35 protein-coding genes are annotated in these 43,056 nt (G+C 65.8%); 17 read left to right on the top strand and 18 right to left on the bottom strand.

All coding sequences use genetic code 11. The annotated features are described in order from the left end of the window. Together B2790_RS16275 and B2790_RS16270 are read right to left on the bottom strand one after the other, a co-directional pair. A partial coding sequence (locus B2790_RS16275) for a MexW/MexI family multidrug efflux RND transporter permease subunit (protein WP_286919220.1) occupies positions 1–3,065 on the bottom strand: 3,065 nt, incomplete at its 3' end. Next, a complete protein-coding gene (locus B2790_RS16270) occupies positions 3,062–4,159 on the bottom strand; it encodes an efflux RND transporter periplasmic adaptor subunit (RefSeq protein ID WP_286919219.1) in 1,098 nt (365 codons plus the stop codon). The genes B2790_RS16270 and B2790_RS16275, both read right to left, overlap by 4 nt. 85 nt (positions 4,160–4,244) lie before the next feature. On the opposite strand from B2790_RS16270, the gene soxR reads away from it, so the two are divergent. Then, a complete protein-coding gene (gene soxR, locus B2790_RS16265; RefSeq protein ID WP_085589276.1) occupies positions 4,245–4,700 on the top strand; it encodes a redox-sensitive transcriptional activator SoxR in 456 nt (151 codons plus the stop codon). 158 nt (positions 4,701–4,858) lie between these two features. Here the strand turns inward: soxR and B2790_RS16260 are convergent, their stop codons facing one another. Then, positions 4,859–5,155, bottom strand: a complete 297-nt coding sequence (locus B2790_RS16260) for a DUF3144 domain-containing protein (RefSeq protein WP_025338275.1) — start codon at positions 5,153–5,155, stop codon at positions 4,859–4,861. A 143-nt stretch (positions 5,156–5,298) separates the two neighbouring features. Between B2790_RS16260 and B2790_RS16255 the strand changes: the two genes are divergently transcribed. From B2790_RS16255 to B2790_RS16245, 3 genes are all read left to right on the top strand, one after another. After that, complete coding sequence (locus tag B2790_RS16255) at positions 5,299–6,159, top strand: CAP domain-containing protein (protein ID WP_286919221.1); 861 nt, start codon at positions 5,299–5,301, stop codon at positions 6,157–6,159. A gap of 223 nt (positions 6,160–6,382) precedes the next feature. After that, entirely contained in the window at positions 6,383–7,165 is a 783-nt protein-coding gene (locus B2790_RS16250; RefSeq protein ID WP_075044181.1) for an aldolase, read from the top strand. 44 nt (positions 7,166–7,209) lie between these two features. Beyond that, complete coding sequence (locus B2790_RS16245) at positions 7,210–8,103, top strand: dihydrodipicolinate synthase family protein (protein WP_286919218.1); 894 nt, start codon at positions 7,210–7,212, stop codon at positions 8,101–8,103. A 131-nt stretch (positions 8,104–8,234) separates the two neighbouring features. Here B2790_RS16245 and B2790_RS16240 read toward each other — a convergent pair whose 3' ends face one another. Continuing rightward, positions 8,235–9,542: a T6SS phospholipase effector Tle1-like catalytic domain-containing protein gene (locus B2790_RS16240; RefSeq protein ID WP_286919217.1), complete on the bottom strand. Its 1,308-nt coding sequence runs from the start codon at positions 9,540–9,542 to the stop codon at positions 8,235–8,237. 231 nt (positions 9,543–9,773) lie between these two features. Between B2790_RS16240 and B2790_RS16235 the strand changes: the two genes are divergently transcribed. From B2790_RS16235 to B2790_RS16195, 9 genes are all read left to right on the top strand, one after another. Further along, positions 9,774–10,733, top strand: a complete 960-nt coding sequence (locus tag B2790_RS16235) for an AAA family ATPase (RefSeq protein WP_013971644.1) — start codon at positions 9,774–9,776, stop codon at positions 10,731–10,733. Positions 10,734–10,737: 4 nt separating this feature from the next. Beyond that, positions 10,738–11,682 (top strand): DUF58 domain-containing protein, encoded by a 945-nt coding sequence (locus B2790_RS16230; protein WP_041506176.1) that lies wholly within the window; start codon positions 10,738–10,740, stop codon positions 11,680–11,682. A 13-nt stretch (positions 11,683–11,695) separates the two neighbouring features. Further along, complete coding sequence (locus B2790_RS16225) at positions 11,696–12,190, top strand: DUF4381 domain-containing protein (protein WP_085693063.1); 495 nt, start codon at positions 11,696–11,698, stop codon at positions 12,188–12,190. Next, a complete protein-coding gene (locus B2790_RS16220) occupies positions 12,183–13,259 on the top strand; it encodes a vWA domain-containing protein (RefSeq protein ID WP_015269460.1) in 1,077 nt (358 codons plus the stop codon). Before B2790_RS16225 ends, B2790_RS16220 begins: the two co-directional genes overlap by 8 nt. After that, the gene (locus B2790_RS16215) at positions 13,256–14,974 is read left to right on the top strand and encodes a vWA domain-containing protein (RefSeq protein ID WP_286919216.1); all 1,719 of its coding nucleotides are present in this window, start codon (positions 13,256–13,258) and stop codon (positions 14,972–14,974) included. The genes B2790_RS16220 and B2790_RS16215 overlap by 4 nt, the downstream gene beginning before the upstream one ends. Then, a complete protein-coding gene (locus tag B2790_RS16210) occupies positions 14,971–16,605 on the top strand; it encodes a BatD family protein (RefSeq protein ID WP_286101334.1) in 1,635 nt (544 codons plus the stop codon). The genes B2790_RS16215 and B2790_RS16210 overlap by 4 nt, the downstream gene beginning before the upstream one ends. A 336-nt stretch (positions 16,606–16,941) precedes the next feature. After that, on the top strand, positions 16,942–18,180 hold the full coding sequence (locus B2790_RS16205; protein ID WP_286919215.1) for an exonuclease SbcCD subunit D C-terminal domain-containing protein: 1,239 nt from the start codon (positions 16,942–16,944) through the stop codon (positions 18,178–18,180). Continuing rightward, positions 18,177–21,821 (top strand): AAA family ATPase, encoded by a 3,645-nt coding sequence (locus B2790_RS16200; protein ID WP_286919214.1) that lies wholly within the window; start codon positions 18,177–18,179, stop codon positions 21,819–21,821. The genes B2790_RS16205 and B2790_RS16200 overlap by 4 nt, the downstream gene beginning before the upstream one ends. Next, complete coding sequence (locus B2790_RS16195; protein WP_085589247.1) at positions 21,818–22,411, top strand: glutathione S-transferase; 594 nt, start codon at positions 21,818–21,820, stop codon at positions 22,409–22,411. The genes B2790_RS16200 and B2790_RS16195 overlap by 4 nt, the downstream gene beginning before the upstream one ends. Before the next feature lie 121 nt (positions 22,412–22,532). On the opposite strand, the gene B2790_RS16190 is transcribed toward B2790_RS16195, so the two are convergent. The 11 genes from B2790_RS16190 to B2790_RS16140 all read right to left on the bottom strand — a co-directional run bounded on the left by B2790_RS16190 (position 22,533) and on the right by B2790_RS16140 (position 34,596). Beyond that, positions 22,533–22,712: a hypothetical protein gene (locus B2790_RS16190; RefSeq protein ID WP_025338263.1), complete on the bottom strand. Its 180-nt coding sequence runs from the start codon at positions 22,710–22,712 to the stop codon at positions 22,533–22,535. Between the two features lie 122 nt (positions 22,713–22,834). Beyond that, the gene (locus B2790_RS16185) at positions 22,835–23,965 is read right to left on the bottom strand and encodes a lactonase family protein (protein WP_286919213.1); all 1,131 of its coding nucleotides are present in this window, start codon (positions 23,963–23,965) and stop codon (positions 22,835–22,837) included. Beyond that, on the bottom strand, positions 23,931–24,221 hold the full coding sequence (locus B2790_RS16180; protein WP_025338261.1) for a DUF5629 family protein: 291 nt from the start codon (positions 24,219–24,221) through the stop codon (positions 23,931–23,933). The genes B2790_RS16185 and B2790_RS16180 overlap by 35 nt, the downstream gene beginning before the upstream one ends. Positions 24,222–24,383: 162 nt before the next feature. Further along, positions 24,384–26,759: an efflux RND transporter permease subunit gene (locus B2790_RS16175; RefSeq protein ID WP_024086538.1), complete on the bottom strand. Its 2,376-nt coding sequence runs from the start codon at positions 26,757–26,759 to the stop codon at positions 24,384–24,386. Between the two features lie 20 nt (positions 26,760–26,779). Then, complete coding sequence (locus B2790_RS16170; protein ID WP_286919212.1) at positions 26,780–27,799, bottom strand: WD40/YVTN/BNR-like repeat-containing protein; 1,020 nt, start codon at positions 27,797–27,799, stop codon at positions 26,780–26,782. Between the two features lie 288 nt (positions 27,800–28,087). Beyond that, entirely contained in the window at positions 28,088–30,745 is a 2,658-nt protein-coding gene (gene pepN, locus B2790_RS16165) for an aminopeptidase N (RefSeq protein ID WP_286919211.1), read from the bottom strand. A gap of 13 nt (positions 30,746–30,758) precedes the next feature. Next, complete coding sequence (locus B2790_RS16160; RefSeq protein WP_075044170.1) at positions 30,759–31,589, bottom strand: DUF2797 domain-containing protein; 831 nt, start codon at positions 31,587–31,589, stop codon at positions 30,759–30,761. Next, positions 31,586–31,846 carry a YeaC family protein gene (locus tag B2790_RS16155; protein ID WP_003260154.1) on the bottom strand — a complete coding sequence of 87 codons (261 nt, stop codon included), beginning with the start codon at positions 31,844–31,846 and terminating at the stop codon, positions 31,586–31,588. Before B2790_RS16155 ends, B2790_RS16160 begins: the two co-directional genes overlap by 4 nt. Positions 31,847–31,859: 13 nt before the next feature. Continuing rightward, positions 31,860–32,738, bottom strand: a complete 879-nt coding sequence (locus B2790_RS16150) for a rhomboid family intramembrane serine protease (protein WP_286919210.1) — start codon at positions 32,736–32,738, stop codon at positions 31,860–31,862. After that, positions 32,735–33,706 carry a metallophosphoesterase gene (locus B2790_RS16145; RefSeq protein WP_286919209.1) on the bottom strand — a complete coding sequence of 324 codons (972 nt, stop codon included), beginning with the start codon at positions 33,704–33,706 and terminating at the stop codon, positions 32,735–32,737. Before B2790_RS16145 ends, B2790_RS16150 begins: the two co-directional genes overlap by 4 nt. After that, positions 33,706–34,596 carry an NAD(+) kinase gene (locus B2790_RS16140; RefSeq protein ID WP_025338255.1) on the bottom strand — a complete coding sequence of 297 codons (891 nt, stop codon included), beginning with the start codon at positions 34,594–34,596 and terminating at the stop codon, positions 33,706–33,708. Before B2790_RS16140 ends, B2790_RS16145 begins: the two co-directional genes overlap by 1 nt. Positions 34,597–34,684: 88 nt before the next feature. Here B2790_RS16140 and B2790_RS16135 point away from each other — a divergent pair, with 88 nt between their 5' ends. Beyond that, positions 34,685–35,617, top strand: a complete 933-nt coding sequence (locus tag B2790_RS16135; RefSeq protein ID WP_286919208.1) for a DUF1853 family protein — start codon at positions 34,685–34,687, stop codon at positions 35,615–35,617. A gap of 121 nt (positions 35,618–35,738) precedes the next feature. Beyond that, complete coding sequence (locus tag B2790_RS16130; RefSeq protein WP_137163302.1) at positions 35,739–36,284, top strand: cytochrome b; 546 nt, start codon at positions 35,739–35,741, stop codon at positions 36,282–36,284. Here the strand turns inward: B2790_RS16130 and B2790_RS16125 are convergent. Both B2790_RS16125 and B2790_RS16120 read right to left on the bottom strand, forming a co-directional pair. Next, entirely contained in the window at positions 36,275–37,165 is an 891-nt protein-coding gene (locus B2790_RS16125; protein WP_286919207.1) for a 1-aminocyclopropane-1-carboxylate deaminase/D-cysteine desulfhydrase, read from the bottom strand. The genes B2790_RS16130 and B2790_RS16125 overlap by 10 nt on opposite strands. 117 nt (positions 37,166–37,282) lie before the next feature. After that, positions 37,283–39,319 (bottom strand): NADPH-dependent 2,4-dienoyl-CoA reductase, encoded by a 2,037-nt coding sequence (locus tag B2790_RS16120; RefSeq protein ID WP_286919206.1) that lies wholly within the window; start codon positions 39,317–39,319, stop codon positions 37,283–37,285. 191 nt (positions 39,320–39,510) lie between these two features. On the opposite strand from B2790_RS16120, the gene B2790_RS16115 reads away from it, so the two are divergent. Both B2790_RS16115 and B2790_RS16110 read left to right on the top strand, forming a co-directional pair. Continuing rightward, entirely contained in the window at positions 39,511–40,629 is a 1,119-nt protein-coding gene (locus tag B2790_RS16115) for a nitrilase-related carbon-nitrogen hydrolase (RefSeq protein ID WP_085589231.1), read from the top strand. A 4-nt stretch (positions 40,630–40,633) separates the two neighbouring features. Continuing rightward, positions 40,634–41,674, top strand: coding sequence for an AraC family transcriptional regulator (locus B2790_RS16110; RefSeq protein ID WP_274120125.1), 1,041 nt, complete (start codon positions 40,634–40,636; stop codon positions 41,672–41,674). Positions 41,675–42,023: 349 nt separating this feature from the next. Here the strand turns inward: B2790_RS16110 and B2790_RS16105 are convergent, their stop codons facing one another. Further along, positions 42,024–42,839, bottom strand: a complete 816-nt coding sequence (locus B2790_RS16105; protein ID WP_286919205.1) for a DUF2242 domain-containing protein — start codon at positions 42,837–42,839, stop codon at positions 42,024–42,026. Positions 42,840–43,056: the final 217 nt, after the last annotated feature.

The following is a 43,056-nucleotide window of genomic DNA, read 5'->3' as shown; positions in this document are numbered from 1 at the left end:
CGCTCAGCCTCCGCCAACTGCTGCCCCCGCACCGTGGTCACCCGATGGTCTCGCGCCAGCAAGGCATAGATCGTCGGCAGCACAAACAGGGTAAACAAGGTCCCCACCAGCATCCCGCACACGATCACCACCCCCAGGCCAAAGCGGCTGTTGGCCCCGGCGCCAGTGGCGAACAGCAGCGGCAGCACGCCGAAGGTCATCGCCGCCGTGGTCATCAGCACCGGCCGCAGGCGTATCTGCGCGGCGCGGACGATGGCGGCGGCACGGTCGAGGTTGTCACGCACCTGGATCTCGTTGGCAAACTCCACCATCAGGATGCCGTGCTTGCTGATCAGGCCGATCAAGGTCACCAGGCCGATCTGCGTGTAGATATTCAGCGTGGCCCAGCCCAGCGCCAGCGGCAGCAACGCACCGCAGATCGATAGCGGCACGGTCACCAGGATGATCAGCGGGTCCACCAGGCTTTCGTACTGCGCGGCCAGCACCAGGTAGATCACCACCAGGGCGGCGAGAAACGCCCACATCAGGGCAAAGCCCTCCTGCACGTACTGGCGCGATTCCGATTGCCAGTCATGGCTGAAGCCAGGTGGCAGTTCGGCGGCAAGCTGTTCGAGAAATGCCACGGCATTCCCCATCGACACACCGGGCGCCGGGATCGCCTGCAGGGTACTGGCGTTCTGCTGGTCGAACTGCAGCAAGCGGTTGGGCGCCACTTCGATGTCCAGGTGCACCACCGTTGCCAGCGGTACCAGGCTGCCGTTTTCGGCGCGCACGTACTGGCGGTTCAGCGCCGCCGGCGTCAGGCGCTGGTCCTGGATGCTTTGCGGGATCACGTCGTAGGAGCGCCCGAACAGGGCGAAGCGGTTGAGGTACTGTTCGCCCACCAGCACGCCCAGCGACTCGCCGATGGCCTGCATGCTGATGCCCAGGCTGGCCGCCTTGGCGCGGTCGATGCGCACCTTGACCACCGGGTTGTTGTAGTCGAGGTCGCTGTCCACCACGCTGAACAGGCCGCTGTCGCGGGCACGCTGCTTGATCACCTCCATGGTCTGGTACAGCTCGGGGTAATCCTGTGCGCTGCGCAACACCATCTGCACCGGCAAGCCACCGCTGGAACCCGGCAGCGAGGCCACCTGGAAGGCGAAGATGCTGCTGCCCTCGATGTCCGCCACGGCCTGCTGCAACTGCGCCTGCACCTGCGCGGCGGAACGCTCGCGGGCCTGCCAGGCGCTGAGGTTGATGCCGCCGAAACTGGCGGCCGGGCCGTCGGTGCCGTTGATGATCCAGGTGTCGGTGGTTTCGGCGAGGGACTTCATCACCTGGTCCAGCTTCAGGGCAAAGCGCTCCACATAATCCAGGCTGGCATGCTGCGGCGACTTGATGGCCGTCAGCACCGCCGCCTGGTCCTCGGGCGGGGCCAGCTCGCGCTGCGGCAGCAGGTACAACCAAGGCAGGCTCAGGCACACCAGAAGCGCCACACCACCACTGATCCAGCGATGCGACAGGGTGTAGGCCAGCACTCGCCCGTAGGTCCCGGTCAGCATGCCGAACAGGCGGTCGGCCATGTTGGCCATGGCGCCATGCTGCTGGCCGGGTTGCAACAACAGCGAGCTCATCACCGGCGACAGGGTAAGCGCGACGATGCCGGAAACGATCACCGCCCCCGCCAGGGTCAGGGCAAACTCACGGAACAGCGTGCCGGTCAGCCCGCCCATCAAGCCGATCGGCGCGTATACGGCGGCCAGGGTCAGGGTCATGGCGATCACCGGCCCGGCGATCTCCCGCGCCCCGGCCAGTGCCGCGGCAACCGGCGACTTGCCCTCTTCGATATGGCGGTGCACGTTCTCCACCACCACGATGGCATCGTCCACCACCAGGCCGATGGCCAGCACCATCGCCAGCAAGGTCAGCAGGTTCAGGCTGAAGCCGAACAGCAGCATCAGGCCCGCCGCACCGAGCATCGACAGCGGGATGGCCACCACCGCGATCACCACGCTGCGCAGCGAACCCAGGCATAGCCAGATGACCAGCACCACGATCAGCATGGCTTCCACCAGGGTACGCAGCACCTCGTCGATCGAGGCGTCGATGAAGCGCGCGGTCTCGTAGGCCAGCGCCACCTCCACCCCGGGTGGCAGGGTCTGGCGGATCTGCGGCAGCAGCTGGCGAATACCCTCGACGATCACCAGCGGGTTGCCGGTCGGGGTGGGGAACAGCCCCAGGTGCACGGCGGGCTTGCCGTTCATGGTGGCGCTGGTCTGGGTGGCCGCCGCGCTCAGCTCGACAGTGCCGACATCGCGCAGGCGCACCAGGTCAGTGCCATCGTTGCGGATGATCAGCTCGCGGAAGTCCTCGACCCGGGTCAGGTCGGTGTCCACCTGGATATCGGCCAGCACGTACTGCCCACGCACCTGCCCCGGCGTCGCCTGGTAGTTGTTGGCTCGTACCGCCTGTGCCACGTCGGCGGCCGTCACCCCGCGCCCGGCCATCTGCTCGCTGTCCAGCCACAGGCGCATGGCCAGGCGCTGCCCGCCGAACGACTGCACCTTGGCCACACCGTCGATGCCGGAGAACTGCGGTTCCACCACCCGCGACAGGTAATCGCTCAGTTCGGGTATCGACAAGGTTTCGCTGGCAAAGCCCACGTAGGCCACCGCCGTGGAGTCACCTGCCGACAGCTCCACCACCGGGTCGTAGGCCTTTTCCGGCAGGCGATAGCGCACCTGGTTGACCTTGGCCATGGTCTCGGCAAGCGCCTGGGTCGAATCGCGGTTGAGCACCATGCGCAAGGTGATCAGGCTGCGCCCCTGCTGCGACGACGAGGACAGGTAGTCGATGCCCTCGACCGACGACACCGCCTGGGTGATCGGCTGGGTCACGAAGCCTTGCATCAGCTCGGCAGAGGCGCCGGGGTACTCGGTGCTGATGGTGATGGTGGAGGTTTCCAGCAGCGGGTACTGGCGGATCGGCAGCTTGCCCATGGCAAACAGCCCCAGCAGGATGATCAGGCTGCTGACCACCAGCGCCAGCACCGGGCGGCGGACAAAGAGGTCGGTGAACTTCACGATTGCCGCCCTCCCTGGCTGGCTTGCAGGCTGTCCTGCGCCACAGGCTCGACCGGCATGCCGTCGCTCAGTTTCAGCTGGCCGGAAACCACCACCTGGTCACCGGGCGTCAGGCCTGAGGTGATCTCCACCCGCCCCTGCCAGCGCTCACCGGTAGTCACCCGCACCCGGCTGACCCGGGTGCCCTGTTCCGGGTCCCGGGTAGCGACGAACACCGTCTGCCCGTAGGCGGTGTAGGTGATCGCGGTTTCCGGCACGGCCAGCACGCTTGACGGCTGCGCGGCATCCAGGCGCACGCCGGCGTACATGCCCGGCTGCAACTGCCCGCCCGGGTTCGGCAAGGCCGCCTGCACTTGCACCAGGCGCGCCTTGCTCACCACCGGGTCCACCGCGACCACCCGGGCCTGGAAGTCCTGCCCGCGCACTGCATCCACCGTCAGCGCCAGCATTTGCCCCACGTGCACTTCGGGGGCGGCTTGTTCGCCCAGGGAAAAATTGACATGCAGCTGGCTGATGTCGGCCAGGCTGGCGATGGTCTCACCGGCGCTCAGGTACTGGCCCTGATGCACCCGGCGAATGCCGAGCTTGCCGGCAAACGGCGCGCGTATCGCCTTCTGCGCGATCAGCGCCTCGACATGCTGCAGCTCACCGCTGGCCACGTCCACGGCGGTGGCCGCATTGTCGAGCAGCTCCTGTGACACGGCGTTCACCGCGCGCAGCTTGCGGCTGCGCTGCAGCACCACTTCGGCATTGCGCAGCCTGGCGCGCAACTGCACGCGCTGGGCCTGCTCCGGGGCATCGTTCAGCTGTACCAGCAATTGCCCTGCACTCACCCATTGCCCCGACTCGAAGGCGATGCGGGTGATGCGCCCCGCCGTCTCGGCCGCCACCTGTACCTGGTTGACCGCCTCCAGCTCCCCCGAGGCAAAGTTCTGTCGTGCCAGCTGCACCTGCTCGGCCGTGGCCAGCGCCACCTTGGTCGCCGGCCATGCCGCCGCAGCCGGCGGCGCCGAGCCACTGCCGACCAATGCATAGGCAGCGGCCAGCACACCTGCAACAGCGCCAGCCCAGGCCAGTAACGTCCTTTTGTTCATGCAGTGCTCCGATCATCAGGGAAAGCGGTTGCGGGGAAGATCGGGCAGGACTATAAGAGCTCGAGTTAACTTGAGGTCAACAGGCATGGCAGCGGACAACACACGGATGCTAACGGTAGGGGAAGTGGCCAAACGCAGCGGCGTGGCGGTTTCTGCGCTGCACTTCTACGAGACCAAGGGGCTGATCGCCAGCGTCCGTACGGCGGGTAACCAGCGCCGCTATCCTTCACTGGTGCTGCGCACGCTGGCCATCATCAAGGTGGCGCAGCGCACGGGTATTCCGCTTGAGGAGATCAAGCAGGCTTTCAGCCGCTATGCGCCCAACAGCAAGCTCACGGCGGCGCAATGGGGCGAGATGTCGACCGCCTGGCGCGAAGACCTGAACGCCCGCATTCGTACTTTGGAAGCGTTGCGCGACAGCCTGGACAACTGCATTGGTTGCGGTTGCCTGTCGCTGGAAGATTGCCCGCTGCGCAACCCCGAGGATGTGCTGGGCAAGGAAGGTACCGGGGCGCGGATTCTGGAGAAGAAGACCCGATAAGGCATGCGCGGCCTGTTGTGGGAGCGGGTTTACCCGCGAAGAATCCAACGCGGTGCATGGCACCGGCTGCGCCGGTGTTCGCGGCTAAAGCCGCTCCCACAGGGTCCCTGCTAACTCAATGAGCCTTGTGCAGTTCCATGAGTTCGCGCCCCCATGGTTCAGTCGCCTTTACCCAACACATACCGGTCAAAATGCTCGATGTGCTCGTCCAGGTTGTCCTCGAGCATCATCCGGTACTGCTCGCAGAAATACTTCAACAGCTCCTCCCGCGCGGCAGCCAACTCCGCACCGGTCTTGAAACTGCGGGCACTCATCCAGGCATTGAAGCGCGAGGCGCCGAAGGTCAGTGAGGCACTGACCTTGCCCAGGTCTTCGATTTTCTCGATCTGCTGGTTCGCCAGTTCGATATGCGCATCCGCGCGGTCGTAAAAAGCCTGATCGGTAGCTTGTGTCATTGCGGTTTACCTTGTTGCAGCATTCAAGTTGAGTACCCGCGAAAAATTGTACCCCGTACACGTGAACCTGTATTGAGGCGCACAGTCTTAGCCGAGCCCTAAATTCGGCCTTGCCGCCGCCATTCACCAGAGCCATTCACCCCATGCGCCACGCAATCCGTCGCTCCCCCTTTGTCTCGCTCTGCCTCATTCCTTTTTTCCACCTGTTCGCCAACCCCGCCCATGCCAGCGGGGAAAGGCAACTGGTCGCAGCCATCAACGACTATCGCACCCAGCCACAACGCTGCGAGCGGCGCATTATTCGGGGTTCGACGCCGCTGGTGCTTAAGCCGAAACTGGCGTTGCCGATCGGCTACGGCGGGGCGTTGCGGGAAGGATTGAAGGCTGCGGGGTATCAGGCGGTGAAGGTGCGGGCCATCCGCCTGGTCGGCGCGCAAGATGCCGAGGAGGCCTTCGAAATGCTGCGCAGCGACTACTGCACGGCCCTGCTCGATAGCCAATATGCCGATATCGGCGTCAGTCGCTCACGCAACGAGTGGCGGGTGCTGCTGGCTCGGCCCCTGCTCGATGCCCAGCTTGGCGATAGGCGATCGGCCAGCAACGCGTTGCTGGCACAGGTGAACGCTGCACGGGCGAAACCACGCCTGTGTGGTCGCAAGCGCTTTGCCGCTGCACGCCCGCTGGCCTGGAACACCGCTCTGGGAACGGCGGCGCAGCGCCACAGCCGGGCGATGGCCAACGACAATTTCTTCGCGCACCGCGACCTCGACGGTGATCTACCCGCAGATCGGGCATGGGATGCCGGCTACCGTGGGCGGCAGATCGGCGAGAACATTGCCGCAGGCCAAGGGTCACCGAGCAAGGCGATGGCAGGCTGGCTGGCCAGCCCCGGGCATTGCGCCAACCTGATGAACCCGATGTTTACCCAGGTGGGTGCGGCCTTTGCCGAGAACTCGCGTAGCGATAACGGCGTTTACTGGACGATGCTGTTCGGCGCGCCTTGAAGAGTACGTGCCAGCCCTGTGACCAGGGCTGGCCTGCCGATCGTTGCCTGCACCACCTCTGACAACCCCGCCATACCTCCCCCCTCGCAGTCTCAGATGACTGGCGCTGGCGATGACACATCGCTTGCATATGACACTTTGTGTCATTAATATCGCGATTGTGTCCTGATGGCGTCCTCGCCGATCAGCAATCCCATCGCCCTTCCCCATGCAGGTACCGCCCATGACGACCACCATGCAGACCCCCAAGGACCAACTCGTCAAACTCGCCCAGCAGCAGATGCTGACGGCGCTGGCCGACAACACCTACACCCCTCGACAAAAACTCGCCCTCACCTGCCGCATCCTGTTCGACGGTGGCCACGACTCCGGCCTGGCCGGGCAGATCACCGCCCGCGCCGAGCAGCCTGGCACCTACTACACGCAACAACTCGGCCTGGGCTTCGACGAGATCGCCGCTTCCAACCTGCTGGTGGTCGACGAAGACCTCACCGTGCTGCAAGGCCGCGGCATGGCCAACCCGGCCAACCGCTTCCACAGCTGGCTGTACCGCGCACGCCCCGACGTCAACTGCATCATCCACACCCACCCGCTGCACAGCGCCGCCCTGTCGATGCTGGAAGTGCCACTGGCCATTTCGCACATGGACCTGTGCCCGCTGTTCGACGACTGCGCGTTCCTCAAGGAATGGCCCGGCGTACCGGTGGGCAACGAAGAAGGTGAAATCATTTCCAGGGCGATCGGTGACAAGCGCGCGATCCTGCTTTCCCACCATGGCCTGCTGATCGCCGGCCGCTCGATCGAGGAAGCCTGCGTGCTCGCCCTGCTATTCGAGCGCGCAGCCAAGATGCAGCTGCTGGCCATGGGTGCCGGTGACATCCGCCCCATCCCGGATGCCCTGGGCAAGGAAGCCCACGACTGGATCTCCACCCCCAAACGTCATGGTGCCGCGTTCAGCTATTACGCGCGCCGTGCCTTGCGTGCCCATGGCGACTGCCTGGGCTGACTGAAGCTGTACTCTTTCCCCAACAACGGCAGAGGTGCCTGGTTATGTCTACACCTGTAATTCGCGGCGTTATCGGCTACACCATCACTCCCTTCACGACAGACGGCACGCTCGACCTGGATGCCCTGGGCACGTCCATCGACCGCCTGATCGCCGACGGCGTGCACGCCATCGCACCGCTGGGCAGCACCGGCGAAGGCGCCTACCTGTCCGACAGCGAATGGGAAACAGTGGTGCGCTTCAGCCTGGCACGCATTGCCGGCCGCGTGCCCAGCGTGGTCAGCGTCTCCGACCTGACCACCGCACGCACCGTGCAGCGCGCCCGCCTGGCACAGGCCTGCGGCGCCACGGCGGTGATGGTGCTGCCCATCTCCTACTGGAAGCTCACCGAAGCCGAAGTGGTCGCCCACTACAAGGCGGTGGGCGCGGCCATCGACATTCCGATCATGCTCTACAACAACCCGGGCACCAGCGGCACCGACCTGTCTGTGGAGCTGATCCTGCGCATCCTCGGCGAAGTGCCCAATGTGACGATGGTCAAGGAAAGCACCGGAGACATCCAGCGCATGCACCGCCTGTTCAAGGCCACCGATGGCCAGGTGGCCTTCTACAACGGTTGCAACCCGCTCACCCTGGAAGCCCTGGTGGCCGGTGCCACCGGCTGGTGCACTGCCGCGCCCAACCTGATCCCGGCGCTGAACCTGGCGCTGTGGGACGCGGTGCAGCAAGGCGACCTGGCTGAAGCTCGCGCGTTGTTCTACCGCCAGTACGAACTGCTGGAATACATCACCCGCCGTGGCCTGCCCACCACCATCAAAGCCGGCTTGAAGATGCTCGGCCAGGATGTCGGCGCTCCACGCCTGCCCCTGCAGCCGCTGGATGCGCAAGGCAGCGCGTACCTGAAGGGCCTGCTGGACGCCCTGGGCGCGGCTGACTGAACCATCGCAGCCGCAAGACCGCTCCCACAGGTATCGCGCCGCTCTCAGGGTTGACGCAGGACCTGTGGGAGCGGGTTCACCCGCGAACACCGGCGCAGCCGGTGCCATGCAAACCCACGCCCACAGACGACTCAAGCGACCGGGTTGGCATGCATCACCCGCCCTGCTGCCCCCGGCCGATCGACGAACAGCACATCCAGCACACTGTTACGCAACCCCTTCAACGCATTCCAGTTCGCCGACGCATGCACATACCTGTCGCGCAACAAACGCAGCTCATCCTCGGTCAACCCAGGCTGCTCACTCTCACCCAAGGCAAACCCATGCAACTTGCGGCTGATGCCCAGCAACTCCTCCGGCAACCGATGCTCAGCCTGCCCGCCCAACGGCGCAAACGGCACACCCGCCCGCACCGCCAACTCACGCATGATGCTCAGGTACACCCGGGAAAGCTGCCCCGCCACTTCCCGCTCGCGGTACACCGCCGCATAAACCTGCTTTTGCGCCTCGCTAGGCAGGCCACCGGCAATCGGCTCCTCCCAGGCCAGCACACGCGGCCTGGGCGCGCCCATTTCACCAAACGACGACGCCAGCAACGCACTGACTGTTGCATGCACACGCGTGTGCTCGACGCGCATTCTCAGCGGCACCCGCTGTGACTGCGGTTTGCACAGCAGCACCTGCTCTTGCGTGGTATCCGGGTAACCACCGCCAATGTTCGAGTGCACGCCTGGCAACACGATGTCATGGCCGCTGCGCACCAGCGGGAAGTTGTGCCGCTGCTCGTCCCCCGCCACCAGTTGCACCATTTGCCGGGCAATGCCCGCACCCAGGCCCAGGCGCAAGCCACCATGGCGGTCGTCGGCGGGGTCGAAGTCGCCCTGCAGCGGCGCGATGATCGCCGCCACCGTGTCGAACAGGCCGATGAAGTTGATGACGATGCCGCAGGGCGCAGCCAACAGGCTGCCGCCGCCATCATGCAGCAGGTTGGCCAGATGCCGCACAGCCGCCGCGCCCCGGCTGAAACCGAACAGGTCGAACTCGACCCGCTCGAGCCTTGCCTGTGGGTGCGCCTGGCCCCAGTCCCGCAACTGCCCGGCAATGCCCGCCAAGGCTTCGGCGACCCGCGCCTCGGCCCCCCAGCGCCCACACCCGGTGGCCGAGGCATAGGCATGATCCGCCTCCCCCGCCAGGGTGCCCACGCCCTCGACATAGCGCTTCAGAAACGCCATGGTCCCGTCAGCATTGGCCCCCTGCACCGGATACAGCGCATGCAACAGGGCCACGTTGCTCAAGGCATTGGCATAACTGCCCCCTTTACCCACCGGTGCATCCACCGGCATCACATTGTTCAGATTGTTACCAGTGCCATCGAAGAACACGCCAAAACGCAGAGTGACCGGCGTGATGCGTGCAGTGCTACAGCTGTTCAGGTCCATTGTCCTGCCTCCTGCTTGTACAAAAAGCACAAGCAGGCGCCAGCACACCGCCGCGGAACATCAGCCAATGGCCAGCCATATGCAGGACATTTCCGGACCTGCATGGCCCCGGGCAAGGATAAATTTCCCTGCCGCCATTGGTCGCCACCCCCCCGGATGGATTAAAGTATTACCCCTTGCCAGGGCAGCTGCTTCCAGCCGCCTGCGGCCCCATACCAGGAACCGTCACCGATGGAACACCGTGAAGCGCTGATCGCGCTGCGCACCTTTCTTTCTTCCCAGATCCTAGGCCAGGAGAAACTGGTCGAGCGGCTGTTGATCGTGCTCCTGGCCGACGGCCACATGCTGGTCGAAGGCGCGCCGGGCCTGGCCAAGACCAAGGCCATCAAAGAGCTCGCCGAAGGCATCGAGGCGCAGTTCCATCGCATTCAGTTCACCCCCGACCTGCTCCCGGCCGACATCACCGGCACCGAAATCTACCGCCCGGAAACCGGCAGCTTCGTGTTCCAGCAGGGGCCGATCTTCCACAACCTGGTGCTGGCCGACGAAATCAACCGCGCCCCGGCCAAGGTACAGTCCGCACTGCTCGAAGCCATGGCCGAACGCCAGGTCAGCGTGGGCCGCAGCACCTACGACCTGTCGCCGCTGTTCCTGGTGATGGCAACGCAGAACCCGATCGAGCAGGAAGGCACCTACCCGCTGCCCGAAGCCCAGCTTGACCGCTTCCTGATGCACGTGAAAATCGGCTTCCCCGACGCTGCGGTAGAGCGGCGCATCCTGTTGCAGGCCCGTGGTGAAGCCCTGGGCGGCGAGACCAAGCCAGAGCGCCGGGTCAGCCAGCAGGCGATCTTCGCCGCCCGCAAGGAAATCCTCGGCCTGTACATGGCCGACGCGGTAGAGGAATACCTGGTGCAACTGGTGATGGCCACCCGCACCCCAGCCAAGTTCGATGCCGAACTGGCCGACTGGATCGCCTACGGCGCCAGCCCGCGTGGTTCCATTTCGCTGGACCGCTGCGCGCGCGCCCACGCCTGGCTGGCCGGGCGCGATTTCGTCAGCCCCGAAGACATCCAGGCGGTGCTGTTCGACGTGCTGCGCCACCGCATCATCCTCTCGTTCGAGGCCGAGGCGGCAGGGATCGACCAGGACCGCGTGGTCCAGCGCATCCTCGACGTCGTCGCCGTTGCCTGAGCCCATGCCCACAGCGTCGCTGGCCGAACCCGGCATCCGCATCGGCCTTGCCGAGCTGATCGACATGCGCCACCGCGTGCGCGAAATCCAGCTGTTTTCCCGGCCCGGCCAGCGCAGCCCGCTGGTGGGCCTGCACCACTCCAAGCTGCGCGGGCGCGGCGTGGACTTCGACCAGGTGCGCGTTTACCAGGCCGGCGACGATGTGCGCAACATCGACTGGCGGGTCACCGCGCGTACCCAGGAACCGCACACCAAGCTGTTCCACGAAGAGCGCGAACGGCCCATCTTCATCCTCGTCGAGCAGAGCCAACGGCTGTTCTTCGGCTCGGGGCTGATGTTCAAGTCGGTGCTGGCCGCCCAGGCCGCCGCGCTGTTCGGCTGGGCCGCGCTGGGCCACAACGACCGCATCGGCGGGTTGGTGTTCGGCGACAACGAACACCACGAAATCAAGCCCCGGCGCAGCAAGCAGAGCCTGCTGCAACTGCTCAACCGCCTGGCCAAGGTCAACCAGGCGCTGCACACCGAGGCCACGCCCGGGGCCGACAGCCTGGGCCTGGCCCTGCGCCGCGCCCGCGAAGTGCTGCGCCCCGGCAGCCTGGCCATCGTGATCTGCGATGAGCGCTCGCTCACTGCCCAGGTGGAGCAGCACCTGGCCATGCTCTCGCGCCATTGCGACCTGCTGCTGATGCCGGTGTCCGACCCGCTCGACCACGCCCTGCCCGCCGCCGGCCTGCTGCGCTTCGCCCAGCGCAGCGCGCAGCTGGAGCTCGACACCCTGGACGCCAACCTGCGCCAGGCCTACCGCCAGCAGGCCGAAGCGCGCATCGAGCGCTGGGAGCTGATGGCGCAAAAGCTGCGCGTGCTGCTGATGCCACTGAGCACCCAAAGCGAAATGATCGAGCAACTGCGCGAGTACCTGAACGCCCAGCGGCCACGGAGCGCGTCATGAAGAGCAGCGGCCAATGAACCCGCTTGACCAACTGCAGCCGCTGATCGCCCCCGCGCCGATCGGCCTGTGGCCACCGGCACCCGGCTGGTGGCTGCTGCTGGCCGTGATGCCGCTGCTGGCCTGGGGCCTGTGGCGGGTGCGCCACTGGCGCCCGGGCAAACGCCGCATCGTGCGCGCCGAACAACCCTTGGACCCGGTGCGCGTGGAAGCGCTGGCCGAACTGGCGCGCCTGCCGCGCCCCTACGACGGCGCCCCGGCCGGGGCCTGGTTGCAACAGATCAACGCCCTGCTCAAGCGCCTGTGCCGCAGCCACTACCCGGGTGCCAACAGCCATACCCTCAACGGCCGCCAGTGGTTGGCGTTTCTCGACAACCGCTGCCCGGCCGCCGGCCTGACCCGCTGGATGGTACTGGTCGAAGGCGCCTACAAACCCGAGTGCAAGCTCGACGACAAGGCCATCGCCGGGCTCAGCCAAGCCGTCGAAACCTGGATTCGCAAGCATGTTTGAACTGGCCTGGCCGTGGGTCTTCGCCCTGTTGCCGCTGCCGTGGCTGGCGCGCCTGGTGCTGCCGGCCGCCGACAGCGGCGAACCGGTGCTCAAGGTGGGCTTCCTCGACGAACTGGAAGGCCTGGCCGGGCGCCGCGCGCGGCTCAACCTGCCGACCTGGCGCCAGCAGGCGCCCTTTGTCGTCATCTGGTTGTTGCTGCTGTGCGCCGCCGCCCGCCCGCAATGGTTGGGCGAGCCGGTGCCAGTGGCTGCCAGCGGCCGCGACCTGCTGGTGGCGGTGGATGTGTCCGGGTCGATGGACTTCCCCGACATGCAGTGGCAGAACGAAGAAATCAGCCGCCTCGACCTGGTCAAGGCGCTGCTCGGTGACTTCCTGCAGGACCGCGAGGGCGACCGCGTGGGCCTGATCCTGTTCGGCAGCCAGGCCTACCTGCAGGCGCCGCTCACTTTCGACCGGCGCACCGTGCGCACCTTCCTCGACGAAGCGCAGATCGGCATCGCCGGCAAGAATACCGCCATCGGCGACGCCATTGGCCTGGCGGTCAAGCGCCTGCGCCAACGCCCGGCACAAAGCCGGGTGCTGGTGCTGATCACCGACGGCGCCAACAACGGCGGGCAGATCCACCCGCTGACTGCCGCCCGCCTGGCCGCCCAGGAAGGCGTGCGCATCTACACCATCGGCATCGGTGCCAACCCCGAAGCCAGTGGCACCCCTGGCCTGCTCGGCCTGAACCCGAGCCTGGACCTGGACGAAGCCTCGCTCAAGGAAATTGCCGACATCACCCACGGCACCTACTTCCGCGCCCATGACGGCGCCGAACTGGACGCCATCGGCGACACCCTCGACCAGCTCGAACCGGTGGCCCAGCAACCGACCCAGGCGCGCACGGCCAAGGCCCTGTATGCCTGGCCCCTGGCCCTGGCCTTGTTGCTGAGCGTGCTGCTGGTGCTGGCCGTGCAATGGCCCGACAACCTGCTGCACCGCCTGCTGCGCAAGCCGCGCTTCCTGCAACCGCACCCGGAATGGCGCCAGCGCCTGAAGCGCCTGCGCCTGAGGAGGCGGCGATGATCGAACTGTGGCCCGAATGGTTGCGCCCGCTCTGGCTGCTGGCCGTGCCCCTGCTCGCCTGGCTGCTGTACAAACTGTGGCACCGGCGCAAGCGCGCCGGGCGCTGGCAGATGATTCTGCCGCCGGCGTTCCATGGCGTCCTGCTTGGCGGTGGCAGCGGCAGCACCAGCAAGCTGCCGTGGGTGGCGCTGGGCCTGGCCTGGGTGCTGGTGATCCTGGCGCTGCTCGGGCCCAGTTGGCAGCGCGTGGAAGAAAGCCGCCAGCGCCCGGCCGACCCGCTGGTGATCCTGCTCGAACTGACCCCGCAGATGCTCGCCGAGGACAGCCCGCCCAACCGCCTGGAGCAGGCGCGGCGCAAGATCCTCGACCTTCTGGAGCACCGCCGCGACAGCCAGACCGCGCTGGTGGTCTACGCTGGCTCCGCGCACACTCTGGTGCCACTGTCCGATGACCTGGCCACCAGCCGCAACCTGCTCGAGGCGATCGACCCGTCGATCATGCCCAAACCCGGCCAGCGCGCCGACCTGGCCGTGCAAAAAGGCCTGGCCCTGCTGGCCCAGAGCGGCCTGGGCCAGGGCCGCCTGCTGCTGGTAGGCTCGTCGCTCAGCGCCCCGGAGCGCCAAGGCATCGCCCAGGCCCTCGGCCGCCAGGGCCCGAGCCTGCTGATGCTGGGCATCGGCAGCCGCGAAGGCGCACCGGTGCGCCAGGCCAATGGCGAATACCTCAAGGACGACCAGGGCGGCATCCTGTTGCCACGCCTGGACAGCGCCAGCCTCAAGGGCTTCATCAGCGGCACCGGCGGGCGCTACCGGCATGCCCGCATCGACGACCTCGACCTGCGTGGCCTGGGCCTGTTCGACAACCCGCGCGCCGGGCGCAATGACGGCCAGACCCTGCAACTGGACAGCTGGGCCGACCAGGGTTACTGGCTGCTGCTGCCGCTGTTGCTGCTGGCCGCCTGTGCCGGCCGACGCGGCTGGCTGTTCTGCCTGCCGCTGCTGCTGGCCCTGCCCCAGCCCAGCCAGGCCTTCGAGTTCAACGACCTGTGGCTGCGCCCCGACCAGCAAGGCCAGCGCCTGCTGGAGCAGAACCGCCCGGCCAGTGCCGCGCGCCAGTTCCAGGACCCGCAATGGCGCGGCATGGCCCTGTACCAGGCGGGCGACTATGCTGGCGCCGCCGAAGCCTTTTCCCAAGGCGACACTGCCGCCGCCCACTACAATCGAGGCAATGCCCTGGCCCATAGCGGTGAACTGGAAGCCGCCCTGGACGCCTACGAACAAGCCCTGGAACGCCAGCCCGACCTGCAAGCGGCGCTGGACAACCAGGCACTGGTGCAGCAACTGCTGCAGCAGCGCGAAGCCAAGGCCGAGGAACAACCAGCCAGCAGCGATGCCCAAGGCACGCCCGGCAGCGAAACCGAAGGCAACAGCAGCTCGGCCAGCAGCCCGGCCCAGGGCACGCCCGGCAACGACGAACAAGCCAGCGCCGAACAGCCCGGCGAAGGCAGCAACAACAGCCAGGTAGCGCCCGGCAACCAGGCGGGCGCGGATGACAGCGTCATCCAGCCGCCGCAGCGCCCGGTATCGACCAGCCTCGATGCCGAACAGCGCCAGGCCCTGGAACAATGGCTGCGGGAGATCCCCGACAACCCGGCGGAGCTGCTGCGGCGCAAATTCTGGTATGAACAGCAATTGCATCAGGAAACCCCACGATGAGTCGCTTCGGCGTCTTTCTCCTCAGTCTGCTGTGGGCCGTGCTGGCCCAGGCCGAACCGTTGCTGCGCGCCAGCGTCGACCGTACCCGCCTGGAAGCCGGCGAAAGCCTGGAGCTGACCCTGGAAAGCCAGGACGTCACCCAGTTCGGCAAGCCCGACCTGCGCGCGCTGGAGGGTGACTTCGAAGTGCGCGGCACGCGCCAGCTGAACAGCCTGCACAGCCTCGACGGCGAAACCCGCGCCAGCACCCGCTGGATCATCACCCTGCTGCCGCGGCGCAGCGGCAGCCTGCGCATCCCCGAACTGCAACTGGGCCAGTCGCACAGCCAGGCCATCGAACTGCAAGTGCTGCAGGCCGATGCCAGCCGCCAGGACAGTGCCTCGCAGGTGTTCATCGAAGCCACGCTCGACAGCAGCGAGGTCTACGTCCAGGCCCAAGCCGTGCTCACCCTGCGCATCTACCATTCGGTGGCACTGTACGACGACAGCAGCCTCAGCCCGCTGCAACTGGAAAACGCCAAAGTCGAACCGCTGGGTGAATCGCGCACCTATGAAAAAGAAATTAACGGCGTCCGCCACGGCGTGATCGAAACCCGCTATGCCGTGTATGCCCAGCAAAGCGGCACCCTCGAAATCCCGCCACTGACCTTCACCGCCACCGCCGCCGCCAGCCCGGACCAAGCCCCACAAGCCAACGGCACGGCCCGGGCCGGCCACCAGGTGCAGGTCAGCTCGCTGCCATTGCGCCTGGCCGTGCGGCCGATTCCGGCGGCCTGGCCTGCTGGCGTGCCATGGCTACCGGCCCGCAGCCTGACCCTGGAAGAGCACTGGAACCCCGACCCTGGCAACCAGCAGGTGCAGATTGGCGACTCGCTGACCCGCAACATCACCTTGCGTGCCGAAGGCTTGTCCAGCACCCAGCTGCCGCCGCTGCCAGCCACCGAAATCACCGGCCTGCGCCGTTACCCCGACCAGCCGTTGCTGCGCAACGAAATCAGCGAGCGCGGCATGACCGCCAACCGCGAAGAGCGCGAAGCCCTGGTGCCGACCCACAGCGGTGCGCTGGCCCTACCGGCGCTGGAAGTGGCCTGGTGGAACACCCGCGAAGACCACCTGGAGCACAGCAGCTTGCCGGCGCGCACGCTGAACGTGCAGGACAACCCGGCGCTGAGCGCCGACACCCCGGTTGGTGACAACAGCAGTGCCAGCAGCTTGCTGTGGCCTTGGCAGCTGGCCACCCTGGTGTTCGCCCTCACCACCTTGCTGGGCTTTGCCCTGTGGTGGCGCGCCCGCTCGCAGCCAGCGGTGCTGCGCGCCGCGCAGGCCGGGCCGAGCCCGCGTACCTTGCTGGATGATCTCAAGCGCGCGTGCCAGGCCAACGACCCGCAGGCAACCCGCCAGGCGCTGGACGCCTGGGCTCGCCAGCAGCCGGAGACCCTGGCCGAGATGGCGGCGCGGTTCGTGCCGTTGTCGGATGCACTGGATGGGTTGAACGGGGCGCTGTATAGCGAGAGCGGGCAGTATTGGCAGGGTGAGGATTTGTGGCGGGCGATCGGTACGATTCCGCCGGCTGAGCAAGTTTTGCTGCCGACCGGCGAGAACGGCAGCCTGCCGCCGCTCTATCCCAAGTAAGTGGTTGCTGTGCGGGCCTCTTCGCGGGCATGCCCGCTCCCACAGTAACCGCGCCCGCCGAGAACCTTGCGCTGTACCTGTGGGAGCGGGCGTGCCCGCGAACACCGGCGCAGCCGGTGCCACCGTAAGATATTTCTGAACTTGCACCCCAATGCTTCAGGATCAACCCGCTTAGGACACAGCCCCAAGACAAGCGCGGCCCCTGTAGGAGCGTGATCGCATCAAGGCTGCCAGGTGTTCGCCGACACACTTTCAGGCGAGCACCTGTTAGCCCCATGCTTGGGTTACCATACCGCCCTTTCCCCGCTTGCTCGACTCGACACCAACAGGTCATCCATGCGTCTGTTTCATACCTCCGACTGGCACCTGGGCCAAAGCCTGCACGGCCAGGAACGCGACTTCGAACACGCCTGCTTCCTCGACTGGCTGCTCGGCCAGCTGCGCCTGCGCCAGCCGGATGCGCTGCTGATCGCCGGCGATATCTTCGACACGGTCAACCCGCCGGTCAAAGCCCAGGAACGTCTCTACGACTTCATCGTCCAGGCCCACGAACAACAGCCGAAGCTGGACATCGTGATGATCGCCGGCAACCACGACTCCGGTTCGCGCATCGAGCTGCCCGCGGCGCTGATGCGCCGCCTGCGCACCCATGCCCTGGGCCGTGTGCACTGGCTGGACGAGGGCCAGCTGGACGCCGAGCGCCTGCTGATTCCGCTGACCAACGGCCGTGGCAAGGTCGCCGCCTGGTGCGTGGCCTTGCCCTTCCTGCGCCCGGCCGAGGTGACCGGCCCGCAATTGGGCGACGACTACCTGCAAGGCATCACCCAGGTGCACCAGCAGCTGATCGCCGCCGCGCAAAAGAAGCGCAAGAAGGACCAGGCGCTGATCGCCATCAGCCACGCGCACATGGCCGGTGGCGCGGTGTCGGAGGACTCCGAGCGCAGCCTGATCATCGGCAACGCCGAGGCGCTGCCGGCCAAGCTGTTCGACAAGGCCATCAGCTACGTCGCCCTGGGCCACCTGCACAAGCCGCAGAAGGTCAACCGCGAAGAACGCATCCGCTACAGCGGCTCGCCGATCCCGCTGTCGTTCGCCGAAATCAACTACCCGCACCAGGTGCTGGAAGTGGAGCTGGACGGCACCGGCCTGGTCAGCGTCGAACCGCGCCCGGTACCGCGCGCCGTGGCCCTGCAACGGGTCGGCCCGGCACCACTGGGCGAACTGCTGGAGCAGTTGGCCGACCTGCCAGTGATCGACCTGCTCGAAGACCCCAACCGCCAGCCCTGGCTGGAGGTGCGGGTGATACTGGACGAGCCGCAACCCGACCTGCGCCAGCAGATCGAAACCGCACTGGAAGGCAAGGCCGTGCGCTTGATCCGCATCAGCGCCGAATACGCCGGCCGCAACAATGCCGAAGACGATGACCTGGCCTTTGTCGAACTGGCCCAGATGACCCCGCAGGACCTGTTCAGCCGCGCCTGGGAGCAGGCCTATGGCAACCCCGCCGACGAACAGGCGCTGGCCGACTTCGCCCTGCTGTTGCAGGACGTGCAGCAGGAAGAGGAACAGCCATGAAGATTCTTGCCATCCGCCTGAAGAACCTGGCATCCCTGGCCGGCCCAGTCGATATCGATTTCACTGCCGAACCGCTGGCCAGCGCCGGCCTGTTCGCCATCACCGGGCCTACCGGGGCGGGTAAAAGTACCCTGCTCGACGCCCTGTGCCTGGCGTTGTTCGGCACCGTGCCACGGTTGAACGACATTGGCCGCGAGGCCAAGGTACCGGATGCAGACGGCGAGATCCCTACCTCCGACCCGCGCAACCTGCTGCGCCGCGGCACCGGCAGCGGCTTTGCCGAAGTCGATTTCGTCGGCATCGATGGCCGCCGCTACCGCGCCCGCTGGGAAGCCAACCGCGCCCGCGACAAGGCCAACGGCAAGCTGCAGCACAGCCGCCAGAGCTTCTATGACCTGGACAGCGAGCAGGTACTGGGCAGCGGCAAGAACGAATACAAGCAACTGGTCGAAGCCCGCCTGGGCCTGAACTTCGAACAGTTCACCCGCGCGGTGATGCTGGCCCAGAGCGAATTCGGCGCCTTCCTCAAGGCCGACGACAAAGAACGCAGCGAGCTGCTGGAAAAGCTCACCAACACCGCCATCTACACCCGCCTGGGCCAGCGGGCCTTCAGCAAGGCACGCGAAGCCGGCGAGGCCCACAATGCCCTGAAGGACCGTGCCAGCCACCTGCTGCCGATGGCCGCCGAAGCCCGCGCCGAGCTCGACCAGCGCCTGGAACAGGCGCAGCAGCAGTTCAAGGCCGACCAGGCCGGCGAGCGCCAGCTGGAGCAGCAACGCAACTGGCTGAACGAGCAGCGCCAGCTGCAGGCCCAGCACGCCGAAGCCGGCACCGCGCTGCAGGCCGCCGAACAGGGCTGGCAACAACTGGCTGAGCAGCGCCTGGACCTCGTGCGCCTGGAGCGCCTGGCCCCGCAACGTCACCAGTTCCACCGCCAGCAGACACTGACCGCGCAACTGGCACCGCTGGCAGCGAAGATCGCCGAGCAACAGCAGCAGCAAGCCGAGCTGCAAGTGCGCACCAGCGAGCTCGAACAGGCGCTGGACGCCGCGCGTCAGGCGCTTGCCGATAGCCAGGCCCAACACAGCGAGAACGCCCCTCGCCTGCGCCAGGCCTTCGCCGCCCAGGACAACCTGGCCCGTCTGGAGCAGGAGCTGGCAGCACAGCGCAGCGCCGGCCAGCAGGCCGAGCAGCAGGTCGCCGAAGGCCAGCAGCACCTGCAGCAGCTGGAAGACAACCAGCAGCGCAGCCTGCAGCAACTGGCGCAGATCGATACCGCGCTCGCCGACAGCCAGCACCTGGCGGGCCTGGCCAATGCCTGGCACGCCTACCTGCCGCAACTGAAGCAAGTGATGCTGATCGGTGGCCGCCTGGCCAAGGGCCGTGAAGAGCTGCCCGGCCTGCAGGCCCAGGCCAGCCAGGCCAATGCGCACTTGCAGGCCGAGCGCGATGCCTTCGAGCTGCTGTTCCGCGAAGCCAAGGCCGAACCCCAGGCCCTGGCAGAACAGATCGACCTGCTGGGCGGCATGCTGCAGGACAACCGCAAGCAGCAGCGCGCCGTGGAAGAGCTGTCACGCCTGCATGGCCGTGAACTGGAACTGCGCCAGCAGCTGGAGGCCGTGCGCGTGCGTCAGCAGCAGGCCATGCAGCAGCGCCAGCAACTGATTACCGAAGGCACCGCCGCCAAGGCCGAGCTGGAAGCCGCCGAGCAAGCGCTCAACCTCACCCGCCAGTTGCTGGAACGCCAGCGCCTGGCACGCAATACCAGCGTCGAAGAGTTGCGCGGCCAGTTGCGCGACGGCGAACCCTGCCCGGTGTGCGGCAGCGCCGAGCACCCGTTCCACCAGCCTGAAGCGCTGCTGCAAAGCCTGGGTCGCCATGACCAGGCCGAAGAAGATGCCGCGCAGAAGCAGGTCGAAACCCTCAACAGCAAGCTGGTGGAGCTGCGCACCCAGCTGGGCGTGGTCAACGCCCAGCTCAAGGACTTCCAGCAGCAACAGCAGCAACTGGGCGAACAGCTGCAACCGCTGGTGGCCCAGGTGCAGGCGCACAGCCTGTGGCCGGCCCTGGCCCCGCAGGACGACAAGGCCCGCAGTGCCTGGCTCGACAGCCAGCTGCGGCGCCTGGACGAAGAAATCGCCCAGGACGAGAAACGCCAGAGCGCCCTGCTCGCCCTGCAAAAAGATGCAGCCCGTCTCAACCAGCAACTGCAGGCCGCCCAGCAGGCGCAACAGCAAGCCCAACGCCACCTGGAGCAACAGCACCAGGCCCTGGCCAGCGACGAGCAGCAGTTGCAGCAAGGCCTCGAGGACCTTGCCGGCGTATTGCCCGAAGAGGCCCTCAAGGCCTTGAACGACGACCCGGCCAATGCCTTCCTCGCCCTGGATCAGCAGATCGCCCAACGCCTGCAGCAACTGGAGCAGCGCAAGGACGAACAGGAAGAACAGCAAGCCCGCCAGGCCCAGCTGGACAAGCTGCGCGACCAGCAGCAGGCACGCGTGCAGACCCAGCAGCAGCTGCAGCAGAAACTTGCCGCCCTCGACGAGCAGCGCCAACAGGCCCAGGCTTCGCTTGGCGAACTGCTTGGCGAGCACGCAAGCGCCGAAGCCTGGCAACAGCACATGGACGCCACGCTGGAGCAGGCCCGCGCCCTCGACGCCGACACTGCCCAGCGCCTGCAGGAGCTGCGTACCCAAGGCGTGCAACTGGCCAGCGAACTCAAGGCCAACACCCAGCAGCAGCAGGCGCTGGACGCCGAGTGCCAGCAGTTGCAGGGCCAGATCGCCCAGTGGCGCGCAGAACACCCGGAACTGGACGACGCCGGCCTGGATCGCCTGCTGGGCATGGAGGACGTACAAGTCAATGAGCTGCGCCAGCGCCTGCAAGGCGCCGAAAAGGCCATCGAACAGGGCCGCGTGCTGCTGCAGGAACGTGAACAACGCCTGCAGCAACATGCCGCGCAAATGACTGTGGACACCTCGGCCGACGCATTGGAACAGGCCCTGACCGAACTGCGTGAACGCCTGGCCGGCCATGAGCAGCAATGCGCCGAACTGCGTGCACAGCAGGCCGATGATCAGCGTCGCCAACAGGCGCACCAGGCGCTGGCGGCGGAAATCGAACAGGCCCACCAGCAGTGGCAACGCTGGGCTCGCCTGAACGCCCTGATCGGTTCGGCCTCGGGCGATGTGTTCCGCAAGATCGCCCAGGGCTACAACCTCGACCTGCTCCTGCACCACGCCAACGCCCAGCTGCGCCAGCTGGCCCGCCGCTACCGCCTCAAGCGCGGCGGCAGCGCCCTCGGCCTGCTGGTGCTGGACACCGAGATGGGTGACGAACTGCGTTCGGTGCACTCGCTGTCTGGCGGGGAAACCTTCCTGGTATCGCTGGCCCTGGCCCTGGGCCTGGCCTCGATGGCCTCCAGCACGCTGCGCATCGAATCGCTGTTCATCGACGAAGGCTTCGGCAGCCTCGACCCCGAGTCGCTGCAACTGGCAATGGATGCACTCGACGGCTTGCAGGCCCAGGGCCGCAAGGTGGCGGTGATTTCCCACGTGCAGGAAATGCACGAACGCATCCCGGTGCAGATCCAGGTACGCCGCCAAGGCAATGGCCTGAGTGACGTGGAGGTGTGTGGGTGATCCTCTACTCGTTCCGCCGCTGCCCCTGGGCCATGCGCGCGCGCCTGGCCCTGCGCTATGCGGGGTGCGAGGTGGAGATTCGCGAGGTAGCGATGAAAAACAAGCCGGCAGAGCTGCTGGCCTTGTCACCCAAGGGAACGGTGCCGGTACTGGATACCGGTGCCGGGGTGCTCGAAGAAAGCCTGGACATCATGCGCTGGGCGCTGGAGCAAAACGACCCGCAGGACTGGCGGCTGCAGGCCGACCCTGTGGCGGCGCAGCAGGCTGAAACACTGATTGCGCGCAACGACAGCACGTTCAAGGCGCAGGTGAACCTGTACAAGTATGCCGAGCGCTACCCCGAGCATACCCGCGAGCATTACCGCCAGCAGGCCGAGGCCTGGCTGGCGGAGCTCGAAGGCCTGCTGGCAGGCAGGCCCTACTTGCTGGCCACGCACCCGAGCATTGCCGATGCCGCGTTGCTGCCCCTGATGCGCCAGTTTGCCGGGGTCGAACCGCAGTGGTTCGCCGAGGCGGCTTATCCGCGGGTGCGGAGCTGGCTGGAGGGGTGGTTGGCTTCGGAGCTGTTCAAGGCCGTAATGGCCAAATGAACCCTGTTTCCTGTACTGGCCCTATCGCCGGCAAGCCAGCTCCCACAGGTACGGCGCTGGACCTGAGGCCTGCTCAACCCCTGTGGGAGCTGGCTTGCCGGCGATAGGGCCAGTACAGGATTCAGTGGTTGTGCTTGCCACTCAATGCCGCATGGAAGTTGGCACTCTGGCGCAGGTACTGTTCGGTGTAGCTATGGGTGGCGGACGCCTTGCCGCTGCTGTCGGCATGGGCATGCGTCGGCAATACGACCGAAGCGGAAATGGCGGATGCGGCAATGACCGGGAAGAGATTGAAGTTCATCTGGGCTGACCTCGACGGCGGTGGTTTGACGTTGGCCCGTTTGGGCCTTGGGTCAAACTTACGCCGCCGAAGCCGCAGGCAAAAATTCATTGCGGCAGTATCGATTATCACGCCGATCGATATCACTCGATGAATTTCAGGTCCGACGGCGCATCCTGCTTCAGCGTCTGCACCGTCTCCAACAGCTTGCCGCTGCGCGGATCGCGGCGTATCACTACGATCTGGTTGCTCTTCTGGTTGGCCACCAGCAAGAAGTTGTCGCTCGGGTCGAGGGCGAACTCGCGGGGATGATCCCCCTCCACCGAACGGCGCTGCAGGAATGTCAGCTGGCCATCCTGCTTGCCCACGCTGAACACCACGATCTCGTTGGCCGTGCCTCGGTTGCTCACATACAGGAAGCGCCCGTCTGCCGACAGGTGCAAGCCACCTGCCGCTTTCGCCGCAGCCTCCTTGCTCTCGGTCAGGGGCAGGCGCTGGCGTTCGACCAGGTTGCCCTCCTGCACATCGAACATCACCACCTCGGCACTCATTTCCAGGGTCAGGTAGGCGTGCCGGCCCTTGGCGTCGAACAACAGGTGGCGCGGCCCGCTGCCCGGCGGCAGGTCCACCGACGCGGGGATCGCCGGCGTCAACGGGTGGTCTGCGCTGGCACCGTCGTAGCGGTAGATGAACACCTTGTCGGCACCCAGGTCGCTGGCATACAGGTGGCGGCCGTCGGGTGACAGCACCAGCGAATGCACATGGGCGCCGGCCTGGCGCTCGGGGTTGACCCCGCTCGCCTTGTGCCGGGCCTGTTGCACCACCGGCTTGAGCTTGCCGTCCTTGGCCACCGGGATTACCACCAGGCTGCCGCCAGGGTCGGGCTTGACTGCGTAGTTGGCCACGAACAGATAACGCTGGTCCTGGCTGAGGCTGGCGTGAGTCGGCTCGTCACCTTGGCTGGCCACCTGGTTGATGGGCTTGATCTCGCCTTTTGCACTGACGCTGAAGCTACTGGCATGGCCGTTCGGGGTTTCATTGACCGCGAACAGCTGGCGTTGATCGGCCGACAATACCAGCCACGAAGGGCTGATACTCTTCACCACCTGCTGCGGCGCAGGGCCGATATGGCCGGTCTTTTCGTCAAACTGATAGCGGTAGATGCCCTGGCTGGCGCCATCGGTGTAGCTGCCCACCAGCAAGCTGGCGGCGTGGGCGTGGAGGGTCATGCTCATCAGGCTAGCGGTCAGCAGGCTCGTCCAGATCCGATTCATCTTCGTCATCATCCGGGGCACGAAAGGCACTCATACAGACTAGCCGATGCTCGCCGTTGGCATCGTCGAGTTGCCACTCGTCACCCACGGCGATGGCGGCAGTGATCTGCTCGGGGGTGAAGGACCAGCGGCGGAGCTGGCGGCCGTCCATGCATTCGATGGTGAGGCCGGATTCATCGGAGGTGAAGTCGAAGGCGTGCAGGCCGTCGATCAGGAGCATGTCGCAGGACTGCAGGGCGGTGGCGAGGGGGGACATGGGGGTACCAATCTGAAATGAGTTGGCATTATAGCCATGGGGCTGCTTTGCAGCCCATCGCCGGCAAGCCAGCTCCCACAGGGATCGCACAAATCTGGAGGCTTGCGCTGTACCTGTGGGAGCTGGCTTGCCGGCGATGGGCCGCAAAGCGGCCCCTGCAATTCAATGGGCAAAAATCGACCCGCCCTCCTTGCCCACCATCTTCTCAGGCTTGATCAGGAACCTTGCCAGCGCCGGCAGCAGCCACAGCGCACCGAACATGTTCCACAGCAGCATGAAGGTCAGCATCAGCCCCATGTCGGCTTGGAACTTGATCGCCGAGAAGATCCAGGTGCACACGCCGATGGCCAGGCACAAGCCGGTGAACAGCACTGCCTTGCCAGTCGAGCGCAGGGTCTCGTAATAAGCCTCCTGCAACGGCAACCCGGCACGCAGGAAGCTTTCCAGCCGGCTGTAGATGTAGATGCCATAGTCCACGCCAATGCCCACACCCAGCGCCACCACCGGCAAGGTCGCCACCTTGACCCCGATGCCCATGTAGGCCATCAGCGCGTTGCCCAGCACCGAGGTCAGCACCAGCGGCAGGACGATGCACAGGGTGGCGGCGAACGAGCGGAAGGTAATCAGGCACATCACCGCCACACAGATGTACACCAGGATCAGGATGGTCAGCTCGGCCGACTTGATCACCTCGTTGGTCGCCGCCTCGATCCCGGCATTGCCCGCCGCCAGCAGGAACTGCAGGCCTTCCTTGTTGTGGCTGTCGGCAAACGCCTTGGCAACGGCAGTGACCCGCTCCAGGGTTTCGGCCTTGTGGTCGTTGAGGAACACCAGCACCGGCGCCAGCGAGCAGTCGCCGTTGTACAGGCCATCGGCGCGGGCGATGGAGTTGTTGAGGATGTCCGGGTTGCGCGACAGGGTTTCCCATTTCAGGCTGCCCTCGTTCATGCCCTTGATCACCTGCTTGGACACGGTCACGAGGGAAATTGCCGACTGCACGCCCGGGGTGTTCTGCATGGTCCACATCAGCTCGTCGATCGGCGCCATGGTCGAGTGGATCGAGCAGCTTTCCGGCGGGGTCTTGACCATGATCACCAGCACGTCGGAACTGGTCGAGTAGTTGCTGATGATGAAGTTGTTGTCCTGGTTGTAGCGCGAATCGGGGCGCAGCTCCGGCGCGCCCTGGTCGAGGTCGCCGATCTTCAGGTTCTGGCTGTACCACAGGCCACCGGCGAAGGCGACCAGCGCCAGGGCCACCGACACCGGCGCCACCTTGGCACTGGCGAAGTTCGACAGCAGGCGCCAGAACGGGTGCTCGCGGGTGGCGTCCTGCTTGCTGCGCTCGACGGCCTTCTTGCTGATGCCGACGTAGGAGATGGCTACCGGCAGCAGGATGAGGTTGGTGAACACGATCACTGCCACACCGATGGAAGCGCCGATGGCCAGTTCACGAATCACCCCGATGTCGATGATCAGCAGGGTGATGAAGCCCACGGCGTCGGCGAGAATGGCGATCATCCCCGGCAGGAACAGCTGGCGGAACGTGCGCCGGGCGGCGGTCAGGGCGTTGTCGGCGTCACTCGACTGCAGGGCGATACCGTTGATCTTCTGCACCCCATGGGAAATGCCGATGGCGAAGATCAGGAACGGCACCAGCATCGAGTACGGGTCCAGGCCAAAGCCCACCGCATGCATCAGGCCCAGCTGCCAGACCACCGCCACCAGGGTGGTGATGAGCACGGCGATGGTGCTACGGATGCACCAGGTGAACCAGTACAGCAGCACCCAGGTAATGGCCAGGGCGACGCCAAAGAACATCGCCACCATCACCAGGCCGTCGATCAGGTCGCCGACCTTCTTGGCGAAGCCGACGATGTGCACCTTCACGTTGGGGTTCTGCGCCTGGAACTTGTCACGGATCTTTTCTTCCAGCTGGTGCGAGAACTGCTGGTAATCCAGCTTCACCTGCTTGCCAGGGTCCTGCGGGTCTGGGTAGCTCTCCAGCAGCGGCACGTCGACGATGCTGGACTTGAAGTTGTTGCCCACCAGGCGCCCCACCTGGCCCGACTTGAGCACGTTGTCGCGCAGGGTGTCGAGGCTGTCCTGCGAACCGTTGTAGGTGTTGGGGATCACCTCGCCACCGGAAAAGCCTTCCTCGGTGACCTCGCTCCAGCGCACGCTGGGGCTCCACAGCGACTTCAACCCGGCACGGTCGACGCCAGGGATGTAGAACACTTCGTCATGGATCTGCCGCAGGGTCTCCATGTAGTCCTTGTCGAAGATGTCGCCATTCACGGCCTCCACCGAGATGCGCACGGTGTTGCCGAGGTTGGCCAGGTCGTTGCGGTGCTCCATCATCTGCTCGATGAACGGGTGCTGCAGCGGGATCATCTTCTCGAAGCTGGTGGACGGGCGAATCTGCGTGGCCTGCCAGAACAGAAAGATGCTGACCAGTACGCACAGGGCGATGACCACGGGGCGATTGTTGAAGATCAGGCGTTCGAGCAGCGTGGCCTTGTCCTGGTGATGCGGGTGCATGGTGATGCTCTCCCTGCTGGTCATGGACGCACCTCCTGGTCAGCACCCTGTGGGTCAGCCAGGTGCACGCCACCCTGCCCTACCAGCAGCAGGCCGCCATCGGCCAGGCCGCTGACGCCGGCCAGGGCAATGCGGTCGGCGCGGTTGTAGACACTGAAGGTCTGGCCATCATCGGTACTGCGCAGCACGCTGCCGCCATTGCCGACCAGCACCAGGCTACCGTCCTCGACAAGCGTAGCGCCTGCCAGGCCGAATTCGAGGTTGCCACGTGCGGCCTTGAGCTCGATCGGTTGCCAGCTGTCACCAAAATTGGTGGAACGGAACAGGTTGCCGCGCAGGCCGTAGGCCAGCAGGGTGTGCGGCTGGGCAGTGCCGATCACGCCGAACAGCGAGCCCTCGTAAGGGCTCTCGACCTTGGCCCAGGTCTGGCCGTTGTCGGCGGAGCGGAACATGCCACCCTGCTCGCCGACGATGAACAGGCCCGCGTCACGCACCTGGGCGATACCGTTCAGGTGCAGCTGGTCGGGGTTGTCCAGGCGCTCGGCGACGTCCTGCCAGTGCTGGCCGCCATCGGTGGTTTCCAGCAAGGCGCCATAGGCACCTACGGCAAAACCGTGCCGGGCGTCGAGGAAGGCGACATCGAGCAAGGGTGCTTCGCGGGACAGGTCTTCGAACTGCTTGCTCCAGGTGGCACCACCATCGCTGCTGGCGAGCACCAGCGCATCGTGGCCGACGGCCCAGCCGCGCTTGTCGTCGAGGAAGAACACCGCGGTCAGCAGTTGCCGGGTGGGCACCCGCGCCTGGGTCCAGGTGCTGCCCTGGTCGTCGGAGAACAGGATATGACCGCGATCGCCTACCACCACCAGGCGCTTGCCGGCATGGGTGGCGTCGATCAGCAGGCTCTGGCTGGCCTTGGCCGATTCGGTGGAATACTCGTCGGCGGCAGCGGCTTGCACGCTGTCAGCCCACATGCCAAGCCCCAGCGCCAGTACCGCGCCGGCTGCCAATGGCCAGGCAAAGCGCCTGTTCTGTTCCCTCATGACTGTCCCCCTGTTGTGTTCTTGTGTGGTGGGTCAATGCACTGCAGGTACTGCGAAAAGCCTGATCTAGAGGCCTGCAATAGCTTGAGGGGATCGTAGCGGGGATATTTGCGGGAACACAACGGGCGGGGTGTTATGTTTTGTTGTCGGCCTTGTAAAGCCGGGGCCGCTGTGCGGCCCTTCGCGGGCACGCCCGCTCCCACAGGGATATCACAGGCCTTGAAAGCAGTGGTATCCCTGTGGGAGCGGGCGTGCCCGCGAAGGGCTGCAAAGCAGCCCCCTTGGCCCTTAAGCCAGGCTCTTGCTCACAACCTCATACACATCACTGGACAGCTCACCAGAAGCCAGAATCCGCTCCAGCTCGCCCTTCATCAGGGCCTGACGCGCATCGTCATACTTGCGCCAGCGGGTCAGCGGTGCCAGCTGCCGCGAGGCGATCTGCGGGTTCAGCGCATTCAGCTCGATCACCAGGTCCGCCAGGAAGCGGTAGCCGGAGCCATCCGCCGCATGGAAGTTGACCAGGTTCTGCCCGGCAAAGGCGCCGACCAGCGCACGTACCTTGTTCGGGTTCTTCAGGGTGAACGCCGGGTGCTGCATCAGCGCCTTGACCCGCGCCAGCCCGCCCGGCAGCGTACTGGCCGCCTGCACGCTGAACCACTGGTCCATGACCAGCGGGTTGTCCTTGAAGTGCTCGGCAAAGCTTTCCAGGGCCTTGGCACGCTCGGCTTCAAACGGCGAGTTGACCAGCACGGCCAGCGCAGTCAGGCGCTCGGTCATGTTGTCGCATTGGTCGAACTGCTCCAGGGTCGCTTCCAGCACCTGCGGCTTGCCGCTCTGCATCAGGTACGACAGGGCAATGTTCTGCAGGCTACGGCGGGCAAAGTGCTCAGCGGCGGCCACGTAGGCGGTGCTGCGCGACACTTCGCGGTTGGCCTGGTAGCGCGCCCACAGGGCGTCGAACAGCTGCTCGGCGATCTGCTGGCGGGCGAACTCGCGGGCAGCGTGGATGGCGTCCACGTCGGCCACCTGGCTGATTTCTGTGAGGTAGGCCTCACCCGGCAGCGAGAGCATTTCGGCAACCATGGCCGGGTCCAGCGACTCGTTGCCGAGCACGGTGCCCAGGGCGCTGATCAGGCGCTGGTCGAGCTTGAGTGCTTCGCCGCGCTGATGCTGGCCGATCAGCTCCTGCAGCACCTGCACTGACAACTGCTGCCCCGCCTCCCAGCGGTTGAAGCCGTCGCTGTCGTGCTGCATCAGGAACATCAGCTGGTCGCGGTCGTAGGGGAAGCTCAGCTTGACCGGTGCACTGAAGCCACGCAGCAGCGAAGGCAGCGGCTTGGCCTGGATGCCCTGGAAGGTGAAGGTCTGCTCGGCCTCGGTCACCGACAGCACGCGGCTGGTGCCCTGCGCCGTCGCTTCGCCGGCCAGTTGCAGCGGCAGGTCGTTGCCTGCGGCATCCAGCAGGCCAAGCTCCACCGGGATCACGAACGGCAGTTTTTCGGCCTTGTCCGGGGTCTGCGGGCAGCTCTGGCGGAAGGTCAGGCTGTAGGTCTGCGCGGCCGCGTCATAGGCCTCGCTGACTTCCAGGCGCGGGGTGCCGGCCTGGTTGTACCAGCGCTTGAACTGGGTGAAGTCGACGCCGTTGGCGTCTTCCATGGCCTTGATGAAATCGTCGGTGGTCACCGCCTGGCCATCGTGGCGTTCGAAGTACAGGTCGCTGCCCTTGCGGAAGCCGTCTGCGCCCAGCAGGGTACGAACCATGCGCACCACTTCGGCGCCCTTCTCGTATACGGTCAGGGTGTAGAAGTTGGAGATCTCGATGAAGCTGTCCGGGCGCACCGGGTGAGCCATGGGGCCAGCGTCTTCGGCGAACTGGTGAGTACGCAGGTAGGCCACGTCTTCGATACGCTTGACCGTGCGCGAGTTCATGTCGGCGCTGAACTCGGCATCGCGGAACACCGTGAAGCCTTCCTTCAGCGACAGCTGGAACCAGTCACGGCAGGTGACGCGGTTGCCCGACCAGTTGTGGAAATACTCGTGGGCGACCACGCCTTCGACGCGCTGGTGGGCCGCATCGGTGGCGGTTTCGGCACGGGCCAGCACACAGCTGGAGTTGAAGATGTTCAGGCCCTTGTTTTCCATGGCGCCCATGTTGAAGTCGTTGACCGCGACGATCATGAAGATGTCCAGGTCGTACTCGCGGCCATAGACTTCTTCGTCCCAACGCATGGACTTCTTCAGGCTGACCATGGCGTGGTCGCACTTGTCGATGTTCTCGGGCTCTACGTAGATGCGCAGGGTCACGTCACGGCCGGACTGGCGGGTGAAGCTGTCCTCGACGCACCACAGGTCACCGGCCACCAGGGCGAACAGGTAGGCCGGCTTCATGAACGGGTCTTCCCAGGTCGCCCAGTGGCGACCATCGTCTGCCGGCCCGCTGCCGATCGGGTTGCCGTTCGACAGCAATACCGGGTAGCGATGCTGCTCGGCGATGACCGTGGTGGTGAAGGTGCTCATCACGTCCGGGCGGTCGAGGTAGTAGGTGATCTTGCGGAAACCTTCGGCCTCGCACTGGGTGCAGAACATCTTGCCCGACTTGTACAGGCCTTCCAGTGCGGTGTTGCTTTCGGGGTGGATCTTCACGCTGGTGTCGAGGGTGAAGCGCTCGGCCTTGGGCTGCACGGTCAGGCTGTCGGCATCGAGCTGGTAGTCGCCCGGCTGCAGCTCCTGGTCATCCAGCGAGGCGCGCAGCAGTTCCAGCTGCTGGCCATCGAGCTCCAGTGGCGGCAGGCCGGCACCGCGTGCCGGGTTGCGGCGCATGACCAGTTGCGCGTGAACCAGGGTGTGGTCCTCGAACAGCTCGAAGGTCAGGTGCGTCTCGTCGATCAGGTACTCGGGCGCCTGGTAATCCTCGAGGTAGATCACTTGCGGTTGTTCGGTACGCATGTGCAGGTCCTTTTTACTGGAGCACGGCCAACTGGTAGGCCGTGTACTTGCGAATATTGATCACACCGGTGTCGAAGATCAGGTACTGGCCCTTGATGCCCAGCAGCGTGCCTTCCACTACCGGGTCCTTGTCGAGGTTGAAGCTGACGATCTTCGATGGGTAGGCCTCGACCGGGTACTTCATCTGCACCACTTCCGCGTCGGCCAGCGGCTGGATCGCCTGCAGGCCGAAGCGCCCCTGCAGCTCGCGCAGGCCATCGGCACAGGCGTCGAACACCTGTTCACGAATGGCGACCAGGTCTAGCTCCTCGGCATCGCCCTTGAGCAGGGCGCGCCAGTTGGTGCGGTCCGGCACCTGGCTGCGCAGCAAGTCTTCGACCAGGCCGGACTGCTGGCGGGTGGCCACGCGCACGATCGGCAGGGCCTGGCTGGCGCCCTGGTCGAGCCAGCGGGTGGGCAGCTGGGTGGCGCGGGTGATACCGACCTTGATCCCCGACGAGTTGGCCAGGTAGACCACATGGTCGGTCATGCAGAACTGTTCGCCCCACGACGGTTCGCGGCAGGTGCCGGCGTCGTAGTGGCACTTTTCCGGGGCCATGATGCACACGTCGCACTGGGCCAGTTTGGTCATGCACGGGTAGCAGTAACCCTGGCTGAAGCTGGTCTTGGTGCGCTTGCCACAATGGCTGCAGTGAATGGCGCCGAGGTATTCGAGGCGCAGGCGCTGGCCGATCAGCGGGTTGACCGGCACCTGCGTGTCATCCAGACGGAAGCTGTACTGCACCACTGGCGCCTGCAGGCTTACCGCCATCTTGCTCAACGAGCCACGAGCGAGTTCGATCAATGTACCGAGTCCGACTTGAACAGAATGTTGGCGATCGGCGCGGACTTCGAGGCGCATTCCTGCGGGCCCATGTAGCCGGTACGCTGGTCTTCGGGCAGGTTTTTCATCTCCCAGGCGATTACCGCCTGCAGCGACAGCTCTTTCTGCTCGGCAGTGAGCTTGCGGCCATCCGACCATTTGCCGATTTCCACGGCCAGTTTCAGGCTCTCGTAGATTTCCGGGGTGATGTTTTCAATCATTTGCGCGAAAGTGGACATAGTGTCTCCTGATTCAAGCCGACAGTTTACGCCGGGCCAGCGCCCCACCCAAGAGCCCGGTCAGGCAACCGATGAGCAGCCCGCCGACGTGGGCGGCATTGGCGATCTGGCCAAGGCCCAGGGTGTCGATCACGCCGCTCAGGCACACCACCAGCCAGATGAGCATCATCACCAGCACGCCCTTGGGCAGGTTGAAGTAACGGTCGGGGGCCAGCCACTGGTACAGCCAGATGTGCCCGAGCAGGCCGTACAGCACGCCGGACAGGCCGCCGAACAGGCTCGGCCCGCTGCTGTAGTGCTGTGCCAGGTTGGACACCAGGCTGAACAGCAGGGTCAGGCCCAGCAGCGCCCACGGGCCTTGGCGCAATTCGATGCGTTTGCCCAGTTCCCAGTACCACAAGCTGTTCATGGCCAGGTGCAGCACGCCGAAATGCAGCAGCATGGGCGATACCAGGCGCCACCACTGGCCTTCGTCCAGGCCTTGCGCCAGCGGGCTGAAGTACAGGTAGTCGCCCTGGACGCGGAAATCGAGGAAGGTGAACCAGCTGATGGTGGTGAAGTTGTCGCCCAGGCCGGTGAGGCCGGCGACGATGAAGCACAGCAGCAGGGTCAGGGTGGTGATCTTGCAGGCGCGGGCCTGTTCCGCCAGGGAGGGCCCTTTCGCGGGCTCGCCCGCTCCCACAGGGTCCTGTGCAAGTTCGAGGTCGGCGTTGCCGTCAGGGTAGCGCTGGTAGAGTTCGCGGACGTCTGCGGCCAGGGTGTCGGGGGCCCAGAGCACCTGGGCATCGCCCTCCTCGCTGACCCGGTGCGGCACCTGCAGGCGCTGCAGCAGGTGAACGAAGCCGCTGAGGTCGACCGACAGCGGCAGGCGCATCACTTCGATAATGTTCATTGGTTGGCCTGTGGGCGGTCGACATCGACCCAGACGAACTTGTGCGGGTCGATGCGGGTTTCATCATCCAGCCGGTAGGCGGCCAGCTTGCCGTAGAGCACGGCGCTGTAGTCCAGGCAGGCCAGGTTGGCGCGGATCGGCGCCGGGCGGCCGCTACGCCAGTAATGGCCGACGAACAGCATGGGCTCGTCTTCGGCATAGCGCAGCAAGGCGTTCTTCTGGCTGTGACTGAGCGGGGTGCTGGCCACTTCCGCGGGCAGGGCGTCTGGCTGGAACACGATGTCGCCGTAGGTTTGCGGGTCTTCTTCCCAGAACTTGGTACGGAAGAAGGCACGGGTCAGGCCGTCGCCACCGGTGAGGGTCAGGCCGTCCGGCAGGCGCATGTCGGTGCCGCGCAGCAGGCGATTGCACACGGTGGCGGCAAAGCTGCCGCTCACCGCCGAGGCCTGGATGAAGTGCTCGTCGACGCGCCCGTCGGGGTACTGCTGGCGCAGCGGCTCGATCAGCCGCGGGTCCCAGCAGGCATGCACGAGGCGGAAGCGCCCGGCGTCGAGGAACAGTGGCAATTCGTAGAACCAGTTGACGAAGTCGTGCCAGTCAGCGGGGTGATGGGCAAACTGAGTCAGGGTTTCGTCGATCAACCGGGCGTGGCGCGGCGTATGCTCGCGCACGAAGGCCTTGCCGCTGCCAGGCAGTGCCGGGGTAACCCAGCCCAGCGCGTTGTACTCGTGGTTGCCCATGATGCAGAACGCCTGGCCGGCCTCGACCATGTCGTGGACGATGTGCAGCGCCTCGCGAATGCGTGGCCCGCGGTCGACGATGTCGCCAAGGAACAGCGCCTGGCGCCGCGGGTGGCGCCATACACCTGCCACACGCTTGTAACCGAGGGCGTCGAGCAGGCGTTCAAGGGTCAGCGCACAACCGTGCACGTCACCGATGATGTCGAAACTACGCGCCGGATCGAGCATCAGTCGTCCCTGCTTCCCAGGCGGCTGCCCCAGCCTAGCTTGGTGCGGCAGACCTCGTAGTAATTGTGGTCCAGCGGGTGGATCAGGCGCAGCTTCTGCGGTTTCTTGCTCACCGTGATGGTGTCGCCGGGGGCGCAGGTGAAGTGGTTCTGGCCGTCACAGGATACCTGCGGGTAGATCTGCAGGTCCTTGGACACCACGATCTTCAGCTCGCTGTTGCCGTCGACCACGATCGGCCGGCCCGACAGGGTGTGCGGGTACATTGGCACGATGACGATGGCGTCGAGCTTGGGGTGCATGATCGGGCCGCCGGCCGACAGCGCGTAGGCGGTGGAGCCGGTGGGGGTGGCGACGATCAGGCCGTCGGCCTTCTGGCTGCAGACGAACTGGCCATCGATGTAGATCTCGAACTCGATCATGCGCGTCGACTTGCCCGGGTGCAGCACCACGTCGTTCAGCGCATCACCCTGGCCGATGGCTTCGTTGTGGCGGCGTACTTCGGCCTGCAGCAGGAAGCGGTTTTCCACCAGGTAGTGGCCGTCGAGCACTTCAGCGACCTTCTCTTCCAGCTCGTCGGGGCGGATGTCGGTGAGGAAGCCCAGGTTGCCTCGGTTGATGCCCAGCACCGGAATGTTGTGCCGGGCCAGGGCGCGGGCGGCGCCCAGCAGGCTGCCGTCGCCGCCGACCACGATGACCAGGTCACAGACCTCGCCCAGCAGCTTGCGGGTGGAGGTTTGCAGGCCATGGCCGGGCAGCACTTCGGCGATGGTGTCCTCGAGGATCACGTGCAGGTGGCGCTCGAGGAGGAATTTTTTCAGTCGGCGAATGGTGTCGAGCACCTGCGAGCTGCCAAGGCGGCCGATGATACCGATATTGCGAAACTGCTCCATGGGGCTCCTGCGAGGCTCTGCGGCGGGTGACTATGCCGCGATTATGGGCGAAACCACCGGGTAGCGGCAAACCGGCTATGCTCGCAGGATGATGCCATTCGCCCTGCTCCACGACCTGCCCCGGCAGCTACGCCGCCCCAACGTGCGCGACCTGGCCTGGGCCCTGCTGTCGCCCCCGTTGCTCAGCGCCCCGCCCTGCCCCCAGCGCCACCCGCTGGCGGGCAGCCTGTGGGCGGACCAGCCACAGCGCCTGGCAGATTGGCTGCGGGCGCTGGATGACGATGACCGCCCATTGCGCGACTGGCTGGCGAAGCTGGGCAGCCGGCGCCTGGGGCACTACTACGAACGGCTGTGGCAATTCGCCCTGGGCCAGGCTCCGGGCATCGAACTGCTGGCGGCCAACCTGGCGATTCGCGACGGCGGGCGCACCCTGGGCGAGCTGGATGTGGTGCTGCGCGACCGCGATGGTGTGCACCACCTGGAACTGGCCATCAAGCTGTACCTGGGCCCGGAGCATCCCGGGCACGACCCCGCCGCCTGGCTGGGGCCGGGCTGCCATGACCGACTGGGAAGCAAACTGGCGCACCTGGCGCGGCACCAGCTGCCCATGTCAGCGGGGGCGCACAGCCGCGAGGTGCTGGCCCGGCTGGGGGTGGAGCAGGTGCAGGCACATGTGTGGCTGGGTGGCTATCTGTTCTACCCGTGGCCTGGGCATGCGCAGCCACCACAGGGCGCCAACCCGCAGCACTTGCGCGGGCGCTGGCTGCGGAGGCGGGACTGGGTCATGGGCGAAGGTGAACGATGGCAGCCGCTGCAACGGCATGCCTGGCTGGCGCCCGCGCGGGTCGAGGCGCAGGAGTGCTGGGCGGTTGAGCAGTTTGCGGCGTGGCTGCACGTGCTGGAGCGGCAGGCTCCGGCGCAGTTGCTGGTGAGGTTGGAGCAAGAGGCTGACGGGGCGTGGCAGGAGGCCGAGCGGGTGTTTCTGGTGGCTGACAGCTGGCCATTTTCCCCTGAGGCATGAAGCCGGTGCAGACAACACAATTTTCACAGACCTGGCGCAAAGATTTGTTCCCCCGTAGCCATTACAGTACTTCCTGAGCGCCGGCAAGAGCGCCATTCCGACCTGATGACGAGGACCGATCATGGTTTCATCCACCCCCGCGACCCATTACGCGCGCCTGTCCATCGCCCTGCACTGGCTGATGCTGGTGCTGCTGGCCGCTGTCTATGCCCTTATCGAACTGCGTGGCCTGTTCCCCAAGGACAGCGTCGAACGCAACCTGATGAAGGACCTGCACTTCATGCTCGGGCTCAGCGTGTTCGTGCTGGTCTGGTTGCGCCTGGCCATCCGCCTGAGCCGCCCGACTCCACCCATCGTGCCCAAACCTGCGGCCTGGCAGACCGGCCTCGCGCACCTGATGCACCTGGCGTTGTACCTGCTGATGATCTTCCTGCCGCTGGCCGGCTGGCTGATCCTCAGCGCCGCCGACAAACCAGTGCCGTTCTTCGGCCTGGAGCTGCCGCACCTGATCGGCCCGAACCCGGACCAGGCCAAGTTCATCAAAGGCTGGCATGAACGCATCGGCAGCTGGGGCTACTGGCTGATCGGCCTGCACGCTCTGGCCGGGCTGTATCACCACTATGTGCAGCGCGACAACACGCTGCTGCGCATGCTGCCCTACAAGTAACCGCGCCGGCCCTGCAGGCCGCCGGTGTGCACCACGATCAGGCGGGTGCCGGGCGCGAACAGCCCGGCCTCGACCTGCTCACGCAGGGCCAGCAGGGCCTTGCCGGTGTAGAGGGCTTCGAGCGGCACGCCGGTGTGCCGCTCGCAATCGGTGATGAACGCCAGCAGCTCGGCGTCGAATTTGCCGAAACCGCCACGGCAGGCGTCGTGCAGCTGGTAGCCATGCGCGCCGGCCAATGTCGCTACCGCCTCCGGCACACCATGGTCCCTGGGTACCGCCAATGCACCATGCACCACATGTGCACCCGCCTCGGCCATTACCAGGCCGGCCAGGGTCGTCCCCGTTCCGGCAGCCAGCCACCAGGCGTCGTAGCCCGACCAGCCCAGTGCCGCGATTTGCGCGCGCGCCTGCTGCATGATCAGCGCGCAGCCCTGTGCACCAGCCAGCCCGCCGCCCCCTTCGGGGATGCAGTGCCAACCCGGGTAGCGCGCTTGCCAAGGCTGCCAGAAACCCGCTTGGTTTCGTGCGCGATAGCCGCCATAGCCCAACCAGTGCAGTTCCATGCCCAGCGCCTGCAAGTCTCGCACGGTTGGCGTGTCCTGGGCGTGGCCACGCAGCAGGCCGGCGGTGGCGAAGCCGAAGCGCTTGCCGGCAGCGGCCAGGGCGTGCAGGTGGTTGGAATGGTTGCCGCCGAGGCTGATCAGGCCCGGGGCGTTGCTGGCGCTGGCCTGTTGCAGGTGGTGGCGTAGCTTGAACCATTTGTTGCCACTGATCAGCGGGTCGATCAGGTCCAGGCGCAGGATGGCGGCTTTGACCTGCGCTGTTGTCAGCCAAGGCAGGTTCAGGGGCTGGAGGGGGGCTTGGGGCAGGTCAAAGTGCATCGTGCGAGTTTACCAGTGATATCCCGGGGCGGGCTTGCCCGCTCCCACTGTCAGGAGTGCGCTATCCCTGTGGGAGCGGGCAAGCCCGCGATGGGCCGCAAAGCGGCCCCGGCGATCTCAGAGCTCAGCCGCCAATCTCGAACCTTGGTTGATCGCCCGCTTGGCATCCAGCTCGGCCGCCACATCGGCCCCACCAATCAGGTGCACCGACTGCCCCGCCGCCACCAGCCCGTCCTGCAGTTCGCGCAGCGGCTCCTGCCCGGCACAGATCACCACGTTGTCCACCGCCAGCACCTGCGGCTCGCCATCGGCCACGCGAATGTGCAGGCCGGCATCGTCGATACCCAGGTACTCGACGCTGTTGAGCATCTGTACCTGCTTGTTCTTCAACCCGGTACGGTGAATCCAGCCGGTGGTCTTGCCCAGGCCGTCACCCACCTTGGATTTCTTGCGCTGCAACAGGTACACCTGCCGCGCCGGGGCATGCGGCTCGGCCTTGATCCCGGCCACGCCACCACGTGCCTGCAGATGGGTGTCGATGCCCCACTCCCTCCAGAACGCCTCACGGTCCTGGCTGGTAGCCACGCCCTGGTGCACCAGGTACTCGGAAACGTCGAAACCGATGCCGCCCGCACCAATCACCGCGACAGCCTTGCCCACCGGCTTGCGCTCGAGCAGCACGTCCAGGTAGCTGAGCACCTTGGCATGCTCGACACCGGGGATGGCCGGCGTGCGCGGGGCGATGCCGGTGGCCAGGATGATCTCGTCGTAGCCACCGTCCACCAGGGCCTGCACATCGACCCGGGTATTCAGGCGCAGGTCCACGCCCGTGCTTTTGACCTTGTTGCGGAAGTAACGCAGGGTTTCATGGAACTCTTCTTTCCCCGGTACCCGCTTGGCCACATTGAACTGCCCGCCGATCTCGCTGGCGCCATCGAACAGGGTTACCGCGTGGCCGCGCTCGGCCGCCACCGTGGCTGCCGCCAGGCCGGCCGGGCCAGCGCCGACCACGGCAATGCGCTTCACGGTGCGCACGGGCAGGTAGTTGAGCTCAGTCTCGTGGCAGGCACGCGGGTTGACCAGGCAACTGGTCAGCTTGCCGCCGAAGGTATGGTCCAGGCAGGCCTGGTTGCAGCCGATGCAGGTGTTGATCTCGTCGCCGCGGCCGGCAGCGGCCTTGTTGACGAAGTCCGGGTCGGCCAGGAACGGCCGTGCCATCGAGACCATGTCCGCATCGCCCTCGGCCAGCACCGCCTCGGCCACCTCCGGAGTATTGATGCGGTTGGTGGTGATCAGCGGAATGTTCACCACGCCACGCAGCTTGGCGGTAACCTTGCTGAAGGCCGCACGCGGCACCTTGGTGGCAATGGTCGGGATACGCGCTTCGTGCCAGCCGATGCCGGTATTGATCAAGGTCGCGCCGGCCTGCTCGATGGCCTTGGCCAGCAGCTCGATTTCGTCCCAGGTGCTGCCGCCCTCGATGAGGTCGAGCATCGACAGGCGGAAGATGATGATGAAGTTCGGCCCGACCGCGCCGCGCACCCGGCTGACGATCTCCACCGCCAGGCGCATGCGGTTTTCATAGCTGCCACCCCAGCGGTCGGTGCGGTGGTTGGTGTGGGCGGCGAGGAACTGGTTGATGAAGTAGCCTTCCGAACCCATGATCTCGACACCGTCGTAACCGGCGCGCTGGGCCAGCACCGCGCAATTGACGAAGTCGGCGATCTGCTTTTCGATACCCGCCTCGTCCAGTTCCTTGGGCTTGAACGGGTTGATTGGCGCCTGGATTGCGCTGGGCGCCACCTGGCGCGGGCTGTAGGCGTAGCGCCCGGCATGCAGGATCTGCAGGCAGATCTTGCCGCCGGCAGCGTGTACCGCCTCGGTGACGATGCGGTGCTTGTCGGCCTCTTCCTCGGTGCTGAGCTTGGCCGCCCCGGAATACACCCCACCCTCATCGTTGGGCGCGATGCCGCCGGTGACCATCAGGCCGACGCCACCGCGGGCGCGCTCGGCAAAGTACGCCGCCATGCGCTCGAAGCCGCCCGGGCGCTCTTCGAGGCCGGTGTGCATCGAGCCCATCAGGGTGCGGTTGCGCAAGGTGGTGAAGCCCAGATCCAGCGGGGCGAGCAGGTGCGGGTAGCGGTCGGCGGCCATGGAAAGGTCCCCAGGTGGCGTGATCACGGAATGCGGATGCCGCACCGGTTGGCGGGCCCCGTCGTTTGTCTGCCTGCGACATTAAACAGCCGTTTGAACGGGCTCAATGATCGAAACTGACAAGTTATTGATCCTCGCGCACAGCACGACTACCCTAGGAAGCTCTCGTTTCCAAGGCGCTGTCCTGCTTCATGCGAAAACTCCTGGCAAGCGCCCTGGCGCTGGTGATGATCGCCGCCCTCTGCGGCTACGGTTTCTGGACCCAGCAGCGCCCGGAAGGCCACTACCTGTCCGACCTGCGCATCGAACTGGCACTGAACCACGGCGTGCCGGGCGAGCACGGCAACCTGCTCGGCGTCGAACCGCTGCTCTACCCGGGCGACTACCAGAACCTGCAACGCCTGCACCGCAAGCTCGCGGCCTACCTGGAGCAGGCACGTACCCAAGGCCTTGTCGGCCCGCGTACGGTGGTGGTGCTGCCAGAGCACATCGGTACCTGGCTGTGGGCACGCGGCGAAAAGAACGAGCTGTACCAGGTCACGCAAAGCCGCGAAGCCCTGCAATGGCTGGAACTGAGCAACCCGCTGCGCTATGGCCTGGCCATGCTCCGTGCCGACGGGGACGACTGGCGCGCCGACGCGCACCTGCGCATGAAAGCCGAGCAGATGGCTGCGGACTACCAGCAACTGTTCGGCGGCCTGGCCAAGGAGTTCAACGTCACCCTGGTGGCCGGCTCCATCGTGCTGCCCGCCCCCTACGTGAAACAGGGTGTGCTGCATGCCGGCAGCGGCCCGCTGTTCAACAGCAGCGTGGTGTTCGCCGGTGACGGCTCGCTGCTGGGCCAACCGCAACGCCAGCAGTTCCCCGACAGCGAAATGCGCCGCTATGTGCACGATGGCCGCCAGCACCCGCTGCAGGTATTGCAAACCCCTGCCGGGCGCCTGGGCGTGCTGGTGGGCAGTGACAGCTGGTACCCGGAAAACCATCAGCAATTGGCACGACAGGCGGTACAACTGATCGCCAACCCGGTGTTCCTCAGCGGCAAGGGCAGCTGGCAAGCGCCCTGGCGCGGCAATCGCCATCAGGATGCCAGCGCCGGGCTGGCCTTGCAGCGCGGCGAAGTCAGCGAACAGGCGGCCTGGCAGCGCCTGACCGAAGCGGCCGGGGCCGGCGTCAGCAGCATGAGCGTATTCATGCGTGGGCAGTTCTGGGAACAGGGCAGCGACGGCCAGGGCTTTGCCCACCAGGCGGGTGAATTGCTGGCGGGCACCCCCAGCCCTGGCGCCCGCTTGCTGAACCTGTGGTTGTAAGCCCATGGCCCGCCCCCGCGTGCGCCTGGGCGACCTGTCGGTTGGTTTTGTCCAGCCGCTGACCGAGGCCCTGCGCGAACTGGGCCACGACCCCGAGCCGCTGCTGCGCCGCTATGGCCTGGATGCGGCGCGCCTGAGCGAAGCTGGTGCGCGCTTGTCGATCCCGCGCTACATGCACCTGGGGCACGCCGCCATCGAGCTGTGCGGCGAGCCCGCGCTGGGCCTGCACATGGGGCGCCTGAGCCGCCTGGCGCATGCCGGCCTGGCCGGGGTCACCGCGGCCCAGGCACCGAACCTGGGCGAGGCGGCACGCACCCTGTTGCGCTTCGAGCCGCTGTACGCCGCCAACTACCGCGGCCACTCCAGTTTTCAGGAAGATGCCCAGGGCGCCTGGCTACGCTTCTACTCCATCAGCCCCTACAACGCCTACAACCGTTTCGTGGTCGATTCGCTACTCGCCGGCTGGCTCGCGCAGCTTGCCGACCTGGCCGGTACGGCGGTGCAGGCCGAACATATGGACATCGAGTTTGCCGCACCCGCCTATGCCGCGCGCTACCAGCCGCTGTGCAGCGCGCCCGTGCAGTTCGCGGCCGACGGCAACCAGCTGCGCCTGAGCCGCGCCACGCTGCAGCTGGCCAACCCCAGGCACTGCCCGAGCACCTGGCAGCACCTGCTGCAGCTGTGCGAGGCGGAAATGCTGCAGCGTACGCGGGTGCGCAGCCTGGGTGAGCGCATTACCCACCTGCTGGGCCCGTTGCTCAATGGTGGCCGTGAACCGGACCTGGAAGAAGTGGCGCTGCACCTGCAACTGCCAACCTGGACGTTACGCCGCAAACTGGCCGAGGAAGGCACGCGCTTTCGCGACCTGCTCAGCGAAACACGGCGCGACCTGGCCGAAACCTACATCCGCGATACGGAGCTGGCCTTTGGCGAGATTGCCTATCTGCTGGGGTTTGCGTCGGCCGAGGCCTTCCAGCGCGCCTTCAAGCGCTGGACGGGCCTTACACCGGGGGAGTTTCGCCGCAGCCAGCGGCGGGCGGGCTAGAGCTCGGTAGCGTCGTCAGCCGGTTCCGGGGTGTCCAGTTCATAAGCCTGGAATTCGAGAAGTTCTTCCTGGTATTCGTCCATAGCCCTGCGTCCTCTCATCTCATGTTCTTTATCGGTGTCGCCTTCAACCTAAGCAGGTGGAGTGAAGGAATGATGACAAGCTTATGAGTGGTAAACGTAGCAGGTGTTCAGGAAGTTATCACCGGGTGTCTGCAACGGGGATGTGTTCGCCCTGTACCGGCCTCTTCGCGGGCTCGCCCGCTCCCACAGGATCTCCACAGGCTCTGAAATTTGTGCATTATCTGTGGAGCGGGCAAGCCCGCGAAGAGGCCGGTACAGGCTGAAAATCAGAGAGCGGGCGCCGCGGCTTCGGCAGGCTGGGCTTCCTGCTGCACCTCGATCGGTGCCGCCTCCGCCGGCGGGGCCACCGGTTGCGAGCCTTGGCTGTCATCCACCACCGGCGCGGCTACCGCCTCGCTGGCCGGGGCAACAGGGGCCGGGGCTGGCGCCGCTTCAACCAAAGGTGCCGGCACCGGCGCCGCCGCGGCCTGCTCCGGCAGCCCCAGGGCAGCCGCGGGCGCTTCGACCTTCGGCGCGGGCTCCTCGACCTTGGCCTTGCTCTCCTGTTTAGGCTTGGGCTTTGGCAGGTAGCTCTCCACCAGGGCGAAATAGCGGTCATAGAACTGCGCCGCTGTCACCGTCTCGCTGGCCACCTTGACCATCGAGTCGTCGCTGGAGCCGATCGGCATCGACACCGACCCCAGTACACCAACGCCCAGACTGGCGGAGGTGTTGGACTTTTTCAGGGCGTAGCGGTCCTGCAGGGCGTTGGCGAACATGGTCGAACGCTGCTCGTCGCTCACATCCGGCGCACAGGTGACGTTGAAGCTGATCTGCAGGTGGTTCTCGCTGTTCTGCTGGAAGCTCTTGTTGCCCACCACCTGGTTGGCGCCGCTGCTGGTGATGATGTAACCCTGGCTGAGCAAGGCGCGCCGGGCGGCCTCGCAGGAGCCGGCATCGCTCACCGGGAAGCTGCGCGAGAAGGTGCCCGAGTCATCGAAGTTCTCGTGCTCATAGACGGCGGCTTTTTTCGAGGAACAACCGGTCACGCCCGCCAGCACTAGGGCCAGCCCGAGCGCACCAAAGACGGAAGATCTGGTCATTGCGAATTCCGGGTAAGTCAAGAAGGTGCCTATTGTGCAACACAGCAGGCAGGCACAGGAACCGCTGATCGGTGAAGAGTCTGTCAGGTTCGTGTAAATCTGGGTAAAGGGCGGCAATTGCCAGGCGTAAAACGAAAAAAGCGACCCGAAGGTCGCTTTCTCGTGGCTTCGAGGCGTTCAAGGGGCCTCGAGGCAAAGATGGCGCAGCGGACGGGAC

Origin of the sequence: Pseudomonas sp. UBA6753 (assembly GCF_002453565.1) — a bacterium.
In the GTDB taxonomy this organism is placed as follows: Bacteria; Pseudomonadota; Gammaproteobacteria; order Pseudomonadales; family Pseudomonadaceae; genus Aquipseudomonas; species Aquipseudomonas putida_Z.
Note: the sequence above shows the minus strand (reverse complement) of the source record. Positions and strands in the feature narration are given on the sequence as shown.

Coding starts and splice junctions, on each gene's coding strand:
- B2790_RS16125 (WP_286919207.1), bottom strand. CDS start 37,165: ATGCACTTTGACCTGCCCCAAGCCCCCCTCCAGCCCCTGAACCTGCCT.
- B2790_RS16135 (WP_286919208.1), top strand. CDS start 34,685: ATGATGCCATTCGCCCTGCTCCACGACCTGCCCCGGCAGCTACGCCGC.
- B2790_RS16140 (WP_025338255.1), bottom strand. CDS start 34,596: ATGGAGCAGTTTCGCAATATCGGTATCATCGGCCGCCTTGGCAGCTCG.
- B2790_RS16105 (WP_286919205.1), bottom strand. CDS start 42,839: ATGACCAGATCTTCCGTCTTTGGTGCGCTCGGGCTGGCCCTAGTGCTG.
- B2790_RS16130 (WP_137163302.1), top strand. CDS start 35,739: ATGGTTTCATCCACCCCCGCGACCCATTACGCGCGCCTGTCCATCGCC.
- B2790_RS16155 (WP_003260154.1), bottom strand. CDS start 31,846: ATGTCCACTTTCGCGCAAATGATTGAAAACATCACCCCGGAAATCTAC.
- B2790_RS16260 (WP_025338275.1), bottom strand. CDS start 5,155: ATGACACAAGCTACCGATCAGGCTTTTTACGACCGCGCGGATGCGCAT.
- B2790_RS16110 (WP_274120125.1), top strand. CDS start 40,634: ATGGCCCGCCCCCGCGTGCGCCTGGGCGACCTGTCGGTTGGTTTTGTC.
- B2790_RS16220 (WP_015269460.1), top strand. CDS start 12,183: ATGTTTGAACTGGCCTGGCCGTGGGTCTTCGCCCTGTTGCCGCTGCCG.
- B2790_RS16190 (WP_025338263.1), bottom strand. CDS start 22,712: ATGAACTTCAATCTCTTCCCGGTCATTGCCGCATCCGCCATTTCCGCT.
- B2790_RS16215 (WP_286919216.1), top strand. CDS start 13,256: ATGATCGAACTGTGGCCCGAATGGTTGCGCCCGCTCTGGCTGCTGGCC.
- B2790_RS16185 (WP_286919213.1), bottom strand. CDS start 23,965: ATGAATCGGATCTGGACGAGCCTGCTGACCGCTAGCCTGATGAGCATG.
- B2790_RS16205 (WP_286919215.1), top strand. CDS start 16,942: ATGCGTCTGTTTCATACCTCCGACTGGCACCTGGGCCAAAGCCTGCAC.
- B2790_RS16200 (WP_286919214.1), top strand. CDS start 18,177: ATGAAGATTCTTGCCATCCGCCTGAAGAACCTGGCATCCCTGGCCGGC.
- B2790_RS16245 (WP_286919218.1), top strand. CDS start 7,210: ATGTCTACACCTGTAATTCGCGGCGTTATCGGCTACACCATCACTCCC.
- B2790_RS16180 (WP_025338261.1), bottom strand. CDS start 24,221: ATGTCCCCCCTCGCCACCGCCCTGCAGTCCTGCGACATGCTCCTGATC.
- B2790_RS16210 (WP_286101334.1), top strand. CDS start 14,971: ATGAGTCGCTTCGGCGTCTTTCTCCTCAGTCTGCTGTGGGCCGTGCTG.
- B2790_RS16250 (WP_075044181.1), top strand. CDS start 6,383: ATGACGACCACCATGCAGACCCCCAAGGACCAACTCGTCAAACTCGCC.
- B2790_RS16225 (WP_085693063.1), top strand. CDS start 11,696: ATGAACCCGCTTGACCAACTGCAGCCGCTGATCGCCCCCGCGCCGATC.
- B2790_RS16230 (WP_041506176.1), top strand. CDS start 10,738: ATGCCCACAGCGTCGCTGGCCGAACCCGGCATCCGCATCGGCCTTGCC.
- pepN (WP_286919211.1), bottom strand. CDS start 30,745: ATGCGTACCGAACAACCGCAAGTGATCTACCTCGAGGATTACCAGGCG.
- B2790_RS16235 (WP_013971644.1), top strand. CDS start 9,774: ATGGAACACCGTGAAGCGCTGATCGCGCTGCGCACCTTTCTTTCTTCC.
- B2790_RS16145 (WP_286919209.1), bottom strand. CDS start 33,706: ATGCTCGATCCGGCGCGTAGTTTCGACATCATCGGTGACGTGCACGGT.
- B2790_RS16175 (WP_024086538.1), bottom strand. CDS start 26,759: ATGCACCCGCATCACCAGGACAAGGCCACGCTGCTCGAACGCCTGATC.
- B2790_RS16120 (WP_286919206.1), bottom strand. CDS start 39,319: ATGGCCGCCGACCGCTACCCGCACCTGCTCGCCCCGCTGGATCTGGGC.
- B2790_RS16240 (WP_286919217.1), bottom strand. CDS start 9,542: ATGGACCTGAACAGCTGTAGCACTGCACGCATCACGCCGGTCACTCTG.
- B2790_RS16150 (WP_286919210.1), bottom strand. CDS start 32,738: ATGAACATTATCGAAGTGATGCGCCTGCCGCTGTCGGTCGACCTCAGC.
- B2790_RS16170 (WP_286919212.1), bottom strand. CDS start 27,799: ATGAGGGAACAGAACAGGCGCTTTGCCTGGCCATTGGCAGCCGGCGCG.
- B2790_RS16255 (WP_286919221.1), top strand. CDS start 5,299: ATGCGCCACGCAATCCGTCGCTCCCCCTTTGTCTCGCTCTGCCTCATT.
- soxR (WP_085589276.1), top strand. CDS start 4,245: ATGGCAGCGGACAACACACGGATGCTAACGGTAGGGGAAGTGGCCAAA.
- B2790_RS16270 (WP_286919219.1), bottom strand. CDS start 4,159: ATGAACAAAAGGACGTTACTGGCCTGGGCTGGCGCTGTTGCAGGTGTG.
- B2790_RS16115 (WP_085589231.1), top strand. CDS start 39,511: ATGCGAAAACTCCTGGCAAGCGCCCTGGCGCTGGTGATGATCGCCGCC.